This is a genomic window from Nocardia sp. NPDC049149, assembly GCF_043197455.1.
Taxonomy (GTDB): Bacteria; Actinomycetota; Actinomycetes; order Mycobacteriales; family Mycobacteriaceae; genus Nocardia.
In genome coordinates, this window is record NZ_JBICTD010000013.1 from 114,797 (window position 1) to 172,467 (window position 57,671).

Genomic DNA, 57,671 nt, shown 5'->3' on the forward strand with positions numbered 1-57,671 from the left:
TCGCTGCCGAGCTCAACAACGGCATTCCCGGGATCGGCGGCCTCGCCTATATCGCTGGCACTCAGCTGAATACGCCGCTGACCATCGCCTGCATCATCGTGATCGGCTGCGCCGCACTCGCGCTCGATTCGGTCATCAAATTTCTTGGCGCCAAAGCAGTTCCGTGGAAAGGCAAGGTATGAAATCCGCAGTCCGTCGGGTGGTCACGGCCGGTCTGGCAGTGGCGGCCGTTGTCGCCACCGCCGGGTGTGTGGAATCCGGTCGCGGCGACACCGGGTCCGCGGCCGCGGCATGCCCCTTCGCCGCGGATCCGAGCGTCACCACGCAGGCACGCATCGGCTATCAAGCCATCCCCAATGCCGATCTGCTCGTGAAGGATCGCGGCCTGCTCGCCGCCTGCCTGCCGAACGCGAAAGTCGAATGGAGCCAGTTCTCCTCGGGCGCGGATGTGGTGCAGGCGTTCGGTGCGGGCAGCCTCGACATCGGCACCATGGGGTCGAGTCCGGCGACCAAGGCGCTCTCGGCGCCGCTGAACCTGCCGGTGCGGGTGCTCTGGATCCACGATGTCATCGGCGCCTCGGAATCGCTGGTGGCCAAAGACAAGTCGATCAGCTCGCTCGACGGGCTCCGCGGTAAACGAGTCGCGACGCCGTTCGGCAGCACCGCGCACTACAGCCTGCTCGCGGCGCTCGGCAGGGCGGGCATCGCCGGCGATGTCCAGTTGATCAACATGAAGCCCGACGCGATTCCCGGCGCATGGAACGGCGGCCAGATCGACGCCGCCTGGGTGTGGGATCCGACGCTGTCGAAGCTGCGCGAGGCGGGCGGGCACCTCGTCACCTCGAGCGCGGACACCGCGGCCGCGGGCGCGCCCACCTTCGATCTGGCGGTCGCGAGCACCAAGTTCCTCGACGAGAACGCGCGCTTCGCGGTGGTCTGGGCCAAGGTGCAGGACTACGCGGTGCGCCAGCTGCGGACCAAGCCCGAGGACGCGGCGGTCTCGCTCGGCGCGCAACTCGGCATCGAGCCGAAGCTGGTCGGCCCGCAGCTGGCCGGATACACCTACCTGGACGCCACCGAACAAGCCGACGCGAAGTATCTGGGTGGCGGCTTCGGCGGCGATCTGCGCAAGACCGCGGAATTCCTGTTGAGCCAGGGCGGCATCGACGCGGTCGGCGCCGAACCCGCCTATCGCACCGGCATTTACGCCGAGGCGGCCAAGGGGGCGACCGCGTGACCGCGGCCGCCGACGAGCAGGTTCGGCACCGGGTCACCCTCACCGGCGTCAGCTTGAGCTACCCGGGCGACGACGGCCCGACCCAGGTGCTCGCTCCGACCGACCTGACCATCGAGCCCGGCGAATTCGTCTGTGTCGTCGGACCTTCCGGCTGCGGCAAGTCGACCTTGCTGAACATCCTGGCCGGGTTCCTCGCGCCGACCGAAGGCGCGGTGCGCGTCGGCGGCGCTCCGGTCACCGGCCCCGACCCCGACCGCGGTGTCGTCTTCCAGCAGCCCACGCTGTACCCGTGGCTCTCGGTCCGGCGCAATGTCGAATTCGGCCCGAAAGTCCGTGGGGTAGTGCGCAATCGGCGCACCGCCGAGGCGGCGCGCATGCTGGCGCTCGTCGGCCTCGACCACCTCGCCGACCGTCGCCCCTACGAACTGTCCGGCGGCCAGCAGCAACGCGCCCAAATCGCCCGCGTCCTGGTCAACGACCCGCAGATCATCCTGATGGACGAGCCTTTCGGCGCGCTGGACGCCCTGACCAGGGAAAAGCTTCAGGGCGAGCTGCTCACGCTCTGGCGCGATCGGCGCAAGACGGTCCTCTTCGTCACGCACAGCATCGATGAGGCGCTGCTCCTCGGCACCCGAGTCCTCGTCATGGGCACCCGCCCCGGCCGCATCATCTACGACAAGCCGACCCGCTTCAAGGCGGGCCTTGCCGACCCGTCCTTCTCGAATCTCCGATCCCAGCCCGGCTTTTCCGCCATGCGCGACGAGGTCTCGGCCAACATCTACGCCGCACACGCCTGACGCGGCCTCACGCCACGAGCACCGACACCTCGTACTGCCTGCACCAGGAGTCGCGCGTAACGAGCGTCAGATCTTCACATTGCGCCTGTGCCACCAGCATTCGATCGAACGGATCCCGATGGATCGGCGGCAGCCGACCGGCCACGACGGCATGGTCGAGGCCGATCGGCAGGTCGATGAACCCACCCTTCGTGAGGTAGTCCGCGAGCCCGACCGGGCCGCCGAGCTTGCCGAGGGCCTGCTTGATGGCGACCTCCCAGATCGTTGCCGCGCTCACGCAGATGTCCGGGTCGTGCGTGATCCGTTCCTTCAGCTCATCGGAGAGGGCGGGATCGTCGGTCAGCCACCACAGCACCACGTGCGTGTCGAGCAACAACCTCACGGCGCCATGCCGAAGTCGTCGGCGATCTGGGCGTTGGTCTCGTCGGAGTCCCAGTCCGGGGTGAGCACGAGTCGTCCGCGCAGTGACCCGCGCCCGACCCGATTCACGTCCCGAGTCAGCGGAACCACCTTGGCGACCGGGTGCCCGGCGCGGCTGATGATGATCTCCTCACCACGCTCGACGCGCTCGATGATGCGCGACAGATTTGTCTTCGCCTCATGGATGTTGAACTGCTCGGCGCCCGCGCTTGACATGTCGACCTCCTTAGCTAAGAGGTTAGCCCGCTCAGCCGTCGCGCGCTACCCACCGCAGCCCGCCCGGCTCAGCGGGCGGCGGCAGCGGCGCAGAGTTCGTGGGTGAGCCGCATCTTTTCGAGCACGCGGTCGGGCAGGACGAAGGGGTAGAGGTCGGGGTGGCCCATCGAGCGGTTGACCATGTTCAGCGACCACGCCAGCGGCAGCCAGAGGTCGATGATCTTGTCGAAGCCCGCGCGGCCGACCTGGGGTCGGTCGAGGCTGGCCCCGGCCGGCGCGATGCCGAAAGCCGCTGCGGTGTCCAGGGTGTCCCGGATGTGCAGGTAGTGCGCGAAGGTCTCGGCCCAGTCCTCGGCGGGGTGCATGGTGGCGTAGGAGGAGACGAAGTCCGACTCCCAACCGGATGGCGCGCCTTCGGCGTAGTGGCGGTCGATGGCGGCCTGATAGTCGGCGGACGGATCGCCGAACAGCTCGCGGAACCGGCGCTGCGCCTCGGTGTCGGCGACCAGGATCATGTAGTAGTAGTGCCCGATTTCGTGGCGGAAGTGGCCGAGCAGGGTGCGGTACGGCTCGTCCATTTCGATCCGGAGTTGTTCCCGGTGTGGGTCGTTGGCCTCGGCGAGGTCGAGGGTGATCACGCCGTTCTTGTGGCCGGTGATCACCCGATCGGCGCCGCTGGACAGCAGCTCGAAGGCGAGGCCGCGGTCCGGATCCTGGTCGCGGGCCACGATGGGCAGGCCGAGCTCGGTGAGCTCCGCGATCAGCCTCCGCTTGGCCGCCTCGGCGTCGGCGAACGCGGCGAGCCCTGCGGCATCGAGGTCGTTGGGCCTGGTCCTGGTGAGGCGGCAGGACGCGCACAGCAAGCGCTTGCGCTGCTCGGCGTCGGGCGCGTCGCCGCCGCCCGCCGCGCCACCGTCCGGCACCTCGACCAGCCAATTACATTGCGCAACATGAAGGTTGTCGCACAGCCGAAAGCGCTTGGCGTCCACGACGCCTGCCATCTGATCGACCGAGTCGGCACCGCGCGGATCGCCGATCACCACCAGGGCCAGGTCGGCGAGGCTGAATCCCAGTGGGCTGGAACAGGACAGACACACGGAGTTCTCGAAGGCCAATTGCTGGCCGCAGTTGGGACAGGCGAAATCGCGCATGCGAGTTAAACCTCCACCGGAGAGACGTCGACCGAGACGGTAATTGTGCTCTCCTTGGCGTCGGTATAGATGATGCCGCGCAACGGCGGCACATCCGCGTAGTCGCGCCCCCAGGCAACGGTGACGTAGCGCTCGTCGCCGAATTGGTCGTTGGTGGGGTCGAAGTCGATCCAGCGACCGGTCCGGTCCTGCTCGGTGCCGGGCACCCACACCGCGGACCAGGCGTGGGTGGCGTCCGCGCCGACCATGCGCTCCCGGCCCGGCGGCGGATCGGTGGCCAGATAGCCGGACACGTAACGCCCGGCGAGACCGTGGGATCGCAAGCAGGCCACGCCGATTCGCGCGAAATCCTGGCAGACGCCGGTGCGGGCCGCGAACACATCGGCGACCTTGGTCGAGACATTCGTCGAGCCGGACTTGTAGGTGAAGTCGGCGTGGATGCGGTGGTTGAGTTCGGTCACCGCCTCGAGCAGCGGCCTGCCTGGGGTGAACGATTCGGCCGCGTACGCGGCAACCTCGGGCGTGATCTCCGGCGGCCGCAGGTCCAGCGCGAACTCCACGGCGAGCGGGCCGTTCGCGCCGGTGGGCCGCGCGACCTCCCACGCAAGCAGCTCGGGTCCGGTCCCGCCCCGATCGGGGCGATCGACCTCGACCAGCGATTCGCCGGTGACCACCAGGGTCCGATGTTCGGCGGTGACGTGGAAGTACGACGTGGTGTTGCCGTACACATCCGAGCCGATCGACTGGTCCGACGGCACCGGGTCGATCGAGAGGTCATGCGAAAGCAGCCGCTGCCCAGGGAATTCGCGCGGCGTCAGATAGGCGCGGCCGTACGAGCTGGTGACCTCGTCGGAGTAGCAGTAGGTGGTGCGATGGGCCACGCGATAGCGCCGGGCCGAACCGTTGCGGCCGATCATCCAACGATCCTCGTGCTACCCCACAGCGGCTGGAAGCCCGCGGGCAGCGACAGTTTCGAGGTTTCGAACGATTCGGACAGCTTACGCAGCCGCAGGTGCACGCCCTCGAGCAGCTCGGCCAGTTCGGTACGCCTGCCGTCCTCGTCGACGACCTCCAGATCGTCGGGGTCGACCCGGCGCAACATCCGTTGCGCGTCGGCCAGCAAGCGTTGCGGGCGTGACGATCCCGACGCGCCAGGCAGTGCCTGCAGGTCGGCGTCGAGGCGATCCAGTTGATAGGCGAGCGAGCGTGGGTTGCCGGTATCGAAGAGCAGCAGGCTGGCGACCGCGGCGATGCGGACCGAATCCCGATGCCGCCGACGGTAACTCACCTGCGACTCGGTGGCGCGCAGCACCGATTCGGTGACCACTCGCTCCGTCTCCTCCGGATAGGTCTCGGTCAGTGCCGACGACATCAACGCGGTCAACGCCAACCCCCGCTCGATCCGTTTGCCGATATCCATGACGTACCAACCGGAGTCGCGCACCAGCGACTCGGCGCCGATGCCGGACAGCGACAGCAGCGCCGCCAGGGTGAGCGAATGCACCGCATTCAGCGCGGCCTCTTGGTCGCCGCCGGTGACCCGGTACTCGGCAAGCGCGCGATCGACGGCGCTCAGGATCATCCAGGTGTCGGCGGAGAGTTGGTCGCGCACCGCACGCGCCGCGTTCTCGTACCGATCGATCGCGAAGGCCAGCGAACCCGGCAGGTCTCGGTCGATCGTCAACGCCACCAGGTAGTCGTGGCCCTCGCGGGAGGCGCCCGCCACCGGCGCCTTGCCGACCGGAGGGACCTCCGGCGCGTCCGTCATCTCGGCGGCGTCGGCTGCGGCGGCGATGGCCCGATCGAGCACTCCTGCCCCTGTCGTCGCGGTCATGTCACCTGCTATACCCTGGCCTGCGTCGTCCAACCCCGGCTCGCCCACCGAGTCGGATTCGGCGGCACCAGGACTCGTCGACGAAGCGCTCAGCTCGTCGGCCGGAGCGTTCGCCGAGTTCGCTTGCGCCGCAGGTACGGTCGGCATGGACTGCGACATCGAGCCCATCGTCTGAGTCATCGACCCCATGGTCTGGGTCATCGAGCCCATCGACTGCGACTGCGCGGCGACCGCTGCCGCCTCCGCGCCGGTCGGCGAATCCTGCTCTGCCTCAATATCTTCGGCCGCGTCGGCGCCGAATACCACCGAGTCGGGCGGAACAGTCGCCGTCGCGCGCCCGAGCGCCGCCATCAGCACCGGCACCGCCTCGGCGCCCTCCAGCCACGGCCGGTAGCGATAGTCCCGATACTGGTCGTGGGTCGCGATGAGCAGCCGTGCCGCCGCCTCGGCCCGTTCGCTGTAGCGACCCATCCAGAACAGATCGTTGAGCACGCGTGGCGAGCTGATGGCCTCCACGATCGGCAGATGCCTGCGTTCCCGTTCCTCGTGCACCGGCTCGGTGGCGACCGCGGGCGCGGGGCTCGGCGCCGCGCGGACCCAAATGTCTTTGGCCGCAACCCTGATCACCGAGTTGTCCGGCGCTATCCGCTGGTGCAGTTGGCCGAGCCCGCCCGCCATCGCGGTATAGCCGCTGCGCCGTGCCATGGAGAACAGCCGCATACCGACCGGCGCAGGCGTCAACCCGCCGTACCCCTCGACCGCGGGCGCGACCGAGAACTGCGCGGGTTCCTGGCCGACCCACTGCCAGCCGCGCTGCTCGATCCTGGCCCGCAGGTCGGCGCGCTGCCGGATCGACAATTCCGGGCCGAAGATGGTCGAGCCGTCGACCGAGGACCGAATGATCAACCGGTGCAGGTTCTTGGTGAGATGCGCGCGCTCCTTGTCGTCGCCGCCCCAATAGGTCGGCGCGCTCTCCAGCAGCAGATCCTCGCCGAGCAGCGCCCTGGTGATGCGCGGAAGGAATCCGGGCAACGCCGGATTCTCCAGCAGCCCACTGCCCAACGTGTTCACCACGGTCACCGCGCCCCGGCGCAGCACCTCGACCAGCCCGACGACGCCGAGCCGGGAATCCGGCCGCAGATCCAGCGGATCGGAGAACTCGGCGTCCACCCGGCGCAGCACCACGTCCACCCGCCGCAGCGTGCCGAGCGACCGCATCCACAGCGCGCCGTCGCGCACCACCAGGTCGGCGCTCTCCACCAACGGAAAGCCGAGCATGGACGCGAGATTGGCTTGATCGAAGGCGGTCTCCGAATGCACGCCGGGGCTCAATACGACAACGACCGGGTCGTCGGCGTCCGCGTCCTGCGCCGACTCGATCAGCATCAACCGCATCGCCCTGGCGAACGGGGTCAGCGGCCGCGGGTTGGAGTGCTCGAACGCCTCCGGGATCGCCGTGGACACCACCCGGCGGTCGGCCAGCGCGTACCCCGCGCCGGACGGCGCCTGCGCCCAATCTGCGGTCACGCGGAACTGGCCGTCACTCCACCGGCTGATGTCGCACGCGTGCAGGAAGAGCTGATGTCGCCCCGGCACCGTAATCCCATGCGCGGCACGGACATAGCCGCTGCTGCCGAAGATCAGCTCCGGTGGCAGCAGTCCGTTGGTGAGCGTGCGCCGCGGACCGTAGACATCGGTGAGCACCTCGTCGAGCACCCGCGAGCGTTGCACCAGACCCGCCTCCAACCGGGTCCAGTCGTCCGAGGAGATCAGCAGCGGGATCGGATCGAGCCGCCACGGCGTCGTCACCGCCTGCTCGGCGCCGGTGAGCTCGGTGTAGGTGATGCCGTCGTCGTCGATCAGCCTGCGCACCCGGTTGTCCAGCCTGCCGAGACCGGTGGTGCCGAGCTCGACGAAATCGGCGGACAATTCCGTCCACATGCGGCGCACCTTGCCGCCCGCGTCGACGAGTTCGTCGTAGTACCCGTCGGTCGGCTTACCGCACTCGTCGTAGGGCGCGATCTGGCCGCCGGTGCTTCGATAGCGCGCGAACTGCGCCGCCACCTGCTGGCGCAGCTCTTGGCTCGGATCCGTCCTTCGCACCGCGTCCTCGCGCATGGTCACAACGCGTCCCCTCGAACCCTCACAGCGCCGACCTCACTTCCGCTGCAGACGTGCTAACGGTCGCTGACCAATCCCCAGACGGTCCGCGCTCTGCGCAGATCGAGGATGCCCTGCACACCGCCGTCCGTGGATTGTGCTGCCATTTTCGCACGTAGCTCCCCCAGGTCCACGCGCGCCGTGGTGTGCCCCGCCGCCTCGAAGCGCCGGTTGCGCCGCGATTGCGCGACCACCGCGTTGACCGGCGGCTCCTCGAAGGCCATACCGCCGGGGTGTGCAACGTGGTAGGTACAGCCGCCGCGGGACAACCCGGTCTCGGTGTCGATCAGATCGAAGACGAGCGGCACGTCGACGGTGATCGAGGGGTGCAGCGCGTTCGGCGGCTGCCACGCCCGATAGCGCACACCGGCCACCTGCACGCCGGCCTTGTCGGTGGCCAGCAGCGGGACCGGCATGCCGTTGCACGTCAGCACCTGCCTGTCGCGATCCGCGCCGACCAGCCGCACCTGCAGCCGCTCCACCGACGAGTCGACATAGCGCGCAGTGCCCGCCGCGACGGTTTGCTCACCGAGCGTGTGCCACGGTTCGATGGCGCCGCGCAACTCCAGCTCGACGTCGCCGAGCAGCACCGTGCCGATGCGCGGAAACCGGAACTCGGTGAACGGATCCAGCCAGCTGACCTCGAAATCGACGCCGTGGTCGCGCAGGTCGGCGGCGACCTCGGCGATGTCGGCGAGCACGAAATGCGGGAGCAGATACCGCCCGTGCAGGTTCGCGCCGTGCCGAATCAGCTTGGCGCGCAACGGTTCCGACCAGAACCGGGCGACCAGGCCGCGCACGAGCAGCGACTGCACCATCGCCATCTGGAAGTGCGGCGGCATCTCGAACCCGCGCAACTCCACCAATCCGAGCCTGCCCCTTGCGGTTTCGGGGCTGTAGAGCTTGTCGATGCAGAACTCGGCGCGGTGCGTGTTGCCGGTGAGGTCGGTCAGCAGGTGGCGCAGCGCGCGATCGACCAGCCACGGCGCGTGCCCCGCCTGCGCGCCGAGCCTGGCGATCTCGGCGAACGCGATCTCCAGCTCGTACAGCGCTTCTTCGCGCCCCTCGTCCACTCGGGGCGCCTGCGAGGTCGGGCCGACGAAACGCCCGGCGAACAGGTACGACAGCGACGGATGCCGCTGCCAGTAGGTCAGCATCGACACCAGCAGATCCGGGCGGCGCAGCAGCGGCGAACGCGCGGGCGTCGCACCGCCGAGCGTGATGTGGTTGCCGCCGCCGGTGCCGCTGTGCGTGCCGTCGACATCGAACGATTCGGTGCTCAACCTGGCCAGCCGCGCCTGCTCGTACAGCGTGGACAGCAGCTCGGCTTGCTCGGCGAACGAGACCGTCGGCTGCACGTTGACCTCGATCACCCCCGGGTCCGGAGTCACCGACAAGGTCCGCAGCCTGGCATCGACCGGCGGCGCGTAACCCTCGAGCACCACCGGGCTCCCCACCGCCACCGCGGCGGCTTCGACGCGGCGCACCAGATCGAGGAAGGCATCGAGTTCCTCGACGGGCGGCAGGAATACGTGCAGCCTGCCGTTGCGCACCTCGGCGACCAGCGCGGTCGTCGGCTCCCAGTCGGCGGGTGCGACCACGGCCGGCGGCTCGGCGCGGTGCACCGTCAACGGCTCGGCGATCAGCGGATCGCTGTCCGGGCGGGGGCGCGGCGTACGCCAGGACACGGAATCGAGCGGCAGCCGCAACCCGGCCGGCGAATCCCCCTCGGTCAAGACGATTCGGCCACCCGGCTGATCCGCCGACGCGCCGCGGCGCATCCGCCAGTCCGAACTTGCCCAGCCCGCGCCGTCGTCGCGGCGAAACAGCGACAGCACGTAGGCCGTTGGTTCGGTGACCTCGGTGTCGAGCCGGGTCAGCAGTTCCTTGCGCGCTAGCGCGGAGTCGAGCCCCGGTTCGAGATCGTCGTCTGAGTCGACCGGATCGCCCACCGGCGCACGGACTTTCCCGGCAAGGCGAAGCAGCGGATCCTCGTACGCAGGACGGACCTGCGCGTCCGGCAGGTCGAGGCTCGCCGCCACCCGCGCGATCAAGGCACGTGCCGAGTCGGGCTCGGCGACCTGTGCCCGCCGCGGGACCGCGTCGGGCCGGGCGCCACCATCGACCGGCGCGGCCGCCTGACCGGCAGGCTCCGGCGACAACGTGGCCTGGGTCGGCGCATTGGATCCCTGGCTCGGTGTCGCCCCGTTTTCCGGCGTTGTTGTGGCACTTGCTCGTTGCGGCTCGGGAACAGGCTCTGCCGCGACCTGCGCCGAGGCGAGCTCCTGACCCGGCTGTGCATCCCGTTCGGCCAGCGCGTATCCGAGCGGCGTCCACGGGTCGGCGAGCAGCTCCTGATGGGTCCACAGCGGTTCCCCGTCGGCGCGCCACGCCACCGCGATCTCCCAGCGCGGCAACGGTTCTCCCGGATACCACTTGCCCTGCCGGTACTGCACCAGTCCGGTCGGCGCATAGATCCGCCGCAGCCGATCCGCGAGATCTACCGCACGCTCCCGCTTGTGGGTGCCGTCGGCCTCGGTGGTCCACTCCGGGGCGGTCTGATCGTCGATCGACACGAAGGTCGGTTCGCCGCCGACGGTCAGCCCCACGTCATCGGCCGCCATCCTCGCATCCACGGCGGCGCCCGCCGCGGTGATCCGCTCCCACTGGGAAGTGGTGTAGGGCAACGTAACCCGCGGGTCCTCGTGGAACCGTCGCACCGTGTTGGAGAAATCCATGGTCGCGCCGGTCGGACCGGTCGCACCGGTGATCGGCGCGGAGGACACCGGATGCGGCGTCGCCGCCAACGGAATGTGCCCCTCCCCCGCGAACAGGCCCGACGTGGGATCCAACCCGACCCACCCCGCGCCGGGCAGATACACCTCGGTCCACGCATGCAGATCGGTGAAGTCGGACTGCGGTCCCGACGGACCGTCCAGCGACGGCACATCCTGGGCGAGTTGCACCAGATACCCCGACACGAACCGCGCGGCCAGCCCCAGTTCCCGCAGGATCGACACCAACAGCCACGCCGAGTCCCGGCACGACCCGAGCGCCTCGCGCAGCGTGTGATCGGGCGACTGCACCCCGGGGGCCAGCCGAATCGTGTATCCGACATCGTGCCGCAACGCCTGATTGACGGTGACCAGATAGTCGATGGTGCGTGGGTTGCCGACCGCCTGATGCGCACGCACCCACGCCTGCACCAGCTCCCCCGGCCCCGAGCCAGGTCCCGATTCGTCCACCGGCCGCAGATACGGCTCCAGATCCGCGAGCAATTCCGCGCTGTACCGGAACGGATAGTGCTCAGCAGCGTCCTCGACGAAGAAGTCGAACGGGTTGATCACCTCGAGGTCGGCGATCAACCCGACGGTGATCGACAACTCCCGCGCGGGCGACGGAAACACCAGCCGCGCAAGGAAATTCCCGAACGCATCCTGCTGCCAATTACAAAAATGCTCGGCAGGCGTCACCCGCATCGAGTACGCCTCGATCTTGGTCCGCGAATGCGGCGCAGGGCGCAGCCGCACCACATGCGGATGTATCTCCACCAACCGATCGAAGGTGTACAGCGTCCGGTGCTCGAGCGACACCTTGATGCCCATCCCTCCATTAGACAGCATCCTTGAGCTGCCCGAACGGTTTGCGCCACGCCGCGGCCCCGGTCGCCACCACTGAGGCGGTGGCATACCGAAAGCGTCCCGTGATCGGGTTCGATCACGGGACGCTCGGTGGGGAACGGCGATATTTGTTAGGGCTGCCACCATGGGCGCAGGGGGACGGTCCAGGTGCCGTCGGACGGCAGTTTGACGCCGAGCACCTGGTGGAGCTGAACGACGTTGCGCTGGAAGCCGAGTCGGCAACCTGCCATGTAGAGGCCCCACACCTTCGCGGTGCCCTCGCCGACCTCGGCGACGCAGGCGTCCCAGTTCTCCACCAGGTTCTTGCACCACTCGTGCAGGGTGAGGGCGTAGTGCTCGCGCAGGTTTTCTTCGTGCAGCACTTCGAGTCCGACGTTCTGGATCTCGGAGATGATCCGGCCGGAACCGATCAGCTCGCCGTCCGGGAACACGTAGCGGTCGATGAAGTCACCGGCCTTGGTGGTCCTGGTGTTGTCGGGCCTGGTGATGCAGTGGTTCAGGAACAGGCCGCCGTCGCGCAGCTTGCTCTGGATGTACTCGAAGTAGAACGGGTAGTTGTGCACACCGATGTGCTCGGTCAACCCGATCGAGGACACCGCATCGAAATCGGTCTCCGGGATATCCCGGTAATCGGAGTGCCTGACCTCGGCGAGCTCGGACAGTCCTTGCTCGGCGATCTTCTGCTGCGCCCACTCCGCCTGCTCGGCCGACAGCGTCGCACCGATCACCTTGACGCCGCGCTTGGCCGCGTAGCGGACCATGCCGCCCCAACCACAGCCGATGTCGAGCAGCCGGTCGCCTTCCTTCAGCCGCAGCTTCTCGAAGACCAGCCGGTACTTGTTCTCCTGCGCCTGTTCCAGCGTCCAGTCCTCGTCGCCGTAACACGCACAGGTGTAGGTCATCGACGGCCCGAGCACGTACTCGTAGAAGGTGTTCGAGACGTCGTAGTGGTGGTGGATCGCCTCGGCGTCGCGAGTCTTGGAGTGCCGCAGGCCTTCCAGCGCGATCCGGCGCCACCGCGGCAGCGTCTCCTGCGGCGGCGGCGCGATCGGCTTGAGCCGCTCCCATCCGAGCGAACGCGCGATGGTGACCAGCGCCAACGCGGACGGGCGACGGAACTTCAGGCTCTCCATCGCCTTCAAGATGTCGTACGGGTCGCCGGGGTGGACGCCGGTGGCGGTCATGTCGCCTGCGATGTACGCCCTGGCCATACCGAGGTCGCCGGGTGCGGTCGCCAGGTAGTTGATGCCGCGTGGCGTCTTGATGTCCAGCGCGTACTTCGAGTCCTCGGGCCCCGTCGAGCTGCCGTCGTAGGCGGTCAGCCGGATCGGCACCTCACCATCGACGAGGGTCTCGAAGATCTCGGCAATGCTGAGTTTGGTCCCGAGGTCAGCTAAGACATCGGAACGGTCCTTGAATGTCGTCATTTGCGTTGCACCGCCTTCGAATACAAATCCAGCAGCCGCTGGTCTGGGTCGTAGCGTTTCTTCAGTTCGATGTAGGTATTGCCGCCGTACAGCGCCGCGAACTCATCTTTGTCGTAATAGGAATCCGAGTACAGCGACTTATGCCCGTCGAAGTCGGTCACGGTGCGTTCGATCGCACGGTTGGCCGCTCCTTCCTGCTGCCCTGGCGTCGTGGGGACGGCCGACCAGAAACCGACGTTGACGTACGTGCGGTGGGGCTCGAGCGGGTACAGCGGCCAGGTGCGCTCAGCCGATGCAGCCGATGCAGCCGCGGGCGCGCCGGTCTCGCGCAGCCGCAGCGGGCACAGCCAGAGCGGCTCGATCGGGATCTCACGCAGGAACCATTCGACGAAGTCGGCGGTGCGTTCCACCGGAACCTCGATGTCCTGCACGACCCGCTCCCGCGGCGGGTTGCCCTTGCGGGCCTCCAGCTTGTCGGCGATGTCGTACTTGTGGTCGAGCGCGATCAGTTTCCAGTAGAAGCTGCTGCGCCGGTAGCGTTTCGGCCAGAACCGGCGGATCTTCGGGTTCTGGGTGCCGAAGGCGCGCGAGCACCAGAACCAGTCGGTGTCCCAGCGCCACAGGTAGTCGAGGATGGTCAGCCGATCGCGCTTGGGCTGCGCCGCATCGTGCTGGATGGACCGGTAGAAGATGTCCATGCCGGTGTAGTCGCTGACCGGGCCAGGCTCGTCGGTCTGCCGTCCGAGGGTCAGGTAGCTCTCGTCGGCGGTGAACACCACACCGTCGAGGTAGTCCACCTGCTCACCGTCGTAGGACCGCTCGGTGACGATGGTGGCGAGCGTCCGCTCCAGCTCGCGCAGGTCGTGGAAGCGCACATGCCGCAGTGCGACGTACGGCTGCACCGTCTCCAGCTCGATCTTCAACCGCACCGAATAGCCCAGGGTCCCGTAGGAATTCGGGAAACCGCGGAACAGGTCGGCGTGCTCGTTGTCCGGCGTCGCGGTGATGATCTCGCCCGCCCCGGTCAGGATGTCCATCTCCAGCACCGATTCGTGCGGCAGACCGCTGCGGAACGAGGTCGATTCGATGCCGAGTCCGGTGACCGCGCCGCCGAGCGTGATCGTCTTGAGCTGCGGCACCACCAGCGGCGCAAGCCCGTACGGCAGCGTGGCGGCGACGAGGTCTTCGTAGGTGGTCATCCCGGCCACGTCGGCGGTCTTGGCCACCGGGTCCACCGCGATCACTTCGGCCAGCCCCGACACGTCGAGGCCAGGGGCGGGATTCTTGGCCCGCGCCCGGAACAGATTGGAGGTCTTCTTCGCCAGCCGCACCGTGGCGTCTCCGGGAATGGCGCGATAACTCGCCAAGAGGCGTTCCACTCCGGCCCGATGCGCGGGAAATCCGGATTCGTGTGCGACCGATGCGTGTCCGGCCTTCCCCAACAGACTCACTGCCACCCCTCGACGCTAGTACGCACCCCAGTGTGAGACCACCGTGAGGGCACCGTGTGGGGAGAAATGTCACGCATATGTTGCGAAGTGGAATACCGGCGCCGTCAGAGAAGTTCGCCACACGTTTCCACCAGTATGGGCCTGGGGGCGGCCACAGGGCAGGATGAACACCGGTCGAGTCGAAACTGCGACGGCTCGAGGCCACAAGGAGTGCTCGCGAGAGCGAATGCTCGAGGCCACACACCGTACCCGGACAAGGAGTTCATTGTGGGACAGGTCAGCGCCAGTAGTTCGATCGCCGTTGCGGCGGATCCGCAGCGCACCCTCGAGGCCATCGCGGACTACGAGGCGGTGCGGCCGCGCATTCTGTCGTCGCACTACCGCGACTACAAGGTCGTCGAAGGCGGCAAAGGCGCGGGCACCGTGGCTGAATGGACGCTGCAGGCCACCGAGAAGCGGTCGCGCAACGTGCACGCGGTCGTGACGGTGTCCGATTCGATTGTCACCGAGCGGGATTCGAATTCCACCCTGGTGAACACCTGGTCCGTCACCCCGGACGGCGCAGGCGCACAGGTCACTCTGCGCACCACGTGGAAGGGCGCGGGCGGCGTCGCGGGCATCTTCGAGGGCATCTTCGCGCCGCTCGGGCTGAAGAAGATCCAGGCCGAGGTGCTCGGTAATCTGCAGCGCGAACTCGCCTGACCCACAGCCAAAGTAGAGCCCGGCATTATGTGCCGGGCTCTACTTGTTTGCGCCAGTGTCTATTTCGCGCCGATATCGAACAGATTCCCCTCCGGATCGGCCAGCGTTGCCCACTTCGCGCCGTACTCGTCGAAATCTCCGACGTGCTTGGCGCCCAAGCTGACCGCGCGATCGATCTGCTCCTGCCAGTCGTCGGCGGCCAGGTCGAGATGGATCACGTTCTTACCCGGCGTCTTGTCCGGCACCTGAATGAACATCAGCACCGGGGTGGCCTCGGCCGCGCGCCCGACGGTGGCGAAATACTCGCTGGCCTCCGCGTCGACCGGCACCTCCAGGAGCGCGGACCAGAATCCGGCCAGTGCGGCGGCGTCATGGCAGTCGACGGTGACATGGGCGATGGACAGAGTCATGGGGTTCTCCTCATTCTCAGAGCTGGCCGATCGGCCAGCAGACTTCGGTGCGGTAGGTCTCGGGATCGTCGTTGTCGCCGGGACTGACGAGATAGCGCTCGCGCACCGGTTCGGCAAGCGCGCCACCGTGTTCGGCGACATGGCTGCCCAATGCGCCGTAGGTGCGATCGAAATCGTCGAGCGGGCCCAGGTGCATCGTGGTCGCGAAACGGCCCGCGGGCAGCTCGATGATCGAGACCTGGTCGAACGGTTCGATCCGCGCGGCCGCCGGGACCGGAACGTAGGCAACCACTTCGCCGACATCGTTCTCGAAGAAGTCCATCGAATAAGTGGCGCCCGCGACGCCGTCGGGCTCGATGCCCGCCGCGATCAGTGTCTGGTGCAACAGCGGGTACGAGGCCTCGCACCACGGCCCGATGTCGGCCCTGGTGACCGTCTCGGTGACCGCCAGCGCGGGGAAGGCGAGCATCGAGCGGTACTCGACGGTGATCGGCGCGGCGGGCGTCAGCAGCGAGCGCAGCGACGCCACCACCGCACGGGTGCGCACCAATTCGGCCTCCATACGGGCCAGGTGCGCGCGCAAGGCGGCATCGCGGGAATCGGTGTCCGGGGCGGCGAGCACGGCCTTGATCTCGGGCAGCGGCATGTCGAGCTGGCGCAGGCGCCGGATCAGATGTGCCTGGGCCACTTGGTCGGTCGAGTAGCGCCGGTAGCCGGAGCCGGTGTCGATCGCGACGGGTTCGAGCAGTTCGATGTCGTGGTAGTACCGCAGCGTCTTGACGGTGAGATACGTCAGCCTGGCGAACTCCCCGATGGAGACGGTCGCTGTCATGTCACTCAGCGAACACCCTCCAGCGGGGGGAGAGTCAACTTTTCGCGCAGAAGCTCAGGTCAGCACGAAGGTCAGCAGGATGACGTCCTGGAAGGCGCCACGCCACCACGAGTAGCCGAACCACACGCCGGGGGTGATCTCTCTGATCTCGTCGTAGATCTGCGGCACCGGCGACGGCGCGTAGTCCAGTGCCCAGGTCGGTGCGCCGTCCAGCTTGGCGGGTGCGCTGTACACGTACGCGGGGAATGCCTCGTATCCCGCCGCGGTGACGCGATTCGTCAGCAGGCCGCCGTCCGGCCCGGTGTAGAAGATCTTGCCGATCCACAGCCCGGCGGAGATCCCCTGGATGTTCGGTGGTCTGGTCACCCAGCCGTCCTTCACACCCATCGGCGCCGCGCCGCGTTCGGCGTCGTGGAACACCGCGTCCTGCTGTGCCGCCGAACATCGGAAGCGCAGCGCGTCGATCGTGGCGGCCCGGTTGTCGGGGTAGAGGACGCAGCCGCCGCCGTAGTCCGCGGCCGCAGCGGTGACGCCGGCATCCGCGAGCGCCGAAGGGCCGGTGACGCCGAGGATCAAGCATGGGACCCCTAGCGATAGCACCAATATGCTCAGGAAACGTGCTCGGATTGCCATTGCTGTACTCCAGAACTGCCGCACCGGTCTCCCGACCTCTCTCCGATGGTAGGGCGATCTCGCGGCGCTGAAACCGGACGTACTCAACCTGTTACCAGTCATGCAACAAGCGCATAACGAACGGTCGGAAGGGTTGCGGGCGGAGCAGCCGGTCCCAGGCCGATCGTGGCGGCTCCCGGTCACGCTCGACCGAAGGACTAGGCTGGCGACGAACACTTTCCCCAGAGAGGAACATGCCGTGCAACCCGGTGGTCAGTTCGACATGCAGCAATTACTCGCCCAGGCACAGCAGATGCAGCAGGCGGTGATGGAAGCCCAGGCCGAGATCGCCGCGGCCGAGGTGGAAGGCCAGGCAGGCGGTGGGCTGGTCAAGGTCACCATCAAGGCGAGTGGTGAGGTCGTCGCGCTGACCATCGATCCGAAGGCAGTCGATCCGGAAGACGTTGACACGCTGCAGGACTTGGTGATCGGCGCGATCAACGACGCGATGGCCTCGGCGCAGCAGCTCGCGGCCGATCGGCTCGGACCGCTCTCGGGTGGGCTCGGCGGCGGCTCGCTGCCCGGGCTGCCGGACTTCTGATAGTTACGAGGACATAGCCGTTGTACGAGGGTCCGGTTCAGGATCTGATCGACGAGTTGGGCAAGCTGCCCGGCGTCGGTCCGAAAAGCGCACAGCGCATCGCCTTTCACCTGCTCCAGGTGGAGCCGCCGGAGATCGACCGGCTACAGGCGGCCCTGCAGAAGGTGCGCGACGGCGTGCAGTTCTGCGTGTCCTGCGGCACCGTTTCCGACGGCGAACTGTGCCGCATCTGCGCCGACCCGCGCCGCGACCGCACCATGATCTGCGTGGTCGAAGAGCCCAAAGACGTGCAGGCGATCGAGCGCACCCGTGAGTTCCGTGGTCGCTACCACGTGCTCGGCGGTGCGCTCGATCCGCTCAGCGGGATCGGGCCGGACCAGTTGCGGATCCGAGAGTTGCTGGCGCGCATCGGCAATCAGCAGGACGGCATCGACGTCACCGAGGTGATCATCGCGACCGACCCGAACACCGAAGGCGAGGCGACCGCCACCTACCTGGTGCGGATGCTGCGCGACTTCCCCGGCCTGAGCGTGACCAGGCTGGCGTCCGGGCTGCCGATGGGTGGCGACCTGGAATTCGCGGACGAACTGACGCTCGGCCGCGCGCTGTCGGGACGGCGCGCGCTCTAGCGCCTCGTCCGGGCAGCGCCCCGAATCCACGGGGCTTGCGATATCTCAGGCACGGGTTACTGTGCGGGAGATGAGCATCGAATTCATGCTGACCACGCTCGTCATCGTCGCCACCCCCGGCACCGGCGCGCTGTACACCCTGGCGGCCGGCCTGTCGCGTGGCACGAAGGCCAGCGTGATCGCGGCGTTCGGCTGCACGCTCGGCGTCGTCCCGCACATGGTCGCGGCGATCACCGGCCTTGCCGCACTGCTCAACACGAGCGCGGTGGCCTTCCAGACCTTGAAGTATCTCGGCGTCGCCTATCTGATCTACATGGCGTGGAGCACATTTCGCGACAAAGGCGTGCTCGCCGTGCCCGAAGACACTGCGGGGCAGGCGCAGTCGGCCCGCAAGGTGATCACCTCCGCGGTGCTGCTCAACGTGCTCAACCCCAAGCTGACCATCTTCTTCTTCGCCTTCCTCCCGCAGTTCGTGCCCAACGGATCGCCGAACGCGTTGGCGCGCATGCTCGAACTCAGCGGGATCTTCATGCTCGCCACGTTCGCGGTGTTCGCCGTCTACGGGGTGTGCGCGGCCGCCGTCCGCAACCACGTCATCTCCCGGCCCGCGGTGGTGACCTGGATGCGCCGGGTGTTCGGCGTCTCCTTCATCGCGTTGGCCGGGCGGCTCGCGGTGCAGAACCAGTGAGTCAGAGTTCCACGCGAGACCAGGGCAGCGTCTGCATCCTGGTGCGGTCGTCGGTGGCCCAATCCCAGATGAGCGCGGACACCGTGGGCGCGTCCAGCACCGTGGTGCCGAAGTGCTTGTCCGGGGAGCCATCTCGGTACTCGAGGGTGAACGCGCCGGTCCGCTCCCGGTAGGTCTGCATGTAGACCTGCTCGTCCCGTTCCACCACCAGGTAGGGATTCGGCGGGGACAGTTCGGAAACCCACTGATCGGCAAGGGTTTTCGTCAGGTACGGGAATTCGCCTGCGCCGCCGTGGGTGACTGTGGCAGGCACATGCCCGGCCGGATCGATCAACCAGGTCAACTGCGGGTCGTAGACCGCGTAGCCGAGCGGTGTTGCGATCGAGAAGACCAGCTGCCTGACGAACCCGATCGCGTCGTACGGGCAGGGCACCTCGAGCACCGCGCCGGTCGGGGCGCCACCCAGCGGCGCGACGCTGAGGAAACTGTCCGCCTCGGGCAGGGCGTCGTTGTGTTTGTTCAGCTCCGCCGCGATCTGCGCGACCACTCCCTCCTGGGGCAATCCCATCTGGGTACTCAAATAGGCGTCGACCTCGGTGATCGATGACGCGACACCGGACGGCAGCAAGATGTGGTCATAGCTCACCCGGATAGGGTACGGGGCTGGTCAGGCGCGGCGGCGGGCCACGTCGGGCTCGGCACACCCACACCCGCCCGCGACGTCCCCACACTCGACCACAAACGTATGCCGCACATAGTCGACATCGACACAATCCCCGTCGGTGCATTCGGTCACCCTGCCCGCATGCACAACGAGGGTGCCGTGGCAGTGATCGACAGCGGATTCGCAGGAAGCACAATCCAGCGCACGCATAAGAACCTCCCGATGAGATCGGTTCGTTCCCCTCCTGTCTAGCACTCCCACCAACCCCACAGTGGGACCTCACCACCGTGTGTCGCACAACGATCTAGTTCCCGCATCTCGAGATACCTCAAAACCCTTCGGCCTTAGACATTTTCACCTTCGGACAGTCGATACCGACATGTTCGGCCGCCCGATCGTCGGACAACTGGTCAGGCAGAGCATTCGCCGTCACGAAAGATCGAACGCAGCGCGGAAAGCGGGACGCGTGGGTGGACGGTCGATTGAGCGTGTCGAGCTCCGCCAGCAGGTACGGGCGCACGAGATCGGGGAGAGTTGTGTCGACCTTGGCTGGGTCGCACAGCAAGTCCGTGATCTGGAGTTACTTGCCACGCTTGAAGTCAAAGGTGAAGGTGGCAATCTGCCCGTTCGGGTGCACGCATGTCAGCCGAGGAGTTCGTCCAGGAAGAGGGCGGGGAGTTCGATGTCGCCGGTGTGGGCTGCAGCGGTGGGCATTTCGGCGTGCAGGACGCGGAGGATGGAGACGACGCCGGGGCCTGCGTCGAGGAGTGGGCGGGTCCAGCCCAGGTCGGCGCAGGTGGCGGCAGCGGGGAGGAGCAGGCCGGTGGCCTCGCCGACCCAGCCGGAGGCGGCCAGGCATTCGGCGAGGAGCAGGGCAGCGTCGAGTTTGGCACGGGGGCGGCGCTTTTCGAGCATGCGTCCGTGTAACGCACGGGCTCTGCGGACGGCGCGATCGTCGGCGCCGAGCCGACCTTCGGCGAGCAAGGCGCGAATGCCTGCGATTTCTTCCGCTTCCGCGGCGAGCACGGCTGCGCCGGTGATCCGTTTCAGTGGCGCGGCGGGTTCGGCGGCCTCGGGGATGACGTCCGCAGGGTCGAGCGGAAGGCCGAGGCGGAGCCGCTCGGCGCGGATGTGGGCCGCGAGCCGGTGCAGACGGTTGTCGGCGGCGATACGGGCGCCTTCGTCGAGTCGCGCTGCGGCGGTGAACAAGTCGCCGCGCACCGCTTTGACGCGGGCGCCGATGACGAACGTCGCGATCAGGAAATCCGGCGGACCGACCCGGGCGACGAGCTGGTGGCTTTCGTCGAGCAGTTGGTCTGCGGCGTCCAGATCGCCTCGGCGGTAGTTCAATTCACCGAGCAGCGCGGCGGACACCCGGACCGCATGCGAGCGCGGACCGGACCGCGACTTGGCGACTTCCCACGCCTCCTGGAAACACTCTGTCGCGGTGGGGATATCGAGCTGCTCGTAGGCTGCGGCGCCGCGCCCGCACAGCCCGAAGACCGCACCGAGCGGATCCTTGGACCTGGCATGGTATTCCGTGGCCCAGTCCTGGATCTCGCGGGCGCCGTCGAAGTCGAACTCGCACAGCCGGACGAAGGAGGTCAGGTTCGCGGCGGTCGACACGGTCCAGGCGGGGAGCTCCTCGGGGTTCTTCATGCAGTCCGCGATCCGTTCGAGCACACCGTCGGTGTGATCGCGGGCGATCTGGTCGGCGGCACCGAGCACGGCGGCCTGGCACCGCTGCTGGTCGACGTCCTCTTCGGTGCCTGCGCCACGCGCGAGCAGGTTCGACAGGCGACCGAGTGCGGAGCGGGCCGCGCCGGACTGCTGCAGGTTCACGTTGGCCCGCGCCACCGCCATCAACAGCTTGGATCGCGAAGCCACCTGCTGCATCGGCAGTTTCGAGACGGTGCCGAGCAGGGTCGCCAGCCGGGACCGGTCGATGAGGTCCATGCCCCCGCCCTCGAGCAGGTCGAGTGCCATCTTCAGGTCCGTGGCCGCGAGCGCGTGATCGACGGACTTGCGCAGCAGCTGATGCTCGGCATACCAGCGGGATGCCTTGCGGTGCAGCGCCTTCAAGCGGCCGGGATGCTCGCGGTCGAGCCGGGCCCGCAGATGTTCGGCGAACAGCGGCTGCATCCGGAACCACTCCGGATCATGCTCGATCCGGCGCAGGAACAGCTCGCGCTGCTCGGCCTGCTCCAGCAGCGGACCCGCGTCCTCGTCTTCCGACAATGCGTAGGCCAGCGATGCGCTCACCCGCTCGGTCACCGAGATCGACATCAGGAACTCGAGCATCTTGGGTTCCAGTGTGTCCAGCACGTTTTCGGCGAGGTACTCACGCAGGCCGTGGTTGCCCTGGGACAGATTGGCGATCAGCTGGGCCGGGTCGGCGTTGCCCCGCAGCGACAGGCTGACCAGCTGGATCGCGGCGGGCCAGCCGTCGGTGGCCGCGTGGATCTCGGCGACCTGAGCCTCGGTGACCGGAAATCCGTGCCGCTGCACCAGGACCTCGCTGATCTCCTCGACGGTCAGGCGCAGGTCCGCCGAGCAGATCTCGACCAGCTCGTCGTGCACCCGCATCCGGCCGGTCGGCAGGCCGGACTGCTCCCGGCTGGTCACCACGAACCGCAGATGGTGACATCCGTTGTGCAGCAAGGCATCCATCGCGCGGTGCGCGCCCGCGTCGGTGACCCGATGCCAGTCGTCGACCACGACGACGAGCGGGCTGCCGCCGGAATGAATCTCGTCGATCAGCGTCGAGATCACGAAAGTCGCCGCGTCGGCGGGCCTTTCCTCGAGCACCTGATCCAGGCCTGCGCCGACGTCCGGCCGGACCCGACGGATCGCCTGGATGAGATGGGCGAGGAACCAGATCTCGTTGTCGTCATCGTGATCGACGCTGATCCAGGCCACCGGGATGCCGCGCTCGGTCAGGTCGGTCCGCCACTGCGCGGCCACCGTGCTCTTGCCGAAACCGGCGGGCGCGTGGATCACCGCGAGTCTGCGGCGACCGCCTGCGCGCAGCATGTCCAGCAGCCGGGGACGCGCCATCGGCTCGCGGGCCGGGGTGGGCGGACGGAATTTGGTTGCCGCGGTCGGCGGCAAGGTGGCGGCCGAGCCGGTGGCCCCGGTGTGCTGGGACACGGCGGGCCGCAACGTCAGCGGCCAGCTGCGCCTGGCCGTCACCGCGGGCTTGGACTTGGTGTCGGTCGAGGAATCGTCGGAGTGCTCGATCGGCTCCGGGGCGGCCACGGTTTCCAGCAGCGCCATCTCGTCGGGCATCTGCTCGTTGTCGCGCTGTACCGAACGCAGCAGCTGGCCGAAGTCGTAGGCCGTCGGCGGCCGGTCGTCGGGGTCGGGGGACATGGCCCGCTGGATCGCGTCGGCCACGTCGGGCGGGATGTCGTGCTCGCGCAGATCGGGCACCGGCTGGGTGGTGATCCGCAGGAACTGCGCGACCACCTTCTCCCCCGCCTGCCTCTCGAACGCGGCATGCCCGGTGAGCAGGGCGAACAGCGTCGCGCCGAGGCCGTACACATCAGAGCGGACGGTCGGCTCGTCGCCCTTGAGGACCTCGGGGGCGGTGAAGGCGGGCGAGCCGGTGATCAGGCTGCTCGAGGTCTGGAAGCCGCCGGGAATCCTGGCGATGCCGAAGTCGGTGAGCTGTGGCTCGCCGTAGCCGCTGAGCAGGATATTGGCAGGCTTCACGTCCCGGTGCAGGATCTGGGCCCGATGCGCGCTCTCGATCGCGCCCGCCAGCTTCACCCCGGCCCGCAGCGAGTCTGCCCAGGTCAGCGGGCCTTGGTCGCGGATGACCTGCTCCAGCGAGCCGCGGGTGCAGTACGGCATCACGATGAACGGCAGTCCGGTCGCGGTCACATCGACCTGCAGAATGTCGACGATGTTCGGGTGGCCGGACAGCCTGCCCATCGCCTGCTCTTCGCGCAGAAATCGTTCGCGGCTTTCCAATTCGATTTCCGAGGAGAGCACCTTCACCGCGACGACCCGCTGGATTGCCCGCTGAATGCAGCGATAGACCACCCCGAAGCCGCCTCGGCCGATCTCCTTCGCCTCCGAGAGGCCCATCGCCTCCAGTTCGTCGGCGATTCCGATGGGTCCGTGGCGCTGGGTGTCCGAGTCGGCCGAGGTCGTGTCCGGGCTGACCTTTCCCGAACGCGTCCGTGGATTCATGTGACCACCTCGAACTCACATCGAATCGGCGTCACCGGCGACCAACAGGTGCGCCGACCTCCGGACACCCCGGTTACCCCCGCGATGTCCGATATGTCTGCGCATACTCCAACGTAGCGCGGTGCGGCATCCGGTGGGAGAAGTTTCGAAACAGCTTGATTTCCCACCTCTACCCTCCGGAAAATTCGCCCGGTCAGCGCTCGGCCGCCGGCCTCGTATCGGGCGCGAACAGGAACGAGATCCGCTCCATTACATTCTGCCGCTTGGTGTTGTGGAAGGCCGCGATTTGCCAGCGACCGTCGGTGCGGACCAGCGTGTAGGTCTGTGTCTTCGACAGCTCCGACGGCGATTTGCGCTCGCCCTTGTAAGTGTCGCCCCGGCTGGTCACCACGGCGGTGTCGGGACCGTAGAACCGGATGTCGAGGTAGGAGTCGGCCAGCTCGGTGCCTTTGAGAAACCCGCTGAACAGGGCACGGTGGCCCTCGGTGAGGTCGGTGCGGCCCTGGTAGTGCGTGCCGACATAGCTGGTGTACGTGGCGTTTTCAGTGAAGATCCGGCCGTAGGCGTCCGCGTCACCGCGGCCCCAGGCGGCCGTGAGTTCGTCGAGAAGGTCGCAGACCTCCTGCACCGATTGCGGTGGGGCGGCGGGGCCGGACGGGATGACCGTCCGGCACTCGGTGGTGCCCAGGTTGTGCACGTCGGAGGTCTGGTCGAGCCAGAGGTAGCCGCCGCCCGCGGCGACGCCGAGGGTGATGGCCGAGGCGGCGAGGACCCGGGTGATCGTCCGGCGCCGGGTCTTGGGGGCGTTCTTGGTGTCAGCGGCTTGAATGTCGGTGGTGTTCATGGGTTTCTCCGTGTCTTCGCGTGCTTGATGTCTTCGCGTGTTCGGTGGTTCAGCGCTCGGCGGCGGGACGTGCGGCCGGGGCGAATCGGAAGGTGAAACCCGCCATGAGCTTGTTGCGCTTGGTGTTCTGGAAGGCGGCGATCAGCCAGCGTCCGTCCTGACGGACGAGGGTGTAGGTCTGCACCTTGGTCAGCTTCTCCCCAGGCTTCGGCTTGCCTTTGTAGATGTCGCCGCGGCTGTTGAGGACGGCGGTGTCGGGTCCGTAGAAGCGGATGTCCACCACGTCGTCGGCCATCTTGGTGCCCTTCAGGAAGCTGCCGAACAGGGCGCGATGGGATTCGACGATGTCGGCGCGACCTTGGTAGAGGGCGCCGAACCAGGCGGTGTAGGTGGCGTCTTCGGTGAAGACCGCGCCGTAGGCGTCGGCGTCGCCGCGGTCCCATGCCTCGACGAGCTGGGCGAAGACGGCCGCGATCTCCTGGCGGGCGGTGTCGTTGCTGTGCATGATGTCCTCCGTGCTAGATTTCTTCTTAGAAGATCCTTCTGCTTCTAAGAAGTTTCTTCGTTGAGGAAGAGATTAGGAGATGGAGGTATCCCGTGTCAACACCCCCCAAGCGTTCCCAAGCAAGCGAGGTCTACCAGCGCTATCTGAGCGCGGTCATGCTGCACGGACAGGCGGGCGCGCGGGCCGTCGACCTCGGCGCGACCGACCTGTACGCGCTGAACATCCTGGAATTGACCGGGCCGATGACGCCGGGCGAGCTCGGCACGCGCAGCGGACTGACGACCGGGCCGACGACACGGCTGATCGATCGCCTGGAAGACGCGGGGTATGTGCGGCGCGTCGCCGTACCAGGCGACCGTCGTAAGGTGCTCGTCGAATTGGTGGGCGCGCCAGCAGAATTGGACACGGTGCTGGCTCCGGCTCGCCGCCGGATCGGCGAGATCATCAGCGAATACACTCCCGAACAGCGGGAGGTGCTTTTCGACTACTTCACCCGCGCGGCCGATGCGTTTCGCGAGGCAACAGAAGACTTGCGCGCCAACTGATCACGGCACCCGGTACGAAAAATGGTCGCGGGCCGGTGCCACGTCCCGGAAGATCATGCCGACGTTCCCGGACGGGGCACTAGCGCACCGCGAGGGCGATGAACTGGGTGATCTGGTTGTCCGCGAAGTTGTTGTCGCTCACCAGGATCAGCGTGCGCTCACCGGAGGGCAGGCGCGGGCCCCACGTCATGCCCTCGACATTGTCGATGGCGGACAGGCCGACGTCGGACAGGTCGACGAGCAGGCGTTTGGTCGCCGGGCGGGCCGTGCCGATCGGTGCGTCGAGGATGTTGGTGGCGGCGCCGAGGTCGGCCTCGTACACCTTGATCTTGTTGCCGACCCCGGCAACGAAGGACCGTTCCAGCACAAGGATTTTCGTCGGATCGACGGAGTCGACGGCCAGCACCGAGGTGATTCCGTTCATGCCGGTACCCGGTTGCGGGCTCGACTCGGCGAAGACCGGATCCATCGGATAGGCGTACTGCGCCAGCAGCTGACCGGTCCTGGCCTGCACCGTGATTCGCGAGGCAGCACCCGCCGTCGTGGTGGCGAGCGGACCGTCCTGCAGCAGCGGACCCTCCACCGCCGTGACGAACAGCGCACCGCCCGCGGCGAACGTCGCCCCCTCCAAGGCCATGTTCTGCCGAGGACCCGAATTCGGCCGCATCCGTTCGTTGTCCGGGATCGGCAGCTCGGCCGCGAACGCGCCGTCCGCGCGAGCGACCCGCACCGAGGGATCGGCGAGCACGGTGTCGGTGCGGTCCCCCTCCTGCGTCCAGAAGTAGTCGCCGGTCCACGGATCGACCCGAATCTCCTCGGGGTCAACCGACTTCGGCGCGTACGCGGCGCCCGCGGCGGTCAGCAACGGCCGGGTTCCGGTGAACTCCACCGGGCCGACGCCCTTCTCGTCCACGGTGAAGCGCGCGGTGTAGAACCGAGCCGGATTGCGCTCCGAGCGATCATCGCTGATCAGCACGTAATCGCCGGTGCGCGCATCGAAGTCGATCCCGGACAAGCCGCCGACCGAGGTGCCGTGGAAATCCAGGTTGTTCGGGACGATCCGCTCGCCGAGCAACCGCACCACGGATCCCGCCGCGGCCGAACCCTGATCCGGCGCCGCGATCGCCGTCGGCGTCACACCGAGCGCCACCGCGATGGTCGCGACCAACAGCGTTTGCCCACGTCTGGCCTGTCCACGTCCTCGCACCCGCACTACGCTAACCACGATGCGGTACCGGCAGGTGAACAACACCCCAACGCGCCGGACAACGCGCCCCGAAACGGCGAAAGCCCGCCACCGCGAATCGCGATGGCGGGCTTTGCCGTTGGTGCCTTACTTACGCAGCGAAGCCGGAACCTCGAAGCGCTCGCCGTAGGTCTTGGCGAGGTAGTCGGCGCGCTCGACGAACGCGGCCTGCCCACCCGGGTAGCCGACGATGAACTGGTGCACACCACCGGTCCAGGCCGGGAAGCCGATGCCGAAGATCGAGCCGATGTTGGCGTCGGCGGTGGTCTCCAGCACGCCCTCGTCGAAACACTTCTGGGTCTCGATCGCCTCCGCGAACAGCATGCGGTCGATCAGATCCTGCAGCGGCACACCGAAGTCCGCCGTCGTCTTGAAGTGCTCACGCAGGCCGGGCCACAGACCGGTGCGCTTGCCCTCTTCGTCGTACTCGTAGAAGCCCGCCTTCTCCAGGCGACCCGGACGACCCTCGCCGACCATGTAGTCGATGACGTCCTGCGCCGGGTGGCGCTTCTTGCCCATCGTGGTGTCGCCGTGCGCGGCGGCCTCGACGGTCTCCTTGGCGATCTTCTGCATGAGCTTGAGGTTCAGCTCATCCGAAAGCTGCAGCGGCGCGGCCGGGTAGCCCGCCTGCAGACCCGCCTGCTCGATGGTCGCGGGCTCGATGCCCTCGGTGAGCATGGCGATCGCCTCGTTGACGAAGGTGCCGATCACGCGCGAGGTGAAGAAGCCACGGCTGTCGTTGACGACGATCGGGGTCTTCCTGATCGCGAGGGTGTAGTCGAACACCCGCGCCAGCGCCTCGGGCGAGGTCTTCTCGCCCTTGATGATCTCCACCAGCGGCATCTTGTCGACGGGCGAGAAGAAGTGGATGCCGATGAAGTCTTCCTGGCGCTTCACGCCGGCCGCGAGACCGGTGATCGGCAGGGTCGAGGTGTTCGAGCCCAGCAGCGCGTCCGGGGTGACGATGTCCTCGATCTCCTGGAACACCTTGTGCTTGAGCTCGGTGTTCTCGAAGACCGCCTCGATCACGAAGTCGACGCCGTCGAAGTCCTTGGCGTCGGCCGACGGGGTGATCAGGTCGAGCAGCGCCTTGGACTTCTCCTCGGTGGTCTTGCCACGCGAAAGGGCCTTGGCCTCGATCTTCTCGGAGTAGTTCTTGCCGCGCTCGGCCGCCTCGATGGTGACGTCCTTCAGCACGACCTGGTAGCCGGCCTTGGCGGAGACGTACGCGATGCCCGCGCCCATCATGCCCGCGCCGAGCACGCCGATCTTCTTGATGTCCTTCTTCGGGACATCCTTCGGGCGCGAACCACCGTTGTTGATCGACTGCAGGTCGAAGAAGAACGCCTGGATCATGTTCTTCGCGACCGGACCGGTCAGCAGGTGCACGAAGTAGCGCGACTCGATCAGCGACGCGTTGTCGATGTCGACCTGCGAGCCCTCGACCGCGGCGGACAGGATCGCCCGCGGCGCAGGCATGTTGGTGCCCTTGAGCTGCTTACGCAGGTTGGCAGGGAACGCGGGCAGGTTCGCCGCGAACGCCGGGCTGGACGGGGTGCCGCCCGGGATCTTGTAGCCCTTCTTGTCCCAAGGCTGCACGCCACCCTCGGGGTTGGCCTTGATCCACGCCTTGGCGGCGGGCACCAGCTCCTCGATCGAGCCGACGACCTCGTTGACCAGACCGATTTCCTTGGCCTTGGTGGCGTTGTACTCGTTGCCCTGCAACAGGACCTGCATCAGCGCGGTCTGCAGACCGAACATGCGCACGGTGCGGGTGACACCGCCACCGGCGGGCAGCAGGCCGAGCTTCACCTCGGGCAGGCCGATCTTCAGGCCACGCACGTCGGCCGCGATCCGGTAGTGGGTCGCGAGGGTGATCTCCAGGCCGCCGCCGAGGGCGGCACCGTTGATCGCGGAGACGACCGGCTTGCCGAGGGTCTCCAGCCGACGCAGCGCACCCTTGATGGTGCCGAGCTCGTCCATGAGGGCCTGGCCGTCTTCCGGGCCGACCTTCATCATGTTCTTCAGGTCGCCGCCCGCGAAGAAGGTCTTCTTCGCCGAGGTCAGCACGACGCCGGTGATGCTGTCCTTCTCGGCTTCGAGCCGATCGACGGTCGCGGACATCGACGTCTTGTACAGCTCGTTCATCGTGTTGGCGCCCTGGTTCGGGTCGTCCATCGTCAGCGTGACGATGCCGTCCGAATCCTGCTCCCAACCGATCATGTTGGTTTCGGTGCTGGTCACAGCTCTGTGTCTCCCTTGATTCTCAGCTGTCGGTTGGGGTTAGACGCGCTCGATGATGGTGGCAACGCCCATGCCGCCGCCGATGCACAGGGTGATCAGCGCGTAGCGGCCGTTACGGCGCTCCAGCTCGTCGACCATGGTGCCGGTGATCATCGCGCCGGTGGCGCCGAGCGGGTGGCCCATGGCGATCGCGCCACCGTTGACGTTCAGCTTCTCGTCCGGGATGTTCAGGTCCTTCTGGAACTTCAGCACCACGGAGGCGAACGCCTCGTTGATCTCGACCAGGTCGATGTCGTCGAGGGTCAGACCCGCCTTGGCCAGCGCCTTCTTGGCGGCCGGGGTGGGGCCGGTGAGCATGATGGTGGAGTCGGCGCCGCTGGTCGCGGTCGCGACGACGCGCGCACGCGGGGTGAGGCCGGACGCCTTGCCCGCCTCTTCGGTGCCGATGAGCACCAGCGCGGCGCCGTCGACGATGCCCGAGCTGTTGCCGCCGTGGTGCACGTGGTTGATCTTCTCGACGAAGTAGTACTTCTGCAGCGCCACCGCGTCGAAGCCACCCATCTCACCGATCACGGCGAAGGACGGGTTCAGCTTGGCGAGGTCCTCGGCCGTGGTGCCCGGCCGCATGTGCTCGTCCTTGTCCAGCACGACGATGCCGTTCTGGTCCTTGACCGGAACGATCGACTTGGCGAAGTAGCCGCCGGTGGTGGCCTTGGCGGCCAGCTCCTGCGAACGCACCGCGTAGGCATCGACGTCATCGCGGCTGAAGCCCTCGATGGTCGCGATCAGGTCGGCCGAAATACCCTGCGGCACAAAGTAGGTGTCGTAGTTGGTGGCCGGGTCGAGTGCCCACGCGCCGCCGTCGGAGCCCATCGCCACGCGGGACATGGACTCGACGCCACCGGCGATGACCAGGTCGTCGAAGCCGGAGCGCACCTTCTGCGCGGCCAGGTTGACGGCCTCGAGGCCGGAGGCACAGAACCGGTTGAGCTGGAAGCCGCCGACGGTGTCGGGCAGGCCTGCCACGGTGACCGCGGTGCGGGCGATGTCCATGCCCTGGTCACCGACGGGGCTGACGACGCCGAGGATCAGATCCGAGATCCGGTCTTCGTCGAGGTTGGGGAAACGGCCGCGCAGCTCCTGGACCAGTCCAACAGTCAAGTCGATCGGCTTGACCGAATGCAGCGAGCCGTTCTTCTTGCCGCGGCCGCGCGGAGTGCGGATGGCCTCGTAAATGTAGGCCTCTGTGGTCATATCGGAGTGTTCCTTCCTTAAAGGTGCGGCGGCCGGACTTCGTCCGTCCGAGCGCTCTGTGCTGCGACACCGCCACTGCGGTGCGGCTGCGGGTAACCTCGCCGACCGGCCATGCGACCGACCGTCCTGACGCTGTACAAAACGCGGCATGCGACGGCGGACGCAGGAACCAAGTCGCCCATACGCCTGGGCATACCATAGAACCTCGTCGTACCGGAGCTCACGGCCACCCGTTCATACTACCGTGGTGTGCGAACTCCGGTTAACTTAACGTCGTGGCGGCGGTGGTTGTCAACCACTCAGTCGTGTGGCCCCGAGCTCACTCTTCAGCAATTCGAGGGCGACCTCGTCGGGGTCGCGACGATCCTCGGGCGCTACCGGAACCGCTGCGGCGCGGATCATCTCCTCCTCGTCCTCCGGCGTGGTCTCCGGCACCGCCCGGTCGGCGGCCCAACCACTTCCGTTGTCCGCCTCTTTGCCGACCGCTGGCTGCGCCGACTCGGGCGGCGCCGCATCAAAAGGGCCGGGATCATCCGGTAGATCAGGAAAATCGGGCGGGGGAATGTCGTCGTCACCGCCGAACGAGCGCGGTTCGGCACCGCCCGCCCGAGCCTTGCCCGCACCGGGAGCCTCGTCCCCGGCGGCCTTCTTGGCCTGACTCGGCCGGGAGAACCGCGGCGGCGCAGGCGCATCCGCGCTGCGCCCGCCCGCGTTGCCGGATTCACGCCCCGACTGCTGCTCCGCCCCCCGTTGGCGGTTTCCCTGGCCGCCCGCCCGCGGCGCCGCCGCAGGTCGTTGCGCCGCGCCGCCCGCTTCCCAGCGCACATCGTGGTCTCGCCCGAGCACGGCTCTGACCGCGGAGCGCACCGCCTCCAGGTTGCGCGGATCCGAGAGCCGCTGTGCCAACGGCGCATGCTGATGCGCGAAGACGATGACATCGCCCTCGATCCGCGCCACCGAAGCACCGGCCAGCATCGCCTGCACCGCGGCTCCGAACTCCCGCACTTTCGCGCGAATGTCACCCCAGGCCGCCTCGACCTCACGCAACAGGTCCGTGCTCGCTCCGGCAGGCGCGGCCGCAGGCTCGGGCTGCGCGGCAGCGGGGACCGGTGTGGCAGCGGCGTGTTGCTGTGGTGCTGGCGATGCCTCCCCAGCCGAGTCGGCTTGCGCGGCAACAGGGGCTGCCGCCGGATCACGATCTTCTCCAGCAGGCTCAGCAGGTGCCGCGTCCGGCGACGCGTCCGCGTCCGGCGACGCGGCGACAGTCGGCTGCGGGGAAAAGGCGAAGGCCTGCGCAGGCTCAGCAACCGGACGGTCAACCGACTCGTCCGGGGAAACCGCCTGTGCGACTTCCTGTTCCGGGGCGCCGGCACTCGACGCCTGCTCGCCGGAACCTGCCGGAACTTGCCCGGCCGCCGGAGCTCCCTGCGCCGATGCGGCAGCATTCGGAGAGCCTGCGGGCTCGGACTCGCCCTGCTGATCGCTCGATCCGCCTGGCGCAGCAGATCGACCAGCCGCGGGCGCAGCTGCCTGGCCAGGCGTGCCCGGTGCCGCACCGGCTCCGGCGGTATCCGCCGAATCAGCCGCAGGATGCGGAGCCGCAGCGTCGTTCGAAGCCGCAGCTGTCGGGCCTGCGGTCTCGCGGCGGATGGCCGCCAGCGCTTCCGCTCCTCGCCTGCGGTTGGGCTCAGCCGGTGGCGCGGCCGCCGGTCGCGGTGTCGCTGCGGCGGGCGATGCCGCGGGTGCCGCGCCCGATGGGGCTGGTGCTTGCACCGCACCGCCCGCGAATCCACGCTCGAGCCGTTCGAGGCGCTGGAGGGTGGCGGATTCCGCGTCGGAGACCGAGGGCAACAGCATTCGGGCGCAGACGACTTCAAGGAGCAGGCGCGGGGAGGTGGCGCCGCGCATCTCGCCGAGTGCCTCGTGCAGGAGTTCGGCGTAGCGGGTGAGCGTGGCGGGGCCGAGGCGTTCGGCTTGGTCACGCATCCGGTCGAGGACGTCGCCGGGGCCGGAGACCAGGGCGCGCTCGACGGCGTCGGGGACCGCGCGCATCAGGATCAGGTCGCGCAGCCGTTCGAGCAGATCGACGGCGAAGCGGCGCGGGTCGTGACCCGCCTCCATCACTCGATCGACGGTGCCGAACAAGGCGGCGCCGTCGTCGGCGGCCAGCGCCTCGATCGCGTCGTCGATCAGCGCGACATCGGTGACGCCGAGCAGCGAGACCGCCCGCGGGTAGGTGACACCTTCGGGGCCGGCACCGGCCAGCAACTGGTCGAGCACGCTGAGGCTGTCGCGCGGCGAACCACCGCCTGCGCGAATCACCAAGGGGTACACCGCCTCGTCGACCGGCACCTGCTCCTGCTCGCAGATCTTGCCGAGCAGCCCGCGCATGGTGGCGGGCGGTAGCAGCCGGAACGGATAGTGATGGGTGCGCGAGCGGATGGTCGGCAGCACCTTGTCCGGCTCGGTGGTGGCGAAGATGAAGATCAGGTGGGCAGGCGGCTCTTCGACGATCTTCAACAGCGCGTTGAAGCCCGCCGTGGTGACCATGTGCGCCTCGTCGACGATGAACACCCGGTATCGGGATTCCGCGGGGGCGTAGAAGGCACGATCGCGCAGTTCACGGGTGTCGTCGACGCCGCCGTGACTCGCGGCGTCGAGTTCGGTCACGTCGAGGTTGCCCGTGCCGCCGGGGCCGAGCGCGACGCAGGAGGGGCAGACCCCGCACGGCGTCGAGGTCGGGCCGTCCACGCAGTTCAGCGACCGCGCGAGGATCCGCGCCGAGGAGGTCTTGCCACAGCCTCGCGGTCCGGAGAACAGGTAGGCATGACTGATCCGTCCGGTGTCGAGTGCGGTACTCAGCGGGTCGGTGACGTGCTCCTGACCCACTACCTCAGCGAACGTTGCCGGTCGGTACTTCCGGTACAGAGCCACGGCCAGAGATTACCGGCGCACACCGACAAAGAACATTCCCGCTCCGCGCGGGGCCCGGCGCGCCGGAGCCAAGCCGATCCATGTGACGTAGATCACAAGATTCCTCATCCCTTGTTAACCCCCATCGACCCGAGGCAGAGGCGGCAACGCACGAGCAATCGCCAATCAAGCACCGGTCGAACCGGGAAAACTACCGCCCAATTCCCCTTTGTGGATCGGAAAATAGGACTTTCGCCCCGATTTACCTCAGATAAACGGAAATAACGAAAGCGTCAACAGAGATGACATGTACGCAATCCGCTGGCTACCGTGGCAATCGGCAACTTCGGTAGCCAAACCTTCATCAGGTTGGTTGCCCCGGCCGGTCCCTCATCCCGACCGGGGCACAACCGAAGGCAATGCCCATTCGCTCGAGAAACCGCCGCGCTCCGAGGTCCAGCGCAAAGTTCCAGCACAACCGAGTTGCACATCTATCGGAGGAACTGCTCATCGTGCCGTCGCCCGACGACATCGCCACCGCGTTGCTTTCCAGCACCGACTTCGCCGGCGACCGCTCCGCTGTCGATCTGTTGAGCCGTGCGATCAGCCCCCAGGACTTCGCGATCAAGCGCGACTCCCTCCCAGTGGCCGCCGCGGCCGATCCCGCGACCTCCGCGGCGATCCTCGAGCTCCTCGAACGCGGCCAGGTACCGACCATGGCCGCGATCCGCACCCTCACCGCGCAGAACGAGATGCGCCGCGAGGCCGAACGCATCGAGCGGCTCGGCCGCCGCGCCCAGCGCAGCATCGACGACTTCGGCCGCGCGCTGGCGGCACTGGCCGACGCACACTGGACCGCGCACGGCATCGGCCCGACCCGGCGCGACGTGCTGTCCTCCGACGAGGTCATGTCGCTGATCCGGACCCGCATCGGCGACATCGCGCCGTCGGCGGTCAAGCACCTCTGGCTGATCGAGCGCGCGCAGCGGGCAGGCTGGATCGCCTCCAACGCCAACGCCGGATCCCTCTGCGCCGGAAGGCGTTTCCACTCCGACCAATACGGCAACCGGGTCTCGCTGCGTCCGGTGAACACGATCGGCACCGTCGTGGCCACCTTCCTCGCCGACTACCGGACCGAGCACGACCGCGCGCCGCGCTGGTCCACCGTCGCGCAGGACCTGCGCGACGATCGCGGCCGCCGGGTCTTCCACAACACCGCCGATGCCCGCGTGCAGGAGCTGTGGTTGTGCACCGCCGAGTGGGTCGCGATCCAGGACGAACTCCCGGTGCCTGGCAAGCGGGGTCTGCGCGCCATCGCACGCAAGGCTCGCGGCTGACGTCGTAGCCGCACGACGCCGCTAAAACAACCGTCTGCCCTGGTCATCCCATGACTCGAGGCTGGACCGAGGCGCGCCCGACGCACCGACCAGCGCCGATCGGACGGCGTACAGTCGGCTATTTTCCTTCCAACGCACTCAGCGTGGAAGGAGACACCGTGTCCACAACCCTCGATCCCGCGGCCACCGCCTGGCTGCTCATCAGCACCGCCCTCGTGCTGCTGATGACGCCTGCGCTTGCGCTGTTCTACGGCGGGATGGTGCGCTCGACCGGCGTGCTCAACATGCTGATGATGAACTTCATCGCGATCCCGCTGGTCACCGTCGCCTGGCTGCTGTTCGGCTACAGCCTCGCGTTCAGCGACGACGCGGGCGGCGGCCTGATCGGCAACCTCGACCATCTCGCGATGACGGACATCGATCCGAGCACCCTGCACGGCGCGGTGCCGGAGTTGCTGTTCGCCACCTTCCAGCTGACCTTCGCGATCCTGACCGCGGCCCTGGTCAGCGGCGCCATCGCGGACCGCGCGAAGTTCGCGGCGTGGATGATCTTCGTTCCGGTGTGGGCGCTTGCGGTGTACGCACCGATCGCGCACTGGGTGTGGGGACCGGACGGCTGGCTCGCCTCCTTCGGCGCGCTGGACTATGCGGGCGGCCTCGTCGTCGAGATCGCTTCCGGCGCTTCGGCACTCGCGCTCGCGCTGGTGCTCGGCCCGCGCATCGGCTTCAAGACCGACGCGATGCGGCCGCACAACCTGCCTTTCGTGCTGTTGGGTGCGGGCCTGCTGTGGTTCGGCTGGTTCGGCTTCAACGCCGGTTCCGCGCTGTCCGCGAATGGTGTTGCGGCGGCGGTCTTCCTGAACACACTGGTGGCGGGCTGCCTCGGCATGCTCGGCTGGCTCGCGGTCGAGCAGATCCGCGACGGCAGGCCCACCACCTTCGGTGCGGCGTCCGGTGTGGTGGCCGGCCTGGTCGCGATCACGCCGTCCTGCGGGTCGGTGAACACGCTCGGCGCGTTGCTCGTCGGGCTGGCCGCGGGCGTGGTCTGTTCGTTCGCGGTCGGCTGGAAATTCAAGGCGGGCTATGACGATTCGCTCGACGTGGTCGGCGTGCACTTCGTCGGTGGTGTCGTCGGCACGGTGTTGATCGGCCTGCTCGCCACCCAGGTGATGACCGGCGGCGTCGACGGGCTGTTCTTCGGCGGCGGGTTCGCGCAGCTCGGCAAGCAGCTGGTCGGCGTGCTCGTCGTCGCGGCGTACGCGTTCGCGGTGACGTTCGCGCTCGGCAAGCTCATCGATCGCGTGATCGGCTTCCGGGTGAGCAAGGAGGACGAGTCGGCGGGCATCGACTTCGCGCTGCACGCCGAGACCGCATACGCGGAGGGGGTGCACGGACACTCGCCGCGCAGGCTCGGCGATGGCCCCTTCGGGCACAGCTCCGGCAGTGACCGGGATCACTGAGCGAGCCAGGACGCCCTCTACCCGGGCAGACATAACAGCGTTACGCTAACGCCGTTAACATACTGCGCCGAGCAAGGGAGCCCGAGCATGCTGATTCGGATCGCGCAGATCTCCACCCGGTATCCCCGGGCCATCTTGCTCGCCGCGGCCGCGCTGGCCATCCTCTGCGGAGTGTTTGGCGCGACCGCGGCCTCCCATCTGAAGTCTGCGGGATTCACCTCGCCCGACGCGGAATCCTCCAAGGTCGCGCAGTTACTCGCGGATAACTTCGACGGCGCGGCACCGAATTACGTGTTGCTGGTCAGCTCGGCAAGTGGCGCCGACGCGCCTGCCACCAAGGCCGTCGGCCTGCATCTGGCAGAGACACTGCGCGCCCGTCCCGACGTGAAGGGCGTGCAGTCGTACTGGACCGCCCCGCCCGCGATCGCGTCCGCGTTGCGCAGCACCAGCGGCAAGGACGCGCTGGTCATGGCCTACCTGACCGGTGACGACACCGCCGCGCAGCGCGCAGCAGGCGAACTCACCGAACAGCTCACCGGAACCACCGACGGCGTCACCGTCCGGCAAAGCGGCGTCGCCTCGGTCTTCCACGACGTGAACAAGCAGATCACCCACGACCTGGCCGTCGCGGAGGGTGTCGCGATCCCGGTTTCGCTGATCGTGCTCGTCCTGGTGTTCGGCAGCCTGATCGCCGCGGCGCTGCCGCTGGCGGTCGGCATCTTCGCGATCCTCACCACCCTCGCCATCCTGCGGCTGTTCACCCTGGTCACCGACGTCTCCATCTATGCGCTGAACATGACGACGGCCATGGGTCTCGCGCTGGCCGTCGACTACAGCCTGTTCATCGTCAGCCGCTACCGTGAGGAGCTCGCCAACGGGCTTGCGCCGATTCCTGCCACCATTCGCGCGGTGCAGACCGCGGGCCGGACGGTGCTGTATTCCGCACTCACCGTTGCCCTTTCGCTGTCGGTGCTGGTCATCTTCGACATCTACTTCCTGCGCTCGTTCGCCTACGCGGGCGTCGCGGTGGTCGCGGCGGCGGCTGCGGCGGCGATCGTGATCCTGCCCGCCGCGCTCGTGCTGCTCGGAGATCGGGTGAACGCGCTCGATATCCGAATCCCGCTGCGGCGCTTGTTCGGCCGACCCGCACCCGATCCGATGGCGCCACAGGTGCCGGGGCAGAGCTGGTGGTACCGGATGGTCGGCTGGGTGACCAGGCACTCCATTCCGGTCACCGTGCTGCTCGTCGCCCTGTTCCTTGCGCTCGGATCACCGTTCCTCTCGGTGAAATTCGGCTATCCCGACGACCGGGTGCTCCCGACGAGCGCGGCCAGCCGACAGGTCGGCGACGTGTTGCGCGCCGAGTTCCCTGCGGCCAACTCGGGCAACAACACCAGCATCGTGCTCGACGGATATCACGACGGCCCAGGACCGATCGGCACGTATGCGACGGCATTGTCGCGGGTCGACGGGGTGCAGGCCGTACTGTCCAGCGCCGGGGTCTACCTCAAGGGCGCGCGGGTCGCGGCGGGACCGCCCGGATTGACCAACGGCACCGGCGAATACCTCAACGTCGCCACCCGCACCGACCCGTTCTCCCCCGCGGGCGAGGCGCAGCTGCTCGAGCTGAAGGCGGTGCCGCCGCCGGCGCCCGCGCTGTTCGGTGGTGCCGCGGCGATCAATGCCGACGCCCTCGATTCGCTCGAATCCAAGCTGCCGCTGGCCATCGCGCTGATCGCGCTCGCCACGTTCGTCGTGTTGTTCCTGTTCACCGGGAGTCTGCTGCTACCTCTGAAAGCCATTGTGCTCAACACGCTTTCGCTCGCGGCCGCGTTCGGCGCGATGGTCTGGATCTTCCAGGACGGCCATCTGTCCGGCCTGCTCGGGTTCACCCCCGTCGGCTACATGACGCCGACGATGCCGATCCTCATGTTCTGCCTCGCGTTCGGCATGTCGATGGACTACGAGGTCTTCCTGCTCTCCCGCATCCGCGAGGAGTGGCTCGCCTCCGGCCGCGTCGTCGACGGTGTCGTCGTGCGCACCGCCGAGGACAACGTGCACGCGCTCGCCGTCGGCGTCGCAAGGACCGGCAAGATCTACACGGCCGCAGCACTTCTCATGGCCATCGTGATGGGCGCGATGGTCACCTCGAAGGTGTCGTTCATCCAGCTGATGGGCCTCGGCCTGACCTTGACCGTGCTCGCCGACGCCACGCTCATCCGCACCATGCTCGCGCCCGCCCTGATGAAGCTGATGGGCACCGCCAACTGGTGGGCGCCGAAACCGTTGGCCCGGTTGCACGCTCGGATCGGGTTGCGGGAGCACGCCGATTCGGATCCGCAGGATCACCTGCTGGCCGAGCACCGATGATCGGTGGACGTTCCAGGTCGGCGCGCGGTTCCGGCGCCGGCCTGCGTGACGAAATCCTCACCGCGGCACGGGAATTGCTGGCACGGACCGGGAATGCCGAGGCGGTGTCGATCCGGGAGATCGGCAAGCGGGTCGGCGTGAGCGCGCCCTCGATCTATCGGCACTTCGCCGACAAGGACGAGCTGATCGCCGCCGCGGTCGCGCAGGTCTTCGAGGAACTGGACGCGGCCATCGAGGCGGTGACCGAACAGGCGGATCCACCGGCCACCCGGCTGTACGAGCAAGGGCTTGCCTATGTTCGGTTCGCGCTGGCACACCCGGAGCAATATCGGCTGGCGACCGTGCCGACCGAAGCACAGGGCGCGGTCGACATGGTGCTGACCAGCGGTGCGTTCCAACGGTTTTCCGACACGGTGCGTGATTGCATGGCCGCCGGCGTGATCACCCCCGGCGACCCGATGCCGGTCGTCCTCGCGCTGTGGGCCGCGGCGCACGGCATCACCTCGCTGCTGATCGCGAAACCGTTCATCCCATGGGGTGATCCAGAAGTGGCTGCTGGTCGCGTGCTGTGCGCGGCGCTGGCGGGTCACATCGTGATCGACACGATCGGCGGCGATCCGACGCCGGAGGAATTGACGGCCTGGCTGGCAGACCTCCGCCGCTAGCGTCGGCGTGCGTTGCCCGCAGAGAGCACCGTTTGGAATCTGCCTGCGTTTTTCCCTCGTTCTGCGGTGCCCGCTCCCCGATGCTTTGCGGCGAAGAGTGTTACCTAGATGAGGGATTGCCGTACATGAGGATCAGGAAGCTAGCCGTAGTCGCGGCGCTCGTGACGATGGCGACAGGAGTCGCCGCAGGCACGTCCGTCGCCACCCCGATCGAGGACGCGGTGAACTTCACCGCGCAGACCGTCGACGGCTCGTCGATCATCAGCACCGACGCCGGATCGCTCGTCGTCGAAGACGACACGTTCAAGATCAAGGCCGCGAACGGCACGATCCTCGGCGGCACCCCGCTGAAGTTCCGGGTCGACGACTTCGAGTTCCCCATCGCCGCGGACATCGCCGCGCGCACAGCAACCCTGACCCCGCAGTTCGACTTGGCGCACGCGACCTACAAGCCCGTCGCCCTGCCGTTCGAGGACAAGGCGCCGTGGAAGACCGACTACGACCGTGAGCAGGCCGCCTGGAGCAGGCTGACCAGCACCATCAGCATGGGCGCCACCATCGGCACCCTGGTCGGTGGCCTCGGCGGCGCGGCCGTCGGCTGCGTGCTCGGCGGGCTCGCCGCCGCCGCGATCGCGACGGGCACGATCTTCCTGATCTTCGGCCCGATCCTGCCGCTTGCCGCGGTCGGCTGCCTCACGGGTATCGCCGCCGTCGGCGCACTCGGCGTCGTCGCGGGCCAGATCCTGGTGACCGCGCCGGTCGCGATCGGTGCGGCGATCCAGTACTTCACCACCATCAACCAGCCGTCGATCAACCCACCGCCTGCCGCGAAGTAAGTTCGCCGCCGTTGCCGCGAAGGCCCCGCCCAGTTCTCGATCGGGCGGGGCCTTCTGCCGTCACCGACCGCCACACACTCGGTTCGCAGCGAAGACACCCGTCGCAACCTCGAGCCGTGAGCTGGGGAAACACTGTGTGGGAGAACACAGCGGCGGTTTGAGGGTTGGTGAGTCGCGGTGGGCGGTGTTAACTTCGTTTACATGTCTGCCAGCCGATCGAACGCACTGCGGGTCACCTACGTGACCGCTGCGCTCGGCCTTCGGCTGCCGCTGACTCGCGAACTGTGTTGTCGCCCTTGCTGCAGCTGAGCTGCCCTTTCGGCTCGTTTGCTGCCTAGTCGCCCCTGTAGGCATGTCCCGCCTCGGCGCGGGACCTCGGCAAGGAACCTCATATGTCCCTCCCTACCCTAGAACGATCCGTCGCCAGGGTTTCCTCTGGTCGTGTTCGCGTCCAGCGTCCCGTGGTTGCCCCGGAACTCCGCATCGCCGACAACCCGGCCGCCGCAGTGCTCCGCGCCGCGACCGGCGGGCCGGTTTCCCGCGACAATGCCGCGCGCACAACGGGTTTGAGCATCGCGACGGTCAACCGCCAGGTGTCCGCACTGCTCGCCGCCGGGCTGCTGCGCGAACGGCCCGACCTGACGGCCTCGGGTGCGGTCGGACGACCGCGAGTGCCCTTCGAAATCGACCACGAGGCGTACCTGACCTTGGGTATCCACATCGGCGCCGCGGTCACCAAGATCGTCGCGGCCGACCTGCGCGGGCGCATCCTCGGCGGCCTCGCCATCGCAACGCCGCAGACCGGCCAGGACTTCGCCACCACAACGGTGGCCCGCAGCGCCAAGGCGTTCCTGCAGCGCTGGCATCGCCGCAAGCCGCTGTGGGCAGGCGTCGCCATCGGCGGCCGGGTCGATCCGCTCACCGGCGTCGTCGACCACCCCAAGCTGGAGTGGCAGGGCGCGCAGATCGGCGCCGTGCTCGGCGAGGTGCTCGAGCTGCCGGTGTCGGTGGCGCCGCACGTCGAGGCGATGGCGGCCTCGGAGTTGTTGCTGCCGACCCTCGATGCGCGCGAGACCGGCGCGACCCGGGGCGGCAGTCCGGAACGCGGCAGCAGCCTGTACTTCTACGTGCGCGAAACCGCCGGTGTCGCAGTGACCTTGGACGGCCGGGTGCACACGCCGAGCAACGGGCCTGGCTCGATCGCGCATTTGCCGACCGGCTCGGATGTCGAATGCACCTGCGGCAGGCGCGGTTGCCTCGAGGTCACCGTCGGTGATCGCTCGCTGCACTCGCGGGCCGTCGGACGCGGCATCATCCCGGCGCACAACGGAACCGCGGGCTCGACCATCGTCGATGTCTATCGCGCGGCCGAGGCGGGTTCGGAACCGGCCCGTGCTCTGCTCGCCGAGCGCGCGACCATCCTCGGCAACACGGTGGCGATGGTCCGCGACATGCTCAACCCGGATCGGGTGATTCTCGGCGGGCAGGCGTTCACCGGGTATCGCCCCGCGGTCTCGCACGTGGCTCGCGCCTTCAACCAGGGCTCCACACTGCCGCCCACCGACATCCGGATCAGCGGATTCGGCGGCAAGGTGCAGGAATTCGCCGCCGTGGTCACCTCGCTGAGCGTCCTGTACGCCGACCCGCTCGCCGCGATCCGCCGCACCACCCTCGGCGACTGATCCCGCATCGAAACCCCCTCCCCAGGAGGGGGTTTCGTCGGCCAAATTAGCGGTGCGGGTCGCCTGCCTTGGCGAAGATTCCTTCCATGGCCGTGATGAAGAACGGGAAGTGGCTGGCGAACCGGTGCATGTTGGGGTCGCGGTCGAAGCCACCGAACCAGTAGAGACCGGGCTGGGAGTCGGCGGACGGATTGAGGTCGCGGAAGGCACGGATCCAGTTGTCGGCGCGCCCACCGATCACCATGAACGGCAGCGCGCGCGAGAACACCGTCTCCTGGTCGATCGGCGGAATCTGTTCGCGCCGAATCGTTTCCAGGCCACGTTGCAGCGCGCGAAGTTGCGCGGTCAGCTCGAGGCCGTGCACGGTCCGCACCGGTAGGTACTTCGGCACCAGCACGGTGGCCACACCGGCCAGTGCGATCGCGACACCGACGAGCGCATGACCCGAGGTGGCGGCGAGCGCGATGGTCGCCGCGACACCGCCGAGGATCAACGCGCCACCCAACCAGATCGCCAGTCCCGGCCGCCGCCGGTTGCCGAACGTGCCGCGCGACACCGCATCAGCGAGCAGCGCGGAGCGCACCGGCTCGGACTGCACCCGCCCTGGCGCCCGGAGTTCGGTGATGGTGACGGCGTCGGTGCCGTCGGGCAGCAGCGCCCGATACACGGCCCGCTCGTACTCGCGCAGCTGATCGTCGGGCGCGTTGACCCGGGTGATCCGCCAGTCGGTGTCGCTGAGCGGCGTCACCCAGATGTAGCGGCGCACAGCGAGATCCACCACGGTCGCGGCGATGTCGACCGGATCGACATGCTCGTCGAGCAGCAGCCCTGCCTCACCGGGCAGTACACCGTCCGGCGAGGTGAACTGCACTCGATCACCGTCGCGCTGCAGCGGGTCGAGCGTCGCCGATCCTGTTGCGGCAGCGTCGTTCCTGCGCCGCGCGCGGAGCACGAAGGCGACCAGCCCGGCCAGCGCGACCAACAACACGCCGAACGCGACGAGCACCGGCGTGGTGATCGCGAACAGACCGGAGTTGCTGGTGTCGCGGATATCCGCGTTGCTCGGCACACTGCCCGGCGGCAGCTGCAGCGTCAGGTCGATGGCGTCGCCCTTGCGCAGATCGGTCTGCTCCAGATGCAGCACGCCGTCGACCTCGGTCTTGACGTCGGCACACGGCCTGGTGTTGCCCGGCGGCCCGAGTTTGCAGTCCACGATGCCCATTTCGAAGCTCGGGCTGATCAACGTGGCACTGATCGAGGCGATATCGGAGCCCATCACCCCGAGCCAGTGGAACACCTGGCTGCCGGGAGCATCGTTGACGAGGTTGTGCAACGAGTAGGTGAACGTCGACGTGCCCGGTTTCGCCTCGATGGTGAACTGATCGTTCGCCACCGTCGCGGTGCCGTCGCCCTTGGTGTCGACATCGGTGACCTTGAAGTAGCGCTCGACGTCGTCGCCGACCTTCAGCCGCAGCGGCAGTGCCATCCGGAAGGTGCCGTCCGCGGGCACTTCCACCTGTTCGACGACCTCGAGCACGCCCTGGCGACTGAGTTTCAGATCGGCGGTGATGTGCACGCCGTTCGGCGTGGGCTGCGGGTGCGCAGCCGGAGCGGTCGCGAGGATTCCCGCTGTGGCGAGAAGCAGCGCGCCAACGGCGGCCCCCCGAAAAGTCAGCATGGCAGCCTACTTTAGACAGCTTGCTATTCTGCGTCATCGGCTGTCGGCGATCATCGAGACGAGGGGGTACGGGGGCGTGACACAACCACCGTACGGATACGGACCGGTTCCCCCTGGTGGGCGCCCAGTTCCGCCTCAGCCCGGGTACGGTCCGCCGCCGGGCTATGGGCCACCGCCCGGATATCGTCCGCCGCCCGGTTACGGCGCACCGCCCGGTTACGGCGCGCAGCCCGGATATGGTCCGCCGCCCGGATATTCGCCGCCGGGTTACGGCCCGCCGCCCGGATATCGCGCGCCGGTGCCGCCGCCGATGCCGTATGGCCCGCCGGGCAGGCCACCGTATCCGCCGCGTCGCCGCCGCTCCGGCCGGAGCGGTGCATGGATCGCACTGTTGGTGGTCGTGGTGTTCCTGATCGCGGGTGGCCTGGTGCGCAACGCGATCAACACCGGAAGCAACGCCAACGACGCGTCCGGGCCAACACCGAGCCTCACCTTCGCCCCCGACGGCAAGACGGGTCCGGCCGAGACGGGCGCCAACCCGCTGCTTGCCGATCCGAACGCGACCCTCGTCCCCGATCGTTGCGCGTACTCCCCGTGGGGCACCCAGGTGGATGCCGCACGCAAATTCTTCGAAAGCGCCGCGAGTTGCCTCGAGGCGGCCTGGAAACCGGTGCTGCAGAAGGCGAATCTGCCGTTCCAGCCGCCGGCGCTGAACGTCAGCGCGACCACCAGCGGCATCACCACCCCGTGCACCGGCTCGACCAGTAACTTCGCCGCCTTCTACTGCCCGGCGAACAAGACCATCTACATGCCGATCAGCCAGCTGCAGACCGACTTCTTCAAGAACAACTGGGTCGTCTACCTTTCGGTGTTCGCGCACGAGTACGGACACCACGTGCAGGCCATGTCCGGCATCCTGCGCAAGGCCAACAGCGACCGCGCCGACGCGGGCCCGCGCAGCACTCGCGGTCTCGAGCTCTCGCGCCGAGTCGAGTTGCAGGCCAACTGCTTCGACGGCATGTACCTGTCCTCGTCGTCCCATGGTGGCTCGCTCAGCGACGCCCAGCTCACCACCGCGCGCAAGGACGCCTACGGCCGCGGCGACCAGTCCGGGGACATGCGCGACCACGGCACGGCCGAAAATGGCGGCCAATGGTTCGAAACCGGCCTCGACCAGAACCGCGCCGCCCGCTGCAACACCTTCACCGCCCCCGCCTCCGCCGTCAGCTGAAACCTGTTCCGCCACAAGGCCTGTCATCATGCGGCGGCAACAGCCTGCCGAGCGCATGGGCGGTCGCCGAGCCGACTACCCCGGAAATGCCAAATGGGGCCGCCTTTCGGCGACCCCATCGGGTGACTTCGAGGTAATTACGCGGTTTCGGTCACCAGCTGGCGGCGGGTCAGCAGCGCGGTGGCCGAGGCGAGCAGGCCGACCAACGCAACGACCGTGACCAGGTAGAGGCCGGGGCGGTACTGGGCGATGCTGGTGGCTGCGCCACCGCTGATCAGGCCGGTGACGATGGCGAGGACAACCGCGCCGCCGATCTGGCCCGAGGTCTGCACCAGCCCGGAGGCAAGGCCCTGTTCGTGGTCGGCGATGCCCTCGGTGGCCTGGACCATGACCGAGGAGAAGCCGAGCGCGAAGCCGAGGCCGAGCAGCAGGAAGGCGGGCAGGTAGTCGACCACGTAGGTCGGGTCGGCGCTGCCGCCGAAGCTGATGAACCAGATGTAGCCGAGCACGAACGAGGCCATCGAAGCGATGATCATCGGGGTGGTGCCGTAGCGGTCGATCAGCTTGCCTGCCACCGGCGACAGGATCGCCACGATGATGCCTGCGGGAGCAAGGGCGAGCGCCATTTTCAGCGGCGCCCAGTGCAGGGTGTTCTGCAGGTACAGCGACACGATGGTCTGGAAGCTGATGTAGGAGCCGAAGATTGCCAGCGCGGCCAGGTTGGCCCGCACGATCGACTTCACCTTGAAGATGCTCAGGCGGACCAGCGGGTGCGAGACCTTGCGCTCCACCACGAAGAACGCGCTCAGCAGTGCGACGGCAGCGATGGCGGTGCCGATCACGCTTGCGGTGAAGCCCTGCTCGGGTGCGGTGACGATGGTGTAGACGGCGGCGAGCATGCCGCCGGTCAGCAGCGCGGCACCGGCGAAATCGATCTTGCCCTGCTCCTTCTCGATGTTGCGCGGCACCACGAAGTAGGCGGTGACGACCACGGCCGCGACGACAACGACGGGGACGTAGAAGGTCAGTCGCCAGTCGATGCCGGTGAGCAGTCCGGACACGATCAGACCGGAGGCGTAGCCGGTGGCGCCGAAGACGGTGAAGATCGACAGCGCGCGGTTGCGGTCGTGACCTTCCTTGAAGGTGGTGGTGATGATCGACAGTGCGGCCGGTGCGGTGAACGCGGCGGCAATGCCCTTCACGATGCGGCTGGCGATCAGCAGCGCCCCGTCGTCGACGAGTCCGCCTGCCAGCGAGGCGATTCCGAAGACCACCAGTGCGGCGAGGAAGACCTGGCGCCTGCCGAGCAGGTCGGCGGCGCGGCCACCGAGCAGCAGCAGGCCGCCGTAGCCGAGGATGTAGCCGTTGACGATCCATTGCAGGCTCTCGGTGTTCAGGCCGAGTTCCGTGCCGATGGACGGGAGGGCGACGCCGACCATGGAAACGTCGAGTGCGTCGAGGAACATCGCCAGTCCGGCGACGAACAGCACGGCCCACAACTTGGGTCCCCAGCGACCTGGGACGTGCTCAGTGGATGAGTTCTGTGGAGCGTCTAACGCTGTAGCCGTGAGAGTCACGGTGATCAACTTATATGCACACGCATTAGATGTCAATGCATCTAATGCTCAGTCATAAATGCCTGGTCAGCAGTACCGTACCGGCTGCCAGGTCGGCCGTCACGGCATTATTTCGAGATCGCCACACCGCACTCGGACGGCGGCGAACCGAGCCGTCACAAGATCGACCGAGCAGGCCGAGACACCAGTCAGGCCCAGCTCGACACACGTCGAGCTGGGCCTGAACGGCCGACGAGCTACGGATTCACGCCTTCTTGGCGGCCGCCTTCGCCTGCTTCTTGAATTCCCTTACCTGCGCGAGCGATTCGGCATCAGTGACATCGGCAACACTGCGCCGGGAACCCTCATCGCCGTACGCGCCCGCGGCCTCCCGCCAGCCCTCCGGCTGCACGCCGCGCTGCTTACCCAGCAACGAGAGGAAGATCTTGGCCTTCTGCTCACCGAAGCCGGGCAGCTCCTGCAACCTGCGCAGCACCTCTTTGCCGTCGGGTTTGTCCTTCTTCCACAGGTTTTCGGTCTTGCCGTCATAGTTCTCGATGATGTATCTGGCCAGCTCCTGGGCGCGGCGCGCCATCGAACGGCCGTAGCGGTGGATGGCAGGGGGCGTCGCGGCCAGCTCCTCGAACTCCTGCGGGTCGGCCTCGGCGATGCGATGAATGTCGAAGCCGCCCATCCGGTCGGCGATCTTCTTCGGGCCGCGGAAGGCGTGTTCCATCGGATACTGCTGATCCAGCAGCATGCCGAGCAAGGTGGCGAAATGGTCCTCGGTCAATAGCGCGTCGGCCTCGACGTCCTGTGCCAGGCAAAGCTTGCGACTCATGGCCAATCCTTCCACCGCGACCTTCATTGCTCGGACGGACTCGATCATCTCATTTGTGTCGACCTTGCGAGCCCCCACTATTCATCGCGGGTTCATCCCGCTCCGGCCCGCCCCGATGGCCGATCTGGATGGTCGCGAAGCGAGTCCTCGCATGGTTGGATGACGGCATGCAAGGGGGGATCGGTGTCGGCGCTGCGGTCGATCGCGTCTTCGCGATCGCGACGGCAGCCGAATCCCGGACCCTCGACGGCCTGCTGCAAGCGGTCTCGCGTGATCGCGGGCGGCCGCTCGCCGTGATCGAGAGCCCGAATCTGCCAGCGGGGGTGTTCGGACACTGGATCCGTTTCGCGGATCGCGACGAGGTGTCCTACGCCTCGTGGGCGCAGACCAAGGACCGGACCGTCGCGCACGAGCTCGGCCACATCGTGCTCGGGCACCAGGGACGTCCGGTGCTGGAAGTGGCGCAGGCGATCCTGCCTGCCGACATGCACGACCTGGCCGCGCTCGTGCTGCGCAGGGAATGCACCGACGAGGCAGCGGCGGAAGAGCTGGCGGCCGAGCAATTCGCGAGCCTGCTGCTGAATCGACTGCAGAGCATCGGCCGCAGGGAGCCACGACTGCGCTCGCGCTGGGGTGAGGCGCTCGGATGATCGCCATGATCCTGTCGCCGCTGATGTGGGTTGCCGCGGTCACCAGGGGCTGGCGCTGGTGGTGGTCGCGCAGCTGGGTGCTCGGCTCGACCACCATCGCGCTCGGCGTCGTCGCACTGCATCTCACGCTGAACATCCCTGCGGCAGAAGGGTTTATGCAGGCCATCGCGCCGAAGCCGAACTTCTCCACCGGGCTGCGGATGGTGCTGTTCAACGTGATCGCTGCCGCGACAGGCGCGTTGACGCTTGCGGTGACCGTCGACCCGGCGCGGGTAGCGCGCGGCGTGCGGGTCCTCGGCGCGATCGCCGCGGCGGGTTCGCTTGCGGCACTGGCGATCTTCGTCGGCACGCCGTCGGTGCCACAGGTCGCGGGCGGATTCGAGTTCGATCAGGCCTACAGCCACCTGCCCGGCTATGCCGAGGCCGGGATCGCGGGCGCGTTGTTCCCCGCGCTGCTGTGTCCCGCGCTGATGGTGATGGCGGCGCGGCCCGCCGACCTGCGCACGGTGACCGGCTGGAGTCTGTCGCTGCTCGCGGCGGGACTTGCGGCCGCGACCGTGTGGGCGTGGATTCGGTTGGGCTACTTCGTCGCAGTCCGTTTCGGCGGCGCGGCGCCTGCGCCCGCGGTGTTCGAAGTGACGCGAGCGGTGTCCGCGGCGGGGGTGTTGGTGATCTTCACCGGGGTCATGCTCTCGCCTGTCGTGTCCTGGGTGCGAGCCAGACGGGTGCTGATCGCCATCGGCCCGATGTACCACCAGCTGGTGCCGCGCTGGCCCGGCGTGCGACGCCAGTCCCGGCGCGGCAGCAGCGCGGACGAACGGGCCAGCGATCGAGTGACCGAACTGCTCGACGCGCTGAGCCTGGAGGTCGAGCAGGCGGGCAAGTCCGGCACCCTGCGCACCGATCAGCGGGAAGTGGCTGCGGCGGTGGCGAATTGGCTGATCGACGGGCAGGATTCGACGGCCCTCGACGCGGAGAACGTCCGGTCGGCGGCCTTCGAGGCAGAAACCGACCGCCACTGGGCGCTGCTGTTGGCGCAGGCATATCGAGCAAGACGACGAGAGGCAATGGTGTGACGGAGACGACGGCGGCGCAGGCCCGCGCCGCGCGAGTGATCACCGAGCTCGGGGCACCGTGGATGATCAACATCCTCACCTCGGTGATTGCGGGCGCGGCGCTGCACGCGCTCGCGTGGGGCGTGTTCGTCGCGACCATCTCCGGCGTGATCCCGACGCTGGTCATCCTGACCGGCGTGCAACGTGGCGTGGCCAGCGATCACCACGTGACGGAGATCCGCGAGCGGCACTGGGTGATTCCGGCGATCCTCGCGATCGTGTGCGTCGGGCTCGTCGTCGAGATCGTCAGGGACGCGCCGCGCGAACTGATCGCGTGGACGGTGTCCGCGCTTGTGGTGCTCGTCGGCATCGGGATTGTGACGGTGCTCGGAAAGTGGAAGGTCAGCGTGCACACCGCGGTCGGCGCAGGCACCACCGTGCTGTTGGCGATGATCGCCTCGCCGTGGTTTCTGCTCGCGCTGCCGCTGACCGCGGTGATCGGCTGGTCGCGGGTCTGGCTCGGCGACCACACCAGGGGCCAGGTGATCGTCGGCGCCCTGCTCGGTGCGGTGCTCGCCGCTGTGACGTATCTGCTTGCGTCCTGAGGTCGTGACTGGTCTCACAGACCTGGCATGCACGGCTATGAGGCCCCGCGTAGGCTCCTGCGCATGCCTCAACAGACGGCAGTACCTACATCGGCACCCCACACAATGGCCACCGCCGGGGATGGACGCGGTCCCATGGACACCTACACAATGCGGCCCGATCGCTTCGATCGCGCGGGCCAGGATCAACTGGTCGACGTTCGTGACCTCCAGGCCGCGCTGCCCGGCATCCGGCGGCTGCGCAACTGGGCACACGACGCGCTCGGACTTCGCCTCGGCGAACACGCCGTCGACATCGGTTCCGGCACCGGCACCGAGGTGATGGCGTTCGCGGAAACGGTCGGCCCCAACGGCAGTGCGGTCGGCGTCGAACCGGACCCGAACCTGCTCGCCTCGGCCGAACGCCGCGCGGCCGCGGCCGGATCGACGGCCAAATTCCATTCCGGCGACGCCTACGGGCTGCCCTTCGGCGCGGACAGCTTCGATGCGGCCCTGTGCGAGCGCGTGTTTCAGCATCTGACCGCGCCAGCGCGCGCCGCCTCCGAGATCGCGCGGGTGCTGCGGCCCGGCGGCCGCGTCGTGGTGATGGACAGCGACTGGGGCACCGCGATCGTGCATCCCGGCGACCGGCAGGTGGTCCGCGACGTGATCGACACGCTGCTCTCGGCCACCACCAACCCGTACTCCGGCCGCAGGCTGCCCGGCCTGCTGACCAAGGCGGGCTTGGTGATCGACGAGGTCGGCTCGCATGCGCTGGTGCAGGACCGCACGGTCGGCGTCGGCTCGCTGGTCACCCGCATCTCGGCGATGGCGGTGGCGCGTGGCGTGATCACCGAGCAGCAGCGCGAGCATCTGATCGACGATCTGGAAGCCGGTGCGAAGAGCGGGGACATCCACCTCTCGGTGACCATGTTCGCCGTGTTGGCGCACAAGCCTCGCTGATTCCTGGCACTACCCGGCCGGGCACGTACCGAATCGGTACGCGCCCGGCCGTTCTCGTTGTTCGGTGCTACTTGTCGAGCAGCTTCTCGGTGGCGGCGAGCAGCACACAGGTGGCGAGGCCGTCCATCGCCTTCTCCAGCTCAGGCAGCTTCGGGAAACTCGGCGCGATCCGGATGTTCTTGTCCTCCGGGTCGTTCCGGTACGGGAAGGCCGAGCCTGCCGCGGTGAGCGCGATGCCCGCGTCCTTGGCCAACGCGATCACCCTGGCCGCGGTGCCTTCCAGCACGTCGAGGCTGATGAAATAGCCGCCCTTCGGCTCCGTCCACGATGCGACCTTCGACGCGCCGAGCCGGTCCTCCAGGATCCTCAGCACCAGAGCGAATTTCGGCTCCAGGATGGCGCGGTGCTTCTGCATGTGCGCGCGCACGCCGTCGGCGTTCTTGAAGAAGCGCAGGTGGCGCAGCTGGTTGATCTTGTCAGGGCCGATGCTCCGCTTCGCGGCGTGGCCCAGGTACCAGTTCAGGTTCGCGGTGGAGGTGCCGAGGAAGCTCACGCCGCCGCCGGCGAAGGTGATCTTCGAGGTGGACGCGACCACGATGGGCCGGTTGGGGTTTCCGGCCGCGGCGGCCAGCGACAGCACGTCGATCACCGGCGCGGCGGTGTCGGTCAGCGGATGCACCGCGTAGGCGTTGTCCCAGATCAGTCGGAAGTCGGCGGCCGCGGTCGGCATCGAAACCAGTTCGCGGACCACATCTTCGGAGAAGGTGACGCCGCTCGGGTTGGAGTAGTTCGGCACCACCCACATGCCCTTGATCTGCGGGTCGTTCGCGACCAGCGCGGCGACCGCATGCGTGTCCGGGCCGTCCGGGCCCATCGGGACCGGGATCATCTCGAAGCCGAGCGACTCGGTGATCGTGAAATGCCGGTCGTAGCCGGGGCTCGGACACAGGAACTTCAGCGTGTCCTCCGAGGCCCAGCGACGCTCGGAATCGTTGGTGCCGAACAGCATCGCGTAGCTGAGCACGTCGTACATGAGCTCGAGGCTGGCGTTGTTGCCCGCGATCAGGTTGTCCACCGGGATGCCGAGCAACTCGCTGAAGATCGCGCGCAGCTCCGGAAGTCCTTGCTGGCCACCGTAATTGCGGCAGTCCGTGCCGGTGCCGTCGCGGAAGTCACCGGCGCCGGGCAGCGAAAGCAGGTCGGCGGACAGGTCGAGTTGTTCCGGCGAAGGTTTTCCGCGCGTCAGGTCCAGCGTGAGCTTCTCGGTCTTGAGCGTCGCGTAGTTCGCGTTCTGAGTCTCGTGTTCCGACACGAGTTCCTCGTGGCTCATCAAACCGATCTGCGTTTGCCGGGGCATCCTGGGCAGCCTTTCCAAGCAGCGGGGGACGTGGGTAGTGGCCGGACCGATGTGCGGCGGCCGGACATTCAGCCTGCCGAGCGCATCGTGCGTCGGCGGACCGTGGTCCACGTTACCTGTGCCTTGCTCGGATTTGGAGGCGTTATTCCGCAGCCGGACTTCGGTCCGGGGCCCTCTGAGATAAGGGGACCCCGCGCACCCGGCAGAGCCCGTTGACCCTTGCTGCCTTCCGGCCCTGGGGGAGTTCACAGGATGCGCGCCGCGCGGGATCCGTCGGCCAGTGTAGCCGCTCCCCCGCCCTGCTTTGCCCGCCGGGGTCCTAAAACTGTCCACAAAGTGGACCGAACAGGCACTTTTCCAGTCCGAACGGACCCGTTTGGCTTCTGCCCCGCCCCTACCGGTATGCTGCTCCACGGAGGATTCGCCTAGTGGCCTATGGCGCTCGCCTGGAACGCGGGTTGGGTTAACGCCCTCAGGGGTTCAAATCCCCTATCCTCCGCCATGGGAAACGCCTCTGATCCAGCCGAACCGGCTGATCAGGGGCGTTTTTCGTCGCGCATGGAGGTGAACCTGTCGGCCGCAGCGACCTGCGGGTGACCCGGCGGCAGTTTGCGGCCGCACTGGACGAGCAGCAGGTCCTGGGCGCAACCGGTCAACGATGCGCCGGAGCCGTCGGTCCCGTCCATGTCATCGGTGCGATGCGGGATCAGGTGTTGGAGCCGCTCCGTGCGGGCGGCTCGGGCAGGAGTGCGATCGCGGCGGGGGTCCAGGTGTACTCCAGTTCGGGTAGGTCGAAGCCTTGCTCGAAATGGGCGACCCGTTCGGCTGTGCGGCGGCCGCCGTGTCGCTCGTAGAAGGCGATCGCGGAGGTGTTGGCTTGCAGCACTTCGAGGTAGACGGAGCTTCCTGGGTGTTCGTGTGCGGACCAGCGCAGACCGTGGTGGAGCAGGCGGCTACCGATTCCGGAGCGTTTCAGGTGTGGCCGGACATGCAGATTGTCGACGAGGACACGGTCATCGGAACGCGGTACGAGGTAGACGAATCCGAGCACTTCGCCTGCTTCGTCGGCGGTGAACAGCTGCCCTTTCGGTGCATCGGCGGCAAGCCGGTTCTGCCAGAGCTCGTATCGCTCTTCGAACAACGATCCGTTCAGGTATTCGTCCGGCATGATGCCCGCGTATGCGGTGCGCCAGCTTTCTGTGTGCAGTGCCGCGACGGATTCGGCGTCATGCCGAGTCCCTGTTCTGATCGTCATCCCTCGAGTTCACCGCACCTCGGCGCGGACCACCACGTCCAGTTCGCATCGACCGGCCATAGGTGCCCCGAAACAGCTGACGTGCCTGGCACATTCGGCTCGAACCGGGCGGCTGTTGCTTGCCACCGCCGGGCAGGGCGCGGCCTATAGTGGGCCGGGACGATGACAACTTGGTCGGCGGGCTGTCGGCCGAACGCAGGGGGTGGGCGTGGACGAGAAGTCTCCGCAACCACGCGCAGACTACAACGCGACGAGGATCGTTTACCTCATTGCGGCCGGAATCGGCTTGCTCGCAATCATGTTCGCGCCATTCACCCTCATGTTCGCCGCCAGCTGTACCGAGCACACCTGCCGAGAGGGCCTGGGGCTCTGGTCGTTGGGGCTGACAGTGGGTGGGGTCGCGGTCACGCTGCTCGTAGCGGGCATGAAGATCGGATCCGCACGGCGGCGTGGTCAGTCTCAATTCAAGTGGGCACTGATAGCGGTCGTCGGCGTTTTCGCATCGTCCTGCGGCGGGCTGGCGGTGATGAAGGTGGCCGTCACCCCTCATCGACCGGACGTGAGCAGGCAGGCGGGCGAGGTGCAAGCGGGCCTCGGACAGCTGCCTGGCGTCCAGCGCGCCTCGGTCGGTGCCGCGCACGAGGTGTTCGCGTCCGTCGTCCTTGCCGTGGACGCCACGCCCGATCAGACGAAGACGGTGGTTCAGTCCTTCCGGAACGAGACCAACCGGCCCGAATTCCGGCAGCGAGAGTTCGTGATCGAGCTCCGAAACAATAGCGGCACATCGACATTCACCTCGTGGTCCCCCAACCTGGACACCGCGCCGGATCTGGTCCAGCGCTGGTTCGCCATGCAGCACGCCTTCGCCGACGGCGAGGTGAAATGGGATCACCGCCTGCGCGACACGGGACGCACCGACAACGTCCTCGGCGATATCTCGGTGCAGCTGCAGACCGCCGCCGACCACACCGCGATCACCGAGGCTTATCGGCGCGTGGCGCAGGACTTCCCCGACCTGTCGACGGCTTGGTGGAAAATCAGCGCGAAATCCGACCGGGTCGGCAGCCTGTCCAGCGTCGGTCGATACCCGAACGAGCTCGAGATCTCCGTCTGGAACCGACTGAACGCGGACCAGGAACCATCCCGTGTCGTCCGGATGGCCCCGAGGTCCGTGTCGGAGAAGCTCAAATCGCCCGACCTCAAAGACGCGGAATCTCTTGCCCAGAAGCATCTTCCGATCGTCGCCGAGCTCGGCATACCGATCGAGTACGTCGCTGGATCCGACATCATTGGCGCCGGCCCGACGGGCCGTCCGGTCACCGTCACTGTCGGCGGCTGCACGAAGCGTAGGTACCCGCCGAACCCCGTCGAGCAGGCACTCGCGGATCAGTACGAGAAGTGCTGAACATATTGTGCCCCTGAATAATTCACGATGTCGGTGAGGCCCGCGAGGTATCCCCGCGGTGCTGGATCAGGCGGTGGAGGGCCACTCCGCGCGGACTTTCGTCAAGACCAGAGACGAAGCGAAGTCGGCGAAAGCGGGCATGAGCGCCCAACATCCGGCGAACGTCGATGCGGCGACCAGGAGTTCGGGTATCTGCGCAGGTGTTGCGCTCGCGACGACCGAGCGCAACACCGCCGCGAGGACATCCGCATCGGTGACGGTGCGCAGGATGGCCTCCGCTCGGTCGAAGTCGGCCGCGGCAAGCGCTGCCCGCACCGCCTCAGCCGGACCGCGTGCCGACTCCAGCGGATTCCGCTGCTCCGAAGCCTGTGCCCGGTCACGGGGTGTATCCATGCCGATCTCGGCGAGTTCCCGCAGCACGAATGACCGGTCGTTCGGATTGGTGACGGAATCCAGTATGGCCTCGGCGCGGCATAGGATCCGGTAGGCCGGTTCCAGATCCCCTGTCGTGACGAGGGTGTCGGCGATTGTGCGCCACAACAGCACCCGCTCCGTCGGTTCGACGATGGCGTCGACCAACGACTCCGCCCGAGCGAAGTCACCGAACTCCACCGCGACCCGCGCCAGAGAGCTCAACGCAAGGTCGCGGGTAGACCGGTCGGCGATCGCTTCGTTCAGTGCCTGTGCATCATCGAGAATCCGTCGCGCCCAATTGATATCACCGAACGCAGCGACCGCCGTCGCGATATCGGCCAGACCCGGTCCACGGGACAGCGGGGACGATTCGGTCATGGCAGTCCGCACGGCAGCGGCGGCGAGCCGTCTGGCCTGAGCCAGATCGCCCTCGGCGGCAACCACTTTCGCGAGCACCAGCAATACGAGCGATCCGAGATCCGGGGGAAAGGCGGAGTCGACAGTGGATTCGACGAGATCGATGCGATCGAGCACGGTCAGCCCGCGCAACAGCGCCAGCCATGGCTGCTGGTTCTCGTAGTGAGTGGCGTGGCAGGCGGCCACAGCACTATCGACGCATCGGCGCCCGAAGGCAGGATCTTTCACCTCTTCGGCCAACTCGAGCAGCCCCTGCGTGCGCCACCGTGGATCGGTGATCGACAGAGCGGTGCCGAGCGTCGTCTCACGGATTCGGCGCGCGTTGGCGAGATCGCCCCTGTCGGAAAAGTGTTCAACCATCATCGAAAGAGGCTGCAGCCGGGTGTAGAGGTCACCGATGCGGTCGATCACTGCCAAAGCTCGCCCGGGTTCATCGAAGAACGCCGACGAATAGGCCAAACTGGCGAGCGCTTCGTCGCGACATTTCGGATCGGCGATGGCGTCGGCGACCACGAGTGCTCGGTCGATCTCGTCACAGAATCCGAGCACATAGACCACCTGGCCCAGTGCGTCGGCATGTCGGACGGAGTCCGGCACCGAACGCGCACTGAATTCGGCCGACTCGGCGATCCGCAATGCCGCCGCACGGTCTTGGGCGATGGCGAGATTTATTGCCAGACCGCATAGTTCGTGCGTGCGCAGCCATGGGTCCGCGATGGCGGACGCGGCGGCGGGAGCCTGCCCGCCATCGTTGTAGATCCGATAGGCGTCGCGGATCCGGTGCCCGAGCAAGTGTGCGCGCAGCGGCGCTGCGGTGATCTCCGGTACCAGCTCATCGATCCTGTCGGAAATCGACTGTGCCCCTTCGTTATCGCCTGCCTCGACACAGGTTTCGGCCAGGTCGGCCAACACACTGGCCCGTAGATAGGGGTCGCCGATCCTCTCGGCCACCAGTTCCACATGCCGGATCACCAGCCAGGCCACCTCCGACGCATCGGTGAGCGCCGCAAAATAGGCCGTGGATTGCAGTGAATCCGCGCGGACGTAGGGATCGGTGATCAGGTCGCAGACTCGTCTTGCCGCGGCCCAGTCGTTGTTGCTTCGCGTTTCGAGCGCGATGTAGCTCAGCCTGGCCGTACGCCGGTTGAGATTGGCAGCGGAGAGGGCCCAGTCGATCGCCCGGTCGGTGGCGCCGACGGTGGCTAAGCATCGCGCCATATCCGATTCGATGGAATCGCGTTCGGTGTCCGAGACAGGGCGGGTCCGACACCGGATCTCGGCTCGCTGGGTCAATAGTCGCGCCACCATCGGCTGGCCGGCCTCCACCAGTTCCCGCACCAAATCGGCGACCGCGCTCATCTGCACACTCGGTGTGCGCAGTGTCCAAGCGAGGGTTTCGGCGCGTGTCCCGTGGCCGAGACGCAGCCAAGCAACGGGTAGGTCGGGGCAGAGTCCGTGATTGCGTCCGATCAGCCGTTCGCGGGTCATGGCGAGGCTCAGCGCAAGGTTCAGATCGGGTGTCGTGTCGGCGCGGAGCAGGTCTTGCGCCGCGGCGATTTCCACAAGGGCGTTGGTTTCGCCCGCGTAGCTGTCGGCCATACGGGTGTGACGGTCAGTGTCGGTCGCAAGCCTCAGCATCCGCGCCGTGTCCTCGGTGGCGGCCAGCATCCGAAAATAGTTGCGCAGCAAATACTCCGGCGTTCCCTCCGGCCAGTTATCGGCCCGGTACCGGTCGGCCCAGCGATGCAGATGGCGTCGATATTTGGCCAGCGCGCCTGGACCCAGGTACTGCGCGGCACTGTTGTGTAGCTCTGCGTGCGCGAGCACATAGGGTTGTCTGCCGTCCGGCAACCGTTGTTCGGTGTAGGGGTCGACACCACAGCTTGCGGCCACGGTGGTCAAATATTGCGCGTTCCGGTCCCGCGGGATCCAGGACAACCGCTGCAGATCGTCGGCGGTCAAACCACCGCCGGAGACCACCAGCATGCCGGTCAGTTTGCGGGTCATGAAGCTCTGGCGCAGCAATCGCGCGAGCCGCTGCTCCGCCGTTATCCGGTATTCCGTCGCCCGTGGCGAGCAGGACAGGTACCGGACGATTGCAGGGTCGCGCAATGGATGCTCGACGGCGAGATCACTCGGCAACGGTGCGTCGGTTCGACTGCTCACGACAACGCGGACCCCATCCGGCAATGGGACCGGCAGCAGCCCCGCGATGCTGGGCGCACCGCTGTCCTCGTCCAGTGCGTCGAGGACGAGCACCAGCCGCTCGTCGCAGGCCAGGCAGTTCACCGCTGCGGCGGCAAGCAGCTCGCGCAGCCGCGCCCGAATATCGAAGCGCCCTTGAGGCATCGGCCGCGCTGCGAGTTCCGCCAACTGCGTGACCAGCGCATCAGCGGCGTGCCGCCAATCGGTTTCGAAGCCGATGCGGTTCGTGGCGAAGAACGAGACAACGCGCACCCCCTCGGGCGGATGCAGTGCGAACCACGCCAACAGCGCAGTTTTCCCCGCCCACGCCGGTGCCTGCCACCACAACCACGGTGTCCATGCAGCAGAGCGACAGAACTCCGACAGCTCATCCAATTGTCTTCCGCGGTCGGCAAGTTCATCCGGAGCCAGCGCTCGCACCGTGAACAGGCAATCCGACCTGGGCACCAACGTCGGCGCCCGACCATGATCATCGAACAGATCCATCGGC

Annotated in this window: 46 protein-coding genes, 1 tRNA gene and 1 other RNA gene (1 of these 48 cut by a window edge); 21 read left to right on the plus strand and 27 right to left on the minus strand. The window is 67.5% G+C overall.

Features of this window, described 5'->3' with window-relative positions:
* The 3 genes in view from ACGFNJ_RS38470 to ACGFNJ_RS38480 are tightly spaced (each overlapping or abutting the next) and all read left to right on the plus strand, a layout consistent with a single transcriptional unit that may run on beyond the window.
* A protein-coding gene (locus ACGFNJ_RS38470) for an ABC transporter permease (RefSeq protein WP_393460284.1) crosses the window boundary here: on the plus strand, window positions 1-182 show its end. It extends 706 nt beyond the left edge of the window; 182 of the gene's 888 nt are visible here — the last part of the coding sequence; the start codon falls outside the window, past its left edge; it ends in the stop codon at window positions 180-182.
* Window positions 179-1,237: an ABC transporter substrate-binding protein gene (locus ACGFNJ_RS38475; protein ID WP_393460287.1), complete on the plus strand. Its 1,059-nt coding sequence runs from the start codon at window positions 179-181 to the stop codon at window positions 1,235-1,237. The genes ACGFNJ_RS38470 and ACGFNJ_RS38475 overlap by 4 nt, the downstream gene beginning before the upstream one ends.
* Window positions 1,234-2,034 (plus strand): ABC transporter ATP-binding protein, encoded by an 801-nt coding sequence (locus tag ACGFNJ_RS38480; protein ID WP_393460290.1) that lies wholly within the window; start codon window positions 1,234-1,236, stop codon window positions 2,032-2,034. The genes ACGFNJ_RS38475 and ACGFNJ_RS38480 overlap by 4 nt, the downstream gene beginning before the upstream one ends.
* A 7-nt stretch (window positions 2,035-2,041) precedes the next feature.
* Here the strand turns inward: ACGFNJ_RS38480 and ACGFNJ_RS38485 are convergent, their stop codons facing one another.
* The 8 genes from ACGFNJ_RS38485 to ACGFNJ_RS38520 form a co-directional block, all read right to left on the minus strand.
* Window positions 2,042-2,416 carry a type II toxin-antitoxin system VapC family toxin gene (locus ACGFNJ_RS38485; protein ID WP_393460293.1) on the minus strand — a complete coding sequence of 125 codons (375 nt, stop codon included), beginning with the start codon at window positions 2,414-2,416 and terminating at the stop codon, window positions 2,042-2,044.
* Complete coding sequence (locus ACGFNJ_RS38490; RefSeq protein WP_393460295.1) at window positions 2,413-2,670, minus strand: type II toxin-antitoxin system Phd/YefM family antitoxin; 258 nt, start codon at window positions 2,668-2,670, stop codon at window positions 2,413-2,415. The genes ACGFNJ_RS38485 and ACGFNJ_RS38490 overlap by 4 nt, the downstream gene beginning before the upstream one ends.
* A gap of 68 nt (window positions 2,671-2,738) precedes the next feature.
* Window positions 2,739-3,821 (minus strand): putative zinc-binding metallopeptidase, encoded by a 1,083-nt coding sequence (locus ACGFNJ_RS38495; protein WP_393460298.1) that lies wholly within the window; start codon window positions 3,819-3,821, stop codon window positions 2,739-2,741.
* 5 nt (window positions 3,822-3,826) lie between these two features.
* Window positions 3,827-4,738 carry a transglutaminase N-terminal domain-containing protein gene (locus ACGFNJ_RS38500; protein WP_393460301.1) on the minus strand — a complete coding sequence of 304 codons (912 nt, stop codon included), beginning with the start codon at window positions 4,736-4,738 and terminating at the stop codon, window positions 3,827-3,829.
* Complete coding sequence (locus ACGFNJ_RS38505) at window positions 4,735-7,773, minus strand: circularly permuted type 2 ATP-grasp protein (RefSeq protein WP_393460557.1); 3,039 nt, start codon at window positions 7,771-7,773, stop codon at window positions 4,735-4,737. Before ACGFNJ_RS38505 ends, ACGFNJ_RS38500 begins: the two co-directional genes overlap by 4 nt.
* Before the next feature lie 59 nt (window positions 7,774-7,832).
* Complete coding sequence (locus ACGFNJ_RS38510) at window positions 7,833-11,420, minus strand: transglutaminase family protein (protein ID WP_393460304.1); 3,588 nt, start codon at window positions 11,418-11,420, stop codon at window positions 7,833-7,835.
* Between the two features lie 146 nt (window positions 11,421-11,566).
* A complete protein-coding gene (locus ACGFNJ_RS38515; RefSeq protein WP_393460307.1) occupies window positions 11,567-12,883 on the minus strand; it encodes a class I SAM-dependent methyltransferase in 1,317 nt (438 codons plus the stop codon).
* Window positions 12,880-14,334 carry an FAD-binding oxidoreductase gene (locus tag ACGFNJ_RS38520; RefSeq protein ID WP_393460560.1) on the minus strand — a complete coding sequence of 485 codons (1,455 nt, stop codon included), beginning with the start codon at window positions 14,332-14,334 and terminating at the stop codon, window positions 12,880-12,882. The genes ACGFNJ_RS38515 and ACGFNJ_RS38520 overlap by 4 nt, the downstream gene beginning before the upstream one ends.
* 267 nt (window positions 14,335-14,601) lie before the next feature.
* Here ACGFNJ_RS38520 and ACGFNJ_RS38525 point away from each other — a divergent pair, with 267 nt between their 5' ends.
* Window positions 14,602-15,036: an SRPBCC family protein gene (locus ACGFNJ_RS38525; RefSeq protein ID WP_069165718.1), complete on the plus strand. Its 435-nt coding sequence runs from the start codon at window positions 14,602-14,604 to the stop codon at window positions 15,034-15,036.
* 59 nt (window positions 15,037-15,095) lie between these two features.
* Here ACGFNJ_RS38525 and ACGFNJ_RS38530 read toward each other — a convergent pair whose 3' ends face one another.
* Genes ACGFNJ_RS38530 through ACGFNJ_RS38540 form a run of 3 tightly spaced genes read right to left on the minus strand, consistent with a single transcriptional unit; the run spans window position 15,096 to window position 16,854 of the window.
* On the minus strand, window positions 15,096-15,446 hold the full coding sequence (locus ACGFNJ_RS38530; RefSeq protein WP_393460310.1) for a VOC family protein: 351 nt from the start codon (window positions 15,444-15,446) through the stop codon (window positions 15,096-15,098).
* A gap of 16 nt (window positions 15,447-15,462) precedes the next feature.
* The gene (locus ACGFNJ_RS38535) at window positions 15,463-16,278 is read right to left on the minus strand and encodes a MerR family transcriptional regulator (protein WP_393460313.1); all 816 of its coding nucleotides are present in this window, start codon (window positions 16,276-16,278) and stop codon (window positions 15,463-15,465) included.
* Between the two features lie 54 nt (window positions 16,279-16,332).
* A complete protein-coding gene (locus ACGFNJ_RS38540) occupies window positions 16,333-16,854 on the minus strand; it encodes a hypothetical protein (protein WP_393460316.1) in 522 nt (173 codons plus the stop codon).
* Between the two features lie 295 nt (window positions 16,855-17,149).
* On the opposite strand from ACGFNJ_RS38540, the gene ACGFNJ_RS38545 reads away from it, so the two are divergent.
* The 3 genes from ACGFNJ_RS38545 to ACGFNJ_RS38555 all read left to right on the plus strand — a co-directional run bounded on the left by ACGFNJ_RS38545 (window position 17,150) and on the right by ACGFNJ_RS38555 (window position 18,808).
* Entirely contained in the window at window positions 17,150-17,491 is a 342-nt protein-coding gene (locus ACGFNJ_RS38545) for a YbaB/EbfC family nucleoid-associated protein (RefSeq protein ID WP_069165722.1), read from the plus strand.
* A 20-nt stretch (window positions 17,492-17,511) separates the two neighbouring features.
* On the plus strand, window positions 17,512-18,120 hold the full coding sequence (gene recR, locus ACGFNJ_RS38550; RefSeq protein ID WP_393460319.1) for a recombination mediator RecR: 609 nt from the start codon (window positions 17,512-17,514) through the stop codon (window positions 18,118-18,120).
* Between the two features lie 70 nt (window positions 18,121-18,190).
* Window positions 18,191-18,808, plus strand: coding sequence for a LysE family translocator (locus tag ACGFNJ_RS38555; protein ID WP_393460322.1), 618 nt, complete (start codon window positions 18,191-18,193; stop codon window positions 18,806-18,808).
* A gap of 1 nt (window position 18,809) precedes the next feature.
* Here the strand turns inward: ACGFNJ_RS38555 and ACGFNJ_RS38560 are convergent, their stop codons facing one another.
* The 4 genes from ACGFNJ_RS38560 to ACGFNJ_RS38575 form a co-directional block, all read right to left on the minus strand.
* Window positions 18,810-19,454: a hypothetical protein gene (locus ACGFNJ_RS38560; RefSeq protein WP_393460325.1), complete on the minus strand. Its 645-nt coding sequence runs from the start codon at window positions 19,452-19,454 to the stop codon at window positions 18,810-18,812.
* Between the two features lie 660 nt (window positions 19,455-20,114).
* Window positions 20,115-23,669, minus strand: a complete 3,555-nt coding sequence (locus tag ACGFNJ_RS38565; protein ID WP_393460328.1) for a protein kinase — start codon at window positions 23,667-23,669, stop codon at window positions 20,115-20,117.
* A gap of 193 nt (window positions 23,670-23,862) precedes the next feature.
* Window positions 23,863-24,513: an SgcJ/EcaC family oxidoreductase gene (locus tag ACGFNJ_RS38570; protein WP_393460331.1), complete on the minus strand. Its 651-nt coding sequence runs from the start codon at window positions 24,511-24,513 to the stop codon at window positions 23,863-23,865.
* Between the two features lie 49 nt (window positions 24,514-24,562).
* Entirely contained in the window at window positions 24,563-25,018 is a 456-nt protein-coding gene (locus ACGFNJ_RS38575) for an SgcJ/EcaC family oxidoreductase (RefSeq protein WP_393460334.1), read from the minus strand.
* Between the two features lie 92 nt (window positions 25,019-25,110).
* On the opposite strand from ACGFNJ_RS38575, the gene ACGFNJ_RS38580 reads away from it, so the two are divergent.
* Window positions 25,111-25,563: a MarR family winged helix-turn-helix transcriptional regulator gene (locus tag ACGFNJ_RS38580; protein WP_393460337.1), complete on the plus strand. Its 453-nt coding sequence runs from the start codon at window positions 25,111-25,113 to the stop codon at window positions 25,561-25,563.
* Between the two features lie 79 nt (window positions 25,564-25,642).
* Here ACGFNJ_RS38580 and ACGFNJ_RS38585 read toward each other — a convergent pair whose 3' ends face one another.
* The 4 genes from ACGFNJ_RS38585 to ACGFNJ_RS38600 form a co-directional block, all read right to left on the minus strand.
* A complete protein-coding gene (locus ACGFNJ_RS38585) occupies window positions 25,643-26,770 on the minus strand; it encodes an esterase-like activity of phytase family protein (RefSeq protein ID WP_393460340.1) in 1,128 nt (375 codons plus the stop codon).
* 126 nt (window positions 26,771-26,896) lie between these two features.
* Window positions 26,897-29,032 (minus strand): 3-hydroxyacyl-CoA dehydrogenase NAD-binding domain-containing protein, encoded by a 2,136-nt coding sequence (locus ACGFNJ_RS38590; RefSeq protein ID WP_393460563.1) that lies wholly within the window; start codon window positions 29,030-29,032, stop codon window positions 26,897-26,899.
* Between the two features lie 60 nt (window positions 29,033-29,092).
* The gene (locus ACGFNJ_RS38595) at window positions 29,093-30,307 is read right to left on the minus strand and encodes an acetyl-CoA C-acetyltransferase (protein WP_069165731.1); all 1,215 of its coding nucleotides are present in this window, start codon (window positions 30,305-30,307) and stop codon (window positions 29,093-29,095) included.
* A gap of 291 nt (window positions 30,308-30,598) precedes the next feature.
* Window positions 30,599-33,241 carry a DNA polymerase III subunit gamma and tau gene (locus ACGFNJ_RS38600; RefSeq protein WP_393460344.1) on the minus strand — a complete coding sequence of 881 codons (2,643 nt, stop codon included), beginning with the start codon at window positions 33,239-33,241 and terminating at the stop codon, window positions 30,599-30,601.
* 491 nt (window positions 33,242-33,732) lie between these two features.
* Here ACGFNJ_RS38600 and ACGFNJ_RS38605 point away from each other — a divergent pair, with 491 nt between their 5' ends.
* The 6 genes from ACGFNJ_RS38605 (at window position 33,733) to ACGFNJ_RS38630 (ending at window position 41,570) form a co-directional block, all read left to right on the plus strand.
* Complete coding sequence (locus tag ACGFNJ_RS38605; protein WP_393460347.1) at window positions 33,733-34,557, plus strand: hypothetical protein; 825 nt, start codon at window positions 33,733-33,735, stop codon at window positions 34,555-34,557.
* A 158-nt stretch (window positions 34,558-34,715) separates the two neighbouring features.
* The gene (locus tag ACGFNJ_RS38610) at window positions 34,716-36,017 is read left to right on the plus strand and encodes an ammonium transporter (protein ID WP_393460350.1); all 1,302 of its coding nucleotides are present in this window, start codon (window positions 34,716-34,718) and stop codon (window positions 36,015-36,017) included.
* An 87-nt stretch (window positions 36,018-36,104) separates the two neighbouring features.
* Window positions 36,105-38,387 (plus strand): MMPL family transporter, encoded by a 2,283-nt coding sequence (locus tag ACGFNJ_RS38615; RefSeq protein WP_393460353.1) that lies wholly within the window; start codon window positions 36,105-36,107, stop codon window positions 38,385-38,387.
* Window positions 38,384-39,052: a TetR/AcrR family transcriptional regulator gene (locus tag ACGFNJ_RS38620; RefSeq protein WP_393460356.1), complete on the plus strand. Its 669-nt coding sequence runs from the start codon at window positions 38,384-38,386 to the stop codon at window positions 39,050-39,052. Before ACGFNJ_RS38615 ends, ACGFNJ_RS38620 begins: the two co-directional genes overlap by 4 nt.
* 125 nt (window positions 39,053-39,177) lie before the next feature.
* Window positions 39,178-39,888, plus strand: coding sequence for a hypothetical protein (locus ACGFNJ_RS38625; protein ID WP_393460359.1), 711 nt, complete (start codon window positions 39,178-39,180; stop codon window positions 39,886-39,888).
* Window positions 39,889-40,280: 392 nt separating this feature from the next.
* Window positions 40,281-41,570, plus strand: coding sequence for an ROK family protein (locus ACGFNJ_RS38630; RefSeq protein WP_393460362.1), 1,290 nt, complete (start codon window positions 40,281-40,283; stop codon window positions 41,568-41,570).
* A gap of 46 nt (window positions 41,571-41,616) precedes the next feature.
* Here the strand turns inward: ACGFNJ_RS38630 and ACGFNJ_RS38635 are convergent, their stop codons facing one another.
* The gene (locus ACGFNJ_RS38635; protein WP_393460365.1) at window positions 41,617-43,248 is read right to left on the minus strand and encodes a DUF2207 family protein; all 1,632 of its coding nucleotides are present in this window, start codon (window positions 43,246-43,248) and stop codon (window positions 41,617-41,619) included.
* Window positions 43,249-43,324: 76 nt separating this feature from the next.
* Here ACGFNJ_RS38635 and ACGFNJ_RS38640 point away from each other — a divergent pair, with 76 nt between their 5' ends.
* A complete protein-coding gene (locus tag ACGFNJ_RS38640) occupies window positions 43,325-44,479 on the plus strand; it encodes a neutral zinc metallopeptidase (protein WP_393460368.1) in 1,155 nt (384 codons plus the stop codon).
* A 137-nt stretch (window positions 44,480-44,616) separates the two neighbouring features.
* Here ACGFNJ_RS38640 and ACGFNJ_RS38645 read toward each other — a convergent pair whose 3' ends face one another.
* Together ACGFNJ_RS38645 and ACGFNJ_RS38650 are read right to left on the minus strand one after the other, a co-directional pair.
* Complete coding sequence (locus tag ACGFNJ_RS38645; protein ID WP_393460371.1) at window positions 44,617-45,969, minus strand: MFS transporter; 1,353 nt, start codon at window positions 45,967-45,969, stop codon at window positions 44,617-44,619.
* Window positions 45,970-46,300: 331 nt separating this feature from the next.
* Window positions 46,301-46,876: an HhH-GPD-type base excision DNA repair protein gene (locus ACGFNJ_RS38650; protein ID WP_393460374.1), complete on the minus strand. Its 576-nt coding sequence runs from the start codon at window positions 46,874-46,876 to the stop codon at window positions 46,301-46,303.
* Window positions 46,877-47,043: 167 nt separating this feature from the next.
* On the opposite strand from ACGFNJ_RS38650, the gene ACGFNJ_RS38655 reads away from it, so the two are divergent.
* From ACGFNJ_RS38655 to ACGFNJ_RS38670, 4 genes are all read left to right on the plus strand, one after another.
* Window positions 47,044-47,526, plus strand: a complete 483-nt coding sequence (locus ACGFNJ_RS38655) for a hypothetical protein (RefSeq protein ID WP_393460377.1) — start codon at window positions 47,044-47,046, stop codon at window positions 47,524-47,526.
* Window positions 47,523-48,602 (plus strand): hypothetical protein, encoded by a 1,080-nt coding sequence (locus tag ACGFNJ_RS38660; protein ID WP_393460380.1) that lies wholly within the window; start codon window positions 47,523-47,525, stop codon window positions 48,600-48,602. Before ACGFNJ_RS38655 ends, ACGFNJ_RS38660 begins: the two co-directional genes overlap by 4 nt.
* A complete protein-coding gene (locus ACGFNJ_RS38665) occupies window positions 48,599-49,186 on the plus strand; it encodes a phosphatase PAP2 family protein (protein WP_393460382.1) in 588 nt (195 codons plus the stop codon). The genes ACGFNJ_RS38660 and ACGFNJ_RS38665 overlap by 4 nt, the downstream gene beginning before the upstream one ends.
* Window positions 49,187-49,321: 135 nt before the next feature.
* The gene (locus ACGFNJ_RS38670) at window positions 49,322-50,128 is read left to right on the plus strand and encodes a methyltransferase domain-containing protein (RefSeq protein ID WP_393460385.1); all 807 of its coding nucleotides are present in this window, start codon (window positions 49,322-49,324) and stop codon (window positions 50,126-50,128) included.
* A 67-nt stretch (window positions 50,129-50,195) separates the two neighbouring features.
* Here the strand turns inward: ACGFNJ_RS38670 and ACGFNJ_RS38675 are convergent, their stop codons facing one another.
* Both ACGFNJ_RS38675 and ffs read right to left on the minus strand, forming a co-directional pair.
* Window positions 50,196-51,485 carry an aminotransferase class I/II-fold pyridoxal phosphate-dependent enzyme gene (locus tag ACGFNJ_RS38675; protein ID WP_393460388.1) on the minus strand — a complete coding sequence of 430 codons (1,290 nt, stop codon included), beginning with the start codon at window positions 51,483-51,485 and terminating at the stop codon, window positions 50,196-50,198.
* A gap of 180 nt (window positions 51,486-51,665) precedes the next feature.
* Window positions 51,666-51,760: signal recognition particle sRNA small type (gene ffs, locus ACGFNJ_RS38680), an RNA gene on the minus strand.
* A gap of 139 nt (window positions 51,761-51,899) precedes the next feature.
* Here ffs and ACGFNJ_RS38685 point away from each other — a divergent pair.
* Window positions 51,900-51,987: transfer RNA gene (locus tag ACGFNJ_RS38685), tRNA-Ser, on the plus strand.
* A 34-nt stretch (window positions 51,988-52,021) separates the two neighbouring features.
* Here ACGFNJ_RS38685 and ACGFNJ_RS38690 read toward each other — a convergent pair.
* Both ACGFNJ_RS38690 and ACGFNJ_RS38695 read right to left on the minus strand, forming a co-directional pair.
* Entirely contained in the window at window positions 52,022-52,171 is a 150-nt protein-coding gene (locus ACGFNJ_RS38690) for a hypothetical protein (protein ID WP_393460391.1), read from the minus strand.
* A gap of 20 nt (window positions 52,172-52,191) precedes the next feature.
* Entirely contained in the window at window positions 52,192-52,740 is a 549-nt protein-coding gene (locus ACGFNJ_RS38695) for a GNAT family N-acetyltransferase (protein WP_393460394.1), read from the minus strand.
* 208 nt (window positions 52,741-52,948) lie between these two features.
* On the opposite strand from ACGFNJ_RS38695, the gene ACGFNJ_RS38700 reads away from it, so the two are divergent.
* The gene (locus tag ACGFNJ_RS38700; RefSeq protein WP_393460397.1) at window positions 52,949-54,145 is read left to right on the plus strand and encodes a hypothetical protein; all 1,197 of its coding nucleotides are present in this window, start codon (window positions 52,949-52,951) and stop codon (window positions 54,143-54,145) included.
* A 66-nt stretch (window positions 54,146-54,211) separates the two neighbouring features.
* Here ACGFNJ_RS38700 and ACGFNJ_RS38705 read toward each other — a convergent pair whose 3' ends face one another.
* Entirely contained in the window at window positions 54,212-57,466 is a 3,255-nt protein-coding gene (locus tag ACGFNJ_RS38705) for a hypothetical protein (RefSeq protein ID WP_393460400.1), read from the minus strand.
* Window positions 57,467-57,671: the final 205 nt, after the last annotated feature.

Excerpts from the sequence above, each read along its gene's own strand:
- ACGFNJ_RS38490 (WP_393460295.1), bottom strand. The coding sequence starts at position 2,670 with ATGTCAAGCGCGGGCGCCGAGCAGTTCAACATCCATGAGGCGAAGACA.
- ACGFNJ_RS38620 (WP_393460356.1), top strand. The coding sequence starts at position 38,384 with ATGATCGGTGGACGTTCCAGGTCGGCGCGCGGTTCCGGCGCCGGCCTG.
- ACGFNJ_RS38570 (WP_393460331.1), bottom strand. The coding sequence starts at position 24,513 with ATGAACACCACCGACATTCAAGCCGCTGACACCAAGAACGCCCCCAAG.
- ACGFNJ_RS38660 (WP_393460380.1), top strand. The coding sequence starts at position 47,523 with ATGATCGCCATGATCCTGTCGCCGCTGATGTGGGTTGCCGCGGTCACC.
- ACGFNJ_RS38695 (WP_393460394.1), bottom strand. The coding sequence starts at position 52,740 with ATGACGATCAGAACAGGGACTCGGCATGACGCCGAATCCGTCGCGGCA.
- ACGFNJ_RS38590 (WP_393460563.1), bottom strand. The coding sequence starts at position 29,032 with ATGATCGGTTGGGAGCAGGATTCGGACGGCATCGTCACGCTGACGATG.
- ACGFNJ_RS38495 (WP_393460298.1), bottom strand. The coding sequence starts at position 3,821 with ATGCGCGATTTCGCCTGTCCCAACTGCGGCCAGCAATTGGCCTTCGAG.
- ACGFNJ_RS38575 (WP_393460334.1), bottom strand. The coding sequence starts at position 25,018 with ATGCACAGCAACGACACCGCCCGCCAGGAGATCGCGGCCGTCTTCGCC.
- ACGFNJ_RS38625 (WP_393460359.1), top strand. The coding sequence starts at position 39,178 with ATGAGGATCAGGAAGCTAGCCGTAGTCGCGGCGCTCGTGACGATGGCG.
- ACGFNJ_RS38515 (WP_393460307.1), bottom strand. The coding sequence starts at position 12,883 with ATGACGACATTCAAGGACCGTTCCGATGTCTTAGCTGACCTCGGGACC.
- ACGFNJ_RS38630 (WP_393460362.1), top strand. The coding sequence starts at position 40,281 with ATGTCCCTCCCTACCCTAGAACGATCCGTCGCCAGGGTTTCCTCTGGT.
- ACGFNJ_RS38670 (WP_393460385.1), top strand. The coding sequence starts at position 49,322 with ATGGACACCTACACAATGCGGCCCGATCGCTTCGATCGCGCGGGCCAG.
- ACGFNJ_RS38595 (WP_069165731.1), bottom strand. The coding sequence starts at position 30,307 with ATGACCACAGAGGCCTACATTTACGAGGCCATCCGCACTCCGCGCGGC.
- ACGFNJ_RS38505 (WP_393460557.1), bottom strand. The coding sequence starts at position 7,773 with ATGCGCGAGGACGCGGTGCGAAGGACGGATCCGAGCCAAGAGCTGCGC.
- ACGFNJ_RS38655 (WP_393460377.1), top strand. The coding sequence starts at position 47,044 with ATGCAAGGGGGGATCGGTGTCGGCGCTGCGGTCGATCGCGTCTTCGCG.
- ACGFNJ_RS38690 (WP_393460391.1), bottom strand. The coding sequence starts at position 52,171 with ATGGACGGGACCGACGGCTCCGGCGCATCGTTGACCGGTTGCGCCCAG.
- ACGFNJ_RS38530 (WP_393460310.1), bottom strand. The coding sequence starts at position 15,446 with ATGACTCTGTCCATCGCCCATGTCACCGTCGACTGCCATGACGCCGCC.
- ACGFNJ_RS38475 (WP_393460287.1), top strand. The coding sequence starts at position 179 with ATGAAATCCGCAGTCCGTCGGGTGGTCACGGCCGGTCTGGCAGTGGCG.
- ACGFNJ_RS38555 (WP_393460322.1), top strand. The coding sequence starts at position 18,191 with ATGAGCATCGAATTCATGCTGACCACGCTCGTCATCGTCGCCACCCCC.
- ACGFNJ_RS38500 (WP_393460301.1), bottom strand. The coding sequence starts at position 4,738 with ATGATCGGCCGCAACGGTTCGGCCCGGCGCTATCGCGTGGCCCATCGC.
- ACGFNJ_RS38635 (WP_393460365.1), bottom strand. The coding sequence starts at position 43,248 with ATGCTGACTTTTCGGGGGGCCGCCGTTGGCGCGCTGCTTCTCGCCACA.
- ACGFNJ_RS38535 (WP_393460313.1), bottom strand. The coding sequence starts at position 16,278 with ATGACAGCGACCGTCTCCATCGGGGAGTTCGCCAGGCTGACGTATCTC.
- ACGFNJ_RS38510 (WP_393460304.1), bottom strand. The coding sequence starts at position 11,420 with ATGGGCATCAAGGTGTCGCTCGAGCACCGGACGCTGTACACCTTCGAT.
- ACGFNJ_RS38615 (WP_393460353.1), top strand. The coding sequence starts at position 36,105 with ATGCTGATTCGGATCGCGCAGATCTCCACCCGGTATCCCCGGGCCATC.
- ACGFNJ_RS38565 (WP_393460328.1), bottom strand. The coding sequence starts at position 23,669 with ATGAATCCACGGACGCGTTCGGGAAAGGTCAGCCCGGACACGACCTCG.
- ACGFNJ_RS38650 (WP_393460374.1), bottom strand. The coding sequence starts at position 46,876 with ATGAGTCGCAAGCTTTGCCTGGCACAGGACGTCGAGGCCGACGCGCTA.
- ACGFNJ_RS38675 (WP_393460388.1), bottom strand. The coding sequence starts at position 51,485 with ATGCCCCGGCAAACGCAGATCGGTTTGATGAGCCACGAGGAACTCGTG.